General features: G+C 62.0%; 54 protein-coding genes (2 of these 54 only partly in view). 34 read left to right on the top strand and 20 right to left on the bottom strand.

Features of this window, described 5'->3' with window-relative positions; translation table 11 throughout:
* The 4 genes in view from M0D64_RS04030 to M0D64_RS04015 are tightly spaced (each overlapping or abutting the next) and all read right to left on the bottom strand, a layout consistent with a single transcriptional unit that may run on beyond the window.
* A protein-coding gene (locus M0D64_RS04030; protein WP_266256703.1) for a TolC family protein crosses the window boundary here: on the bottom strand, positions 1–844 show its 5' portion. 740 nt of this gene lie to the left of the window's left edge; the window shows 844 of its 1584 coding nt (coding positions 1–844); the start codon lies at positions 842–844; the stop codon falls past the left edge of the window.
* Positions 831–3035 (bottom strand): FUSC family protein, encoded by a 2205-nt coding sequence (locus tag M0D64_RS04025; protein WP_266256702.1) that lies wholly within the window; start codon positions 3033–3035, stop codon positions 831–833. The genes M0D64_RS04030 and M0D64_RS04025 overlap by 14 nt, the downstream gene beginning before the upstream one ends.
* Positions 3016–4065 (bottom strand): multidrug transporter subunit MdtN, encoded by a 1050-nt coding sequence (mdtN, locus tag M0D64_RS04020; RefSeq protein WP_266256701.1) that lies wholly within the window; start codon positions 4063–4065, stop codon positions 3016–3018. The genes M0D64_RS04025 and mdtN overlap by 20 nt, the downstream gene beginning before the upstream one ends.
* A complete protein-coding gene (locus tag M0D64_RS04015) occupies positions 4062–4382 on the bottom strand; it encodes a hypothetical protein (protein ID WP_233465115.1) in 321 nt (106 codons plus the stop codon). The genes mdtN and M0D64_RS04015 overlap by 4 nt, the downstream gene beginning before the upstream one ends.
* Before the next feature lie 14 nt (positions 4383–4396).
* Between M0D64_RS04015 and M0D64_RS04010 the strand changes: the two genes are divergently transcribed.
* Positions 4397–4531 carry a hypothetical protein gene (locus M0D64_RS04010; protein WP_266256700.1) on the top strand — a complete coding sequence of 45 codons (135 nt, stop codon included), beginning with the start codon at positions 4397–4399 and terminating at the stop codon, positions 4529–4531.
* A gap of 230 nt (positions 4532–4761) precedes the next feature.
* The gene (locus M0D64_RS04005; RefSeq protein ID WP_308101748.1) at positions 4762–5628 is read left to right on the top strand and encodes a hypothetical protein; all 867 of its coding nucleotides are present in this window, start codon (positions 4762–4764) and stop codon (positions 5626–5628) included.
* 168 nt (positions 5629–5796) lie between these two features.
* On the opposite strand, the gene M0D64_RS04000 is transcribed toward M0D64_RS04005, so the two are convergent.
* Positions 5797–6000 carry a hypothetical protein gene (locus M0D64_RS04000; RefSeq protein ID WP_266256698.1) on the bottom strand — a complete coding sequence of 68 codons (204 nt, stop codon included), beginning with the start codon at positions 5998–6000 and terminating at the stop codon, positions 5797–5799.
* Between the two features lie 148 nt (positions 6001–6148).
* On the opposite strand from M0D64_RS04000, the gene M0D64_RS03995 reads away from it, so the two are divergent.
* Positions 6149–7978, top strand: coding sequence for an ABC transporter transmembrane domain-containing protein (locus M0D64_RS03995; RefSeq protein ID WP_266256697.1), 1830 nt, complete (start codon positions 6149–6151; stop codon positions 7976–7978).
* A 49-nt stretch (positions 7979–8027) separates the two neighbouring features.
* Here M0D64_RS03995 and M0D64_RS03990 read toward each other — a convergent pair whose 3' ends face one another.
* The 5 genes from M0D64_RS03990 to M0D64_RS03970 all read right to left on the bottom strand — a co-directional run bounded on the left by M0D64_RS03990 (position 8028) and on the right by M0D64_RS03970 (position 12613).
* A complete protein-coding gene (locus M0D64_RS03990) occupies positions 8028–9104 on the bottom strand; it encodes a LacI family DNA-binding transcriptional regulator (protein ID WP_266256696.1) in 1077 nt (358 codons plus the stop codon).
* Between the two features lie 137 nt (positions 9105–9241).
* Positions 9242–10201: a dihydrodipicolinate synthase family protein gene (locus M0D64_RS03985; RefSeq protein ID WP_266256695.1), complete on the bottom strand. Its 960-nt coding sequence runs from the start codon at positions 10199–10201 to the stop codon at positions 9242–9244.
* A gap of 49 nt (positions 10202–10250) precedes the next feature.
* On the bottom strand, positions 10251–11570 hold the full coding sequence (locus tag M0D64_RS03980; RefSeq protein WP_266256694.1) for an MFS transporter: 1320 nt from the start codon (positions 11568–11570) through the stop codon (positions 10251–10253).
* Between the two features lie 349 nt (positions 11571–11919).
* Positions 11920–12318, bottom strand: a complete 399-nt coding sequence (locus M0D64_RS03975; RefSeq protein ID WP_154566398.1) for a DUF305 domain-containing protein — start codon at positions 12316–12318, stop codon at positions 11920–11922.
* A 97-nt stretch (positions 12319–12415) separates the two neighbouring features.
* Positions 12416–12613, bottom strand: coding sequence for a heavy-metal-associated domain-containing protein (locus M0D64_RS03970; RefSeq protein WP_154566399.1), 198 nt, complete (start codon positions 12611–12613; stop codon positions 12416–12418).
* Between the two features lie 73 nt (positions 12614–12686).
* On the opposite strand from M0D64_RS03970, the gene M0D64_RS03965 reads away from it, so the two are divergent.
* The 13 genes from M0D64_RS03965 to M0D64_RS03905 all read left to right on the top strand — a co-directional run bounded on the left by M0D64_RS03965 (position 12687) and on the right by M0D64_RS03905 (position 24382).
* Positions 12687–13244 carry a hypothetical protein gene (locus M0D64_RS03965; protein ID WP_308101747.1) on the top strand — a complete coding sequence of 186 codons (558 nt, stop codon included), beginning with the start codon at positions 12687–12689 and terminating at the stop codon, positions 13242–13244.
* Positions 13245–13337: 93 nt separating this feature from the next.
* Positions 13338–13688: a hypothetical protein gene (locus M0D64_RS03960; RefSeq protein ID WP_266256693.1), complete on the top strand. Its 351-nt coding sequence runs from the start codon at positions 13338–13340 to the stop codon at positions 13686–13688.
* Entirely contained in the window at positions 13685–15118 is a 1434-nt protein-coding gene (locus M0D64_RS03955) for a TolC family protein (RefSeq protein ID WP_266256692.1), read from the top strand. The genes M0D64_RS03960 and M0D64_RS03955 overlap by 4 nt, the downstream gene beginning before the upstream one ends.
* A gap of 1 nt (position 15119) precedes the next feature.
* The gene (locus M0D64_RS03950; RefSeq protein ID WP_266256691.1) at positions 15120–16415 is read left to right on the top strand and encodes a copper oxidase; all 1296 of its coding nucleotides are present in this window, start codon (positions 15120–15122) and stop codon (positions 16413–16415) included.
* Between the two features lie 180 nt (positions 16416–16595).
* Positions 16596–17600: a hypothetical protein gene (locus M0D64_RS03945; protein WP_266256689.1), complete on the top strand. Its 1005-nt coding sequence runs from the start codon at positions 16596–16598 to the stop codon at positions 17598–17600.
* A gap of 246 nt (positions 17601–17846) precedes the next feature.
* The gene (locus M0D64_RS03940) at positions 17847–17951 is read left to right on the top strand and encodes a potassium ABC transporter ATPase (protein WP_199203111.1); all 105 of its coding nucleotides are present in this window, start codon (positions 17847–17849) and stop codon (positions 17949–17951) included.
* Positions 17948–18043: a K(+)-transporting ATPase subunit F gene (kdpF, locus tag M0D64_RS03935; RefSeq protein WP_028193906.1), complete on the top strand. Its 96-nt coding sequence runs from the start codon at positions 17948–17950 to the stop codon at positions 18041–18043. Before M0D64_RS03940 ends, kdpF begins: the two co-directional genes overlap by 4 nt.
* The gene (gene kdpA, locus M0D64_RS03930) at positions 18040–19848 is read left to right on the top strand and encodes a potassium-transporting ATPase subunit KdpA (RefSeq protein WP_266256688.1); all 1809 of its coding nucleotides are present in this window, start codon (positions 18040–18042) and stop codon (positions 19846–19848) included. Before kdpF ends, kdpA begins: the two co-directional genes overlap by 4 nt.
* 85 nt (positions 19849–19933) lie before the next feature.
* Positions 19934–21997, top strand: coding sequence for a potassium-transporting ATPase subunit KdpB (kdpB, locus tag M0D64_RS03925; RefSeq protein WP_266256772.1), 2064 nt, complete (start codon positions 19934–19936; stop codon positions 21995–21997).
* Positions 21998–22015: 18 nt separating this feature from the next.
* Complete coding sequence (gene kdpC, locus M0D64_RS03920; RefSeq protein WP_266256687.1) at positions 22016–22597, top strand: potassium-transporting ATPase subunit KdpC; 582 nt, start codon at positions 22016–22018, stop codon at positions 22595–22597.
* A gap of 8 nt (positions 22598–22605) precedes the next feature.
* Entirely contained in the window at positions 22606–23304 is a 699-nt protein-coding gene (locus tag M0D64_RS03915) for a response regulator (RefSeq protein ID WP_154567464.1), read from the top strand.
* A 192-nt stretch (positions 23305–23496) separates the two neighbouring features.
* Positions 23497–23844: a hypothetical protein gene (locus tag M0D64_RS03910; RefSeq protein ID WP_266256686.1), complete on the top strand. Its 348-nt coding sequence runs from the start codon at positions 23497–23499 to the stop codon at positions 23842–23844.
* 121 nt (positions 23845–23965) lie between these two features.
* Positions 23966–24382: a universal stress protein gene (locus M0D64_RS03905; protein ID WP_175050308.1), complete on the top strand. Its 417-nt coding sequence runs from the start codon at positions 23966–23968 to the stop codon at positions 24380–24382.
* A gap of 141 nt (positions 24383–24523) precedes the next feature.
* On the opposite strand, the gene M0D64_RS03900 is transcribed toward M0D64_RS03905, so the two are convergent.
* On the bottom strand, positions 24524–27049 hold the full coding sequence (locus tag M0D64_RS03900; protein WP_308101742.1) for a hypothetical protein: 2526 nt from the start codon (positions 27047–27049) through the stop codon (positions 24524–24526).
* Positions 27050–27536: 487 nt separating this feature from the next.
* Here M0D64_RS03900 and M0D64_RS03895 point away from each other — a divergent pair, with 487 nt between their 5' ends.
* The 4 genes from M0D64_RS03895 to M0D64_RS03880 all read left to right on the top strand — a co-directional run bounded on the left by M0D64_RS03895 (position 27537) and on the right by M0D64_RS03880 (position 32627).
* Positions 27537–28085, top strand: a complete 549-nt coding sequence (locus M0D64_RS03895; RefSeq protein ID WP_154566850.1) for a fimbrial protein — start codon at positions 27537–27539, stop codon at positions 28083–28085.
* A gap of 107 nt (positions 28086–28192) precedes the next feature.
* Positions 28193–28951 (top strand): molecular chaperone, encoded by a 759-nt coding sequence (locus tag M0D64_RS03890; protein WP_266238774.1) that lies wholly within the window; start codon positions 28193–28195, stop codon positions 28949–28951.
* A gap of 2 nt (positions 28952–28953) precedes the next feature.
* Positions 28954–31590, top strand: a complete 2637-nt coding sequence (locus tag M0D64_RS03885; RefSeq protein WP_266256685.1) for a fimbria/pilus outer membrane usher protein — start codon at positions 28954–28956, stop codon at positions 31588–31590.
* Positions 31587–32627 (top strand): fimbrial protein, encoded by a 1041-nt coding sequence (locus M0D64_RS03880; RefSeq protein WP_266256684.1) that lies wholly within the window; start codon positions 31587–31589, stop codon positions 32625–32627. Before M0D64_RS03885 ends, M0D64_RS03880 begins: the two co-directional genes overlap by 4 nt.
* A gap of 48 nt (positions 32628–32675) precedes the next feature.
* On the opposite strand, the gene M0D64_RS03875 is transcribed toward M0D64_RS03880, so the two are convergent.
* Complete coding sequence (locus M0D64_RS03875; RefSeq protein WP_266256683.1) at positions 32676–33299, bottom strand: ABC transporter ATP-binding protein; 624 nt, start codon at positions 33297–33299, stop codon at positions 32676–32678.
* Between the two features lie 261 nt (positions 33300–33560).
* Between M0D64_RS03875 and M0D64_RS03870 the strand changes: the two genes are divergently transcribed.
* Complete coding sequence (locus tag M0D64_RS03870; protein ID WP_266256682.1) at positions 33561–34871, top strand: MFS transporter; 1311 nt, start codon at positions 33561–33563, stop codon at positions 34869–34871.
* Here the strand turns inward: M0D64_RS03870 and M0D64_RS03865 are convergent.
* Positions 34868–35923 (bottom strand): AraC family transcriptional regulator, encoded by a 1056-nt coding sequence (locus M0D64_RS03865; RefSeq protein ID WP_266256681.1) that lies wholly within the window; start codon positions 35921–35923, stop codon positions 34868–34870. The genes M0D64_RS03870 and M0D64_RS03865 overlap by 4 nt on opposite strands.
* Positions 35924–36214: 291 nt before the next feature.
* Between M0D64_RS03865 and M0D64_RS03860 the strand changes: the two genes are divergently transcribed.
* Positions 36215–36499, top strand: a complete 285-nt coding sequence (locus M0D64_RS03860) for a hypothetical protein (RefSeq protein WP_266256680.1) — start codon at positions 36215–36217, stop codon at positions 36497–36499.
* 576 nt (positions 36500–37075) lie between these two features.
* On the top strand, positions 37076–38980 hold the full coding sequence (locus M0D64_RS03855) for an AAA family ATPase (RefSeq protein WP_266256679.1): 1905 nt from the start codon (positions 37076–37078) through the stop codon (positions 38978–38980).
* A 40-nt stretch (positions 38981–39020) separates the two neighbouring features.
* Here M0D64_RS03855 and M0D64_RS03850 read toward each other — a convergent pair whose 3' ends face one another.
* The 3 genes from M0D64_RS03850 to M0D64_RS03840 form a co-directional block, all read right to left on the bottom strand.
* Positions 39021–39194 carry a hypothetical protein gene (locus tag M0D64_RS03850; RefSeq protein WP_154566859.1) on the bottom strand — a complete coding sequence of 58 codons (174 nt, stop codon included), beginning with the start codon at positions 39192–39194 and terminating at the stop codon, positions 39021–39023.
* A gap of 76 nt (positions 39195–39270) precedes the next feature.
* Positions 39271–40065: a sulfite exporter TauE/SafE family protein gene (locus M0D64_RS03845; protein WP_266256678.1), complete on the bottom strand. Its 795-nt coding sequence runs from the start codon at positions 40063–40065 to the stop codon at positions 39271–39273.
* A gap of 191 nt (positions 40066–40256) precedes the next feature.
* Positions 40257–41441, bottom strand: a complete 1185-nt coding sequence (locus M0D64_RS03840; RefSeq protein ID WP_266256677.1) for an acyltransferase — start codon at positions 41439–41441, stop codon at positions 40257–40259.
* A gap of 398 nt (positions 41442–41839) precedes the next feature.
* Here M0D64_RS03840 and M0D64_RS03835 point away from each other — a divergent pair, with 398 nt between their 5' ends.
* The 4 genes from M0D64_RS03835 (at position 41840) to M0D64_RS03820 (ending at position 46501) form a co-directional block, all read left to right on the top strand.
* Complete coding sequence (locus tag M0D64_RS03835) at positions 41840–42946, top strand: OpgC domain-containing protein (RefSeq protein ID WP_266256676.1); 1107 nt, start codon at positions 41840–41842, stop codon at positions 42944–42946.
* A gap of 134 nt (positions 42947–43080) precedes the next feature.
* Complete coding sequence (locus M0D64_RS03830; protein WP_266256770.1) at positions 43081–44625, top strand: tannase/feruloyl esterase family alpha/beta hydrolase; 1545 nt, start codon at positions 43081–43083, stop codon at positions 44623–44625.
* A 191-nt stretch (positions 44626–44816) separates the two neighbouring features.
* Positions 44817–45743, top strand: a complete 927-nt coding sequence (locus tag M0D64_RS03825; RefSeq protein WP_154563547.1) for an ABC transporter ATP-binding protein — start codon at positions 44817–44819, stop codon at positions 45741–45743.
* Positions 45740–46501 (top strand): ABC transporter permease, encoded by a 762-nt coding sequence (locus tag M0D64_RS03820; protein WP_093633049.1) that lies wholly within the window; start codon positions 45740–45742, stop codon positions 46499–46501. The genes M0D64_RS03825 and M0D64_RS03820 overlap by 4 nt, the downstream gene beginning before the upstream one ends.
* A gap of 72 nt (positions 46502–46573) precedes the next feature.
* On the opposite strand, the gene M0D64_RS03815 is transcribed toward M0D64_RS03820, so the two are convergent.
* Entirely contained in the window at positions 46574–47575 is a 1002-nt protein-coding gene (locus M0D64_RS03815; protein WP_154563549.1) for a LuxR family transcriptional regulator, read from the bottom strand.
* 184 nt (positions 47576–47759) lie between these two features.
* Here M0D64_RS03815 and M0D64_RS03810 point away from each other — a divergent pair, with 184 nt between their 5' ends.
* Together M0D64_RS03810 and M0D64_RS03805 are read left to right on the top strand one after the other, a co-directional pair.
* Positions 47760–48671, top strand: coding sequence for a helix-turn-helix domain-containing protein (locus M0D64_RS03810; protein WP_266256675.1), 912 nt, complete (start codon positions 47760–47762; stop codon positions 48669–48671).
* 606 nt (positions 48672–49277) lie between these two features.
* Positions 49278–49703 (top strand): DUF3830 family protein, encoded by a 426-nt coding sequence (locus tag M0D64_RS03805; protein WP_154563554.1) that lies wholly within the window; start codon positions 49278–49280, stop codon positions 49701–49703.
* A gap of 129 nt (positions 49704–49832) precedes the next feature.
* Here the strand turns inward: M0D64_RS03805 and M0D64_RS03800 are convergent, their stop codons facing one another.
* From M0D64_RS03800 to shiA, 3 genes are all read right to left on the bottom strand, one after another.
* Positions 49833–49961 (bottom strand): oxalate:formate antiporter, encoded by a 129-nt coding sequence (locus tag M0D64_RS03800; protein WP_093633004.1) that lies wholly within the window; start codon positions 49959–49961, stop codon positions 49833–49835.
* A 10-nt stretch (positions 49962–49971) separates the two neighbouring features.
* On the bottom strand, positions 49972–51375 hold the full coding sequence (locus M0D64_RS03795) for an OFA family MFS transporter (RefSeq protein ID WP_266256674.1): 1404 nt from the start codon (positions 51373–51375) through the stop codon (positions 49972–49974).
* Between the two features lie 351 nt (positions 51376–51726).
* The gene (gene shiA, locus M0D64_RS03790) at positions 51727–53055 is read right to left on the bottom strand and encodes a shikimate transporter (protein WP_266256673.1); all 1329 of its coding nucleotides are present in this window, start codon (positions 53053–53055) and stop codon (positions 51727–51729) included.
* A 367-nt stretch (positions 53056–53422) separates the two neighbouring features.
* On the opposite strand from shiA, the gene M0D64_RS03785 reads away from it, so the two are divergent.
* The 5 genes from M0D64_RS03785 to M0D64_RS03765 form a co-directional block, all read left to right on the top strand.
* Entirely contained in the window at positions 53423–53659 is a 237-nt protein-coding gene (locus M0D64_RS03785) for a hypothetical protein (protein WP_266256672.1), read from the top strand.
* The gene (locus M0D64_RS03780; protein ID WP_266238784.1) at positions 53637–54356 is read left to right on the top strand and encodes a GntR family transcriptional regulator; all 720 of its coding nucleotides are present in this window, start codon (positions 53637–53639) and stop codon (positions 54354–54356) included. The genes M0D64_RS03785 and M0D64_RS03780 overlap by 23 nt, the downstream gene beginning before the upstream one ends.
* 441 nt (positions 54357–54797) lie before the next feature.
* Complete coding sequence (gene frc, locus M0D64_RS03775; RefSeq protein WP_154563565.1) at positions 54798–56045, top strand: formyl-CoA transferase; 1248 nt, start codon at positions 54798–54800, stop codon at positions 56043–56045.
* An 18-nt stretch (positions 56046–56063) separates the two neighbouring features.
* Positions 56064–56849: a fumarylacetoacetate hydrolase family protein gene (locus tag M0D64_RS03770; RefSeq protein WP_266256671.1), complete on the top strand. Its 786-nt coding sequence runs from the start codon at positions 56064–56066 to the stop codon at positions 56847–56849.
* Positions 56846–56877: the beginning of an NAD(P)(+) transhydrogenase (Re/Si-specific) subunit beta gene (locus M0D64_RS03765; RefSeq protein ID WP_266256670.1), read on the top strand. It continues 616 nt past the right edge of the window; only the first 32 of its 648 coding nucleotides appear in the window; the start codon lies at positions 56846–56848; the stop codon falls past the right edge of the window. The genes M0D64_RS03770 and M0D64_RS03765 overlap by 4 nt, the downstream gene beginning before the upstream one ends.

Below are 56877 nucleotides of genomic sequence, written 5' to 3'. Positions count from 1 at the left end.
TGCTTTCGGCACCTTGCGCCTGGACGAGTGAGAGCCTGGCTTGCGCGCGATTCTGATTGGCCTGCGCGACTTCGATGACCGTGCCGACGCCATGTTTGTAGCGCGACTGCGCGGCAGCGAGGATCGCGTCGGCGTTGTCGAGGCCTTGTTGTGTCGTGACGATGCGGGCGCGCGCGGCCTGGTACGCGTAGAACGCGACGCTGACGTCGAAGATCACCTGTTGGTGAACGGCAGTGAAGGCGATGTTCGCCATCACCGAGGCCTGCGACGCGGCCTCGACGCGCGCGGCGCGTCCGCCGAAATCGAACAGCAGCCATTGCAGCGCGACTACCGAAGTCATGCCGTGCCCCGTTGCAGTCGACGATGAATCGCCGAGCACGGACGTCTCCGAATTATGAAGGCCGGCGTATTGCCCCATTGCCGCGACCGACAGTTGCGGAAGATATGCGGTCTTCGCGATGCCGGCCGCGAGTGCCACATTGCGGGCGTCGTTCCAGGCGATGCGGGTCAGCGGGTTCGCTGACTCCGCCAGATCGATCAGTTCGGGTAGGTCGTATGCATGCGCCTGCTCGAGTGCCGGTGGAGGTGGCACGGCGGCGAGTGCGGGATTGGCGGGGAGTTGGTAGCTGCGTGTGGAGGTGGTCGAGGTCGCCGAATTAGCCGAAGCAGCGGAAGCAGTCGAAGCCGACGCCGGCCCAGGCACGATGGCGCCCGTCGCGTCCGTCTGCGGTTGCCACGGACGGTCGGGACTGTCCGGCGCCATGTCCAGCGATGACGTGGCGCATCCGGTCAAACCCGCTGCGGCCAGGATCGCCAGTGCGAATGAAGGGTTAAGCCGGCGCATGGGTCGCGAGTCCCTTCGCTGCGTCGTCCGACGCAGCGTGTTCGAGTTGAGTGAGGCGTGCATCGCCGAGGCGTAGCAAAGCGGTGCGTGTGTCGTCGTTGGCTGCTGCTTCCGGTAAAGCTGCATTTGGGGCGACCGGCGAAGCTGGTTTCCGCGCGGAAGGCAAAGCCAGGGCTCTCGCGACCGCAGCAGACGTAGCAGCCGCAGCGCCGGTTTCATCCGACGGCACCGGAAGCCCGTCCATGGCCCGCTTAAGCCAGCCTTCAATCGCGGCATCGCCCGGTCGGTGTTCGGCGAGCAGGAACATCGGCCCTTCCAGCGCATCGAGCTTCGCCAGCGCGCTGCGGCGCTCGGCGATCCACTGCGCTTCGGGACGAACCCACGATGGCTCGTAGTGCATCAGCGCGATGTCCTGTTCCAGCGCGCCGCACTGAGCCATGGCGCTCGCGGCCTGCGCCCGGCGCGTGACGGCATCCGGCAGCGCCGCCAATCGCTCCCATTGCTGCCTCAGCGCGACGAGGCCGGCGTCGATGCGCGCGGCCACAGTGACCGGCCACACGCGGGTGAAAACCAGATAGACGACCACGTTGCCGATCAGAATCCCGATCGTGCGATCCCGCGCGACCGTCAGATCGTAGCCAGGCGCCGCGCCCTGCAACACGCACATGAAAAACACCAGGGCGATCTGGAAGCCGGCATACGCCATCCGTGGCGAACCGAAAGCGATCCACGCCGACAGCCATGCACCGACCAGCACGAGCGTCATCAACCCGGCGACGGACGTCAGCACAGGCGTGACGAACACGATCGCCGCGATACCCAGGAGCGCGCCCACCAGACATCCGGCGATCCGCAGCGTCATCTTCTCGACAGTCTCAGCGGTGGTGCCGAGCGACACCATGTAGACCGTGATGAAGCAGGTGTGGATACCGGGCCAGTTGATCTGCGAATAGAGCAGATAGCAGAACATCGCCGCCACCGTGGTTTTCAGCGCGTAGCGGACGTGTTCGGGGTTGGTGAATGCATCCGGAAGAAAGAATCCGCCGCGCTTGCCGGCGGGTGGCGCGGGTTCGGCTTTGATTTGCGCTTGGGGTTGGGCTTCGGTTTCGATTTTGCCCGCGCTTTCGACACTAGTTTGCGCTTCGGCCCGCGCATCGGTCCGCCCATCGGTCCGCCCATCGGTTTCAGTTTTGCCTGCGCTTGCGACATCAGCTTGCGCCTCGACCACAGCGAAGCGGGTGATCGCCTCGTGCAGATCCTCGACGACAAGCCGCGCGAGCGGCGTCAGTTCGGCCCCGCTGGGCAGCTTGAGTTCGATGTCGACTGGATAGCCGCCTGCCTCAAGCATCCGCGCCATGTTCTCCAGCGTCTCGGCGATAGGCGCAGCGAACGATGCCGGCAGCCGTCCCGACGGTTCGCGCACCGCGAGATCGGCCGCGACCAGAATCGTCAGAGTCGACGACACGGCCTGCCGCAGCGGCCCGACATCGTCACGCACCGACGAGCCGTCGACGACCGAGAGCTTGAGCCACGTGCCGATTTCCGCGTCGCCCTCGCGCAGGCATGCGCTGAGTTCGTCGGCCGTCGCCTCGGGTTCGACCAGGCTCTGCGCCGCGAGTCGCAGACGCTTCGCCAGCGCGCGGCCGGCCAGCTTCCGCGGCGACGGCGCGATCAACAGGTTGACGCCGATCGAGATGCCGACCGGAATCGCAACCATCAGCCAGACGTAGAGCAGGGCGCGCGTGGCCACTTCGCCGAACGGCACGCTGCCGAGTTCGTCGAGCGCAAAGCCGACGATCATCGCGAGGATCGCGCCCACCGGCCGCAGCTTGCTCGCCGAGGTCACGAACAGCAGACCGAACGATAGCCCCGTGATGCACGCAACCCGCCACATGGGATCGTCGAGCGCGAACATGGCCACCACCGTGACCAATCCGATCATCAACGTGACCAGCACCAGCAGCGCCGAGCTCAGCATCACGCTCAGCACCCGGTCGGGCCGGCTCAGGAAGAACACGACATAGGCGGAGATCGCGGCTTCCGGCGTGCCGTACGCGCTCGTCACGAACGCCGTCAGCGCGCAGATCAGCGCGATGCGCGCCGCCATCGCCGCGCGCCCGGGATAGGGCGCCAGCAGCTTCAGGATGTCGGCGGGGCCCGGTCGGGCAAGATCACCGGCAGGCTGCGCCATGCCGGACCTCGACTATCGCGCTCGCACCGATTCGCACCAGCCGGGCGGCCGGCTCGTCCAGCCGCACACGCACGGGGAAACGCTGGGCGACCCGCACCCAGTTGACGGACTGCTGCACGATCGGCAAGGTGCGCGGCAGGTTGATACGGTCGGAATCGGCCACGCCCGCGCCGATCCCGACCACTTTGCCGTGGATCGCCTGGCTGCGGTCGATCATCGAATAGACGGTCGCACAATCGCCTGGCTCGATCCGCGCGAGCGCGCCTTCCCGGAAGTTGGCGACGGCGAACCATTCGTCCGCGTGGACGAGCGTGAAGATCGATTGATGCGGCGCGATCGTCTCGCCCGCCAGTACCGATAGCCCCGTGACGAAGCCATTCTGCGGCGCACGCACGACGGTGTCGTCGAGGCCGCGCTGCGCAAGCGCGAGGGCGGCCTCGCGCGCATGCACCGAGGCGACGGCGCCCGCTTCGTCACCGATCGTCTGCGCGGTGGCCTGCTTCTGCTCCTGCGCCTGCTTCAGCGATAACGCCGCGTCATGCTGGGCGACCTGCGCCTGATCCAGTTGCTGAACCGGGACATAGCCCTTCGCCACGAGCGGCGTGAGCCGCTCCACCGTACGCGATGCCAGTTCGTAGTTGTGTGCCGCTTTGCCCGTCTGATCGCCGGCGATAACCGCCGTGGCGCGCTCGCCGACAATCGTCCTGCGCCGCGTGTCGAGCGTTGCGCGGGCCAGTTCGAGATCGGCCTGGGCTTGGGCGACCGCGAGCCGGTAAGGCACAGGATCGATCTCGAAGAGCACGTCGCCCTTCGCGACCCGCTGGTTTTCTTCCACCGGCAGCCTGATGATCCGGCCGCCGACCGGCGACGCGACGTGGACGACGTCGGCATCGATCGTCGCGTCGTCCGTTGACGGAAACCGGGTGGTCCGGTCATAGCCGTACCAGGCCGCCGCGAGGCCGAGTACGACGATCACGCCCGCGATCACGCGGCCCTTGATGGAGGCTTGGCGCTTGCCGGCGATTTTCATAAGAGCTGTCCTGTTCCCGAAAGCCAGCAGAGCACGCCGACCGTCAAACCGATAGCCACGCAGACGGAGAGCTGAAACGGAACGATCTGCGCCCACCCCGTGGACACGAAGATCCGATGGGCGACGAGCGCGCCGATGAGTCCGACCACCGCGCTCAACAGCCAGAGCGGGAAGTAGGCGCCGAAGATTTCATACGACGGCGCACCGCGCAGCGTGCACCCCTGCAAGGACAGGCTCAGGGCAGCGGCGACCGGAAGGTGCCGCGTGCGGAGCACGATCGGGTCGCAGGCGCTTCTTTGATTTGGCTTGAACGGCATTGCGGCGTCGCGAAGTGAGTGAATCCATGGTGGAAGCAACGAAATCACCGGCACTTTACCAGCGCCGCAGTTTCGTTTCGATGTTTTCTGCTATCGCACGCGTTCATCTATTCCAGATCGTCGATATCGATACGGACATCTGGATTTGAAGAAGATTATGCCATGCGATGCGCATATTCGGCATCGTATCTGTTTCTCTTAATCGTCAAAAATGCCGTCTGTCAAGCCCCAGCAAAGGAAGGGCGATTCTCCAGTAAACGTTAAAGACTTTTCTCTTACTGCCGTTTACAGGGTTGCGCGATTTTGCGCAGGGTATATCGAGATCTAATCAATCACTGTGCGGCATTGAGAGTCCGCACCCAGAACTAATAAAATGAAAATGAAAACAAAATCAACTCTACTCGTTTCAATGTTGGGTTCACTTGTACTCGCTGCGTGCGGCGGGGGCGGAGGTGGGGGTAGCAGCACGCCGACTGCCCAATCGGCCAGCACACCGGCAACCGCAAGCGCACCCGCGGCCGCGTCGGCGCCGGCCTTGACGGGTGAGGCACTGCCGAGCCTGACGGCCCCGCAGGCCGGCTCGACGGCTGCCACAGGCAACGGTTCCGAAGGCATCTGGACTCAAACGGGCACGACCAACATGACGGCCTTCGTGGACCCGGCCAGCAACCTCTCTTACATCAACGGCCTGTTCACTGTCGTCACGTCGACGTTCTTCGGGACGATCGCCCCCGCTGCGCCGAACTGGACCTTGACCACCGGCTTCGAGACTTCTTTGGGCGGCATTCGCTACACGGCAACATCGGGAAGCGGGACCTTCACCGCGAACCAGGTCTTGAATGGCAGCTACGTGGCCAACGGCAACACCGTGAATCTGACGCTGAAGTATGACCCGGCGAATGCGCTCGCGGTCACCCAGTCGAGCGTCGCAGGTACGTGGGCGCAAAGTTCGACGACGCTGACGGTCGACGATGCGGGCGGCTTCACCGGTTCGATTCTCGGCTGCGGTGTATCGGGCACGCTGGCGTTGACCACGCCGGGCTCGAGCAAGAACCTTTACACGATGACCGTGAGCGGCACGACGAGCACCTGCACGCTGCGTTCGGGCGTGACCTACTCCGGTAACGCAGCAATCACGTTCCTGCCTGTTTCCGGCAGCACGACGTTGTACAAGCGGACGGTCGTCTATCTGATCAAGGCAGCCGATAACTCGGTGATCGGCTACGGTCAAGTGACGAAGCAGTAAGCCGGTTGAGGGCCGCGGCGCGCACTGGCGCGCTGTGGTCCTCGCGCACTACTTTTGCAATGCAGGTTTCCGGGCCTGGCTGCTTTCTGAGGTGAAGCAGAGCGCGGAGCCGGTTTCCATCGTCTAGGGTATAGCCGCGCATTGGGTTTGCGCGGTTATCTTCGCCGCCTAGCGACGCCCGCTGCGGCCCCACACGTAACGTACCCAACGTTGCCACCTGCTGCGTTGCGGAGCGATAGCGTTGCGCGATGCCAGCTCTTCGCGGTCGCGCTCGACGCTCTTCTGCACCTGTTCGTGGATCTGGCGCAGCGTCAAACCACCGGGGCCTTTCAGTTTGTCGGGATCGGAGTCGGAGTCAGAGTCGTCTTTCATGGGAATAGCCTGGTCCGGATGAGTCGGCTTGATCTTGATACAGATGGATAGTCGCGGCAAGCACGTGAAAGAGGCTTTTACGTGACCCGCCTTCGAATCCGCAGGACTGGCACAATCGGGGTGACCTTCGATTCATCAGGGAATCTCCATGCCAGACGCTGTCCCGTCTTCGCCGCCTGCATCACCTTCACGACGTATCGGCCCTTTGTTTGCCCTGTTTCCCTTCCTGCGCCCCTATGCGGGCCGCTGGGCGCTCGCGTTCCTCGCGCTGGTGACGTCGGCAGGCGCCACGCTGGTGTTGCCGGTGGCGTTCAAATACCTGATCGATCGTGGCTTCGCGGGGGGCGATCGGGCGCACATCGATCGCTATTTCTTCGCGCTATTCGTCGTTTCGCTAGTACTGGCCGCCGCCACGGCGCTGCGCTTCTACCTCGTGTCGTGGCTGGGCGAGCGGGTCACGGCCGACTTGCGGCGGGCCGTCTACGACCACGTGCTGGGGATGAGTCCGCAGTTCTTCGAGACCACGCAGACCGGCGAGGTGCTGTCACGACTCACCGCCGACACCACCTTGATCCAGACGGTGGTGGGCACCAGCCTGTCGCTGGGATTGCGCAACTTCTTCCTGTTGACCGGTGGCGTGGCGATGCTGGCGGTGACAAGCCCGGTGCTCTCTGGTTACATCATCGCGACGCTGGTCGTGGTGGTTGCGCCTATCGTGATCTTCGGCCGGCGCGTGCGGCGCCTTTCGCGCGCGAGCCAGGACAAGATCGCGAACACCAGCGCGTTGGCAGGCGAGGTGCTCAATGCCATGCCGACCGTGCAGTCGTATACGCAGGAACCCTTCGAGGTGCGGCGCTTTGCTGGCGCGGTGGAGGCAGCCTTTGATACAGCGCTCACGCGCATTCGTGCACGCGCCTGGCTGACCGCCGTGGTGATCGTGCTGGTGTTCAGCGCCATTGTGTTCGTGCTGTGGCTCGGCGCGCAGGCGGTGCTGGCCGGGCGGATGACAGCGGGCCAGTTGTCCCAGTTCATTCTCTACGCGGTATTCACGGCTGGTGCCGTGGGAGCAGTGGCCGAGGTGTGGGGCGATCTGCAGCGCGCTGCCGGCGCCACCGAACGTCTGCTGCAACTACTGGCGGCGCGTTCGCCGGTGGTGCAGGCCGAGACCACGGTCACGCTGCCTGCGCGAGGCGAGGGCATCCGTTTCGACAACGTCGGCTTCTCGTATCCGTCGCGCCCCGGCATTGCGGCGCTTTCCGCACTTTCGCTCGATGTCCGTCCGGGCGAACATGTCGCCTTGGTCGGACCGTCCGGCGCGGGCAAGACCACGCTATTCCAGTTGCTGCTGCGTTTTTACGATCCGCAGTCCGGCAGCATTCTGATCAACGGCGTGCCGACGCGCGATGTGCCGCTCGTCGAGTTGCGCAAGGAAATCGGCGTGGTGCTGCAGGAATCGGTGATCTTTTCTGGCAGCGTGCTCGACAACATTCGCTACGGCGCACCGGATGCCACGCTCGCTCAAGTGCAACGGGCGGCAGAGATGGCGGCAGCAGCCGGCTTTATCGACGAACTGCCGCAAGGCTACGACACCTTTCTCGGCGAGCGTGGCGTACGTCTGTCTGGCGGACAGCGCCAGCGCATTGCGATCGCTCGCGCGATCCTGAAGAATCCACCCATTCTGCTGCTGGACGAAGCAACCAGCGCGCTCGATGCCGCCAGCGAACGGCTGGTGCAAAAGGCGTTGGACAATGCCGCGCAGAACCGCACCACACTGGTTATCGCGCACCGTCTTGCGACTGTGCAACAGGCCGATCGCATCGTCGTACTGGAACAAGGCCGCATCGTCGCGCAGGGCCGTCACGCCGAGCTTCTTCTGAGCTCGCCGCTCTATGCCCAGCTTGCCGCCTTGCAGTTCGGCGAGCAGTTGGGGCATGTGGTGCAGCGAGGCGCGGTGAGCGATCCGATTGACTCGGTGTGACAAGCCAACCGTACGCAACCCTGTTCATTCAGAGAGAAGCGCCGCGCAGCTATCGTGCGCTCGGCCCGGTCGATTGCCTGAGCTGAAATAGCGCACGCACTTCGTGTCCGTGCTGCGGGCGCTTGCCGTCGAGCACATCGAGCAGATACTGCGCGGTAAGGCGCCCGATCTCGTACGTGTCGACTCGCATCGTCGTCAGCGCGGGGCGTAGCTCTTTCGCGATCTCGAGATCGTCGAAGCCCGTCACCGATAATTCGCCGGGAATCGCGATACCCAGTTCCTCCGCCTCACGCAGGACGCCAAGCGCGATGTGATCGTTGCCGCAGATGATCGCGGTCGGGCGCTCGCACGGCGCTTGCCAGATCGAGCGCAGGCAGCGTCGGCCGAATTCGATCGTTGATTTGCCTTCGAGCATGTGCTCAGGCCGCACCGCGAGGCCGTGGCGTTCGAGTGTCGAGCGGATGCCCGCCACGCGCGCCTGCACGCGATCGTTGTCGCGCGTCGGCTGGATGCAAACCGCGAACGAGCGATGCCCGAGGCCGATCAGATGTTCCGTGATCTCCGTGTAGGCCGCGTGATTGTCGAAGCCGATGCAGATATGTGGGCTGTCCTTGCGATACGCATACGTGACCGCATAAGGCACGCGATAACTCCGCAACGCCTCGAATAGTTCGGGGGGATGAGCCTCGCCCACCACGGCCATTGCCTCGACACCCCGTGCGAGCATGGCGCGCACCTGCACGAGCGCCTGCGCCGGATCGTAGTTCGAGCAACCGAGCACGAGTGTGATGCCGCGTGCCGCGAACGCGGCCTGCATGGCGCTCACCTGCGAAGCGAACACCTGGTCGTCCAGCGTTGGAATGATGATGCCGGCAATGTGACTGCGCGTGGACGCAAGCGCGCGGCCCGCTGCGTTGGGAAACCAGTTGAGCGTGAGCGCGGCGTGTTCGACACGCTCGCGCACATTCGCCGAGACCTTGTCTGGCTCGTTGTAGACCCGCGATACGGTCGCCGTCGATACGCCCGCAAGCTTGGCGACATCGGACAGCACGGTGCGGCCCGTGTTGCGGCGGGCACGGTTCGTCGGAGTTCGGACGGTGGCCGAAGAGTCGGGGGAGTCAGGCATCGGATCAGAAAACGAAGAGTGAATCGGAGAACGCCCGACATCTTACCGCCGCGTGCGCGCGCGAAGCGCGGGCGGACATGACAGTGGGTGCTCGCGTTCCGGTCACTGGGCGTCCCTGACGGCTGATGCCTGCGAACCTAGCCGCGTTGACCAAGCGCGGCGATGCGCGAACGGAAATGCTCGGTGCCGGCGACGATCTTGTCGAGCACCGCGTCGAGCGCCCAGAAGCGTTCGCGCACGTCGTAGTCGATCGCGCGGCAGCGAATCGAGCCGAACGTGCCGATGCGCTGGTGATAGATCTTCGCAAGCGCGGGGTAACCGAGCGCTTCGGATACGGCGGCGAGCACGAGAAACGTCGCAAGCTCCTCCGCGAGCGCCGGGTCCTGTGCCGCGTCATTGCGCAGCCAGTTGTACAGATCCGGGTGGAAGTTCGTGAATACGCCGTTGAAGCCCGCGGAGCCGGCCTTCATGGCGTCCCACGCGATGGCCGCGTTGGCGTTCAGGATCTTCAGCGGCGAGCCCTGGGCGAGCGCGACGCGTCGCTTGACGGTCGCGAGATCGCAACTCACGTCCTTCAGCATGATGAAGCGGCCGGTATCGATGCAGAGCTTCAATTCATCGTCGGACAGCAGCCGGCGGTAGGGCGCCGGGCATTCGTACAAACCGAGCGGCATGTCCGACGGGATACGTGTGAGGAGCCGCTTGAGATTCGCCGCGAAGGCCTCCGTTCCCTGACGATTCGGATCGAGCCGGTTCGTCACGAGCACGACGCCTTGCGCGCCGGTGGCCGCGGCGACGTTCAGTTCTTCGGCCTGGGCATCGGCGTCGTCGCTGATGTGGCCCGAGACCACGACGGGAATGCGGCCCGCGACCTTCTCGACGACAAAGCGTCCCAGCGCGCCACGCTCGGCGAGCGTCAGAAACTGCATTTCACTCGACTGGGCGACGGCGAACAGCGCGTCGGACCCGTGCGCGATGTACCACTCGATCAGGCGTTCGAGTCCGGCGTAGTCGATGGCGCCGGAATCGTCGAACGGCGTGAGCATCACGGGGACGATGCCTTCGACTGAAGTCGTGGCGTGCTGGGCGGTGGTCATGTTGTTGATCTCCGGGGAAGGATTCGATGAGAGGGCGCGGCGGCCGCCTTCAGGCGGGCGCTCGCAAGGTTTCAGTGGCGACGGGTTGGTCGTCGATCGGTTTGCGCACCAGCAGGAGGTAGCTCATGGCGCCGGCAAACGCGATGCCGGCGGCCGTCAGCAAAGCAGGGACGAACGACCAGGTCTGCGCGATGTAGCCGGTCAGGATCGGTGCGAGGGCACCGCCCAGAAAGCCGCCGAAATTCTGGATCGCGCCGAGCGAGCCGACACGGTTCGGCGGCGCGGCGGCGGTGGCAAGCGCCCATGAACTGGCGGAGGCGGCATTAGCCAGAAAGATCACCACCGAGATGCACACGATCGCGATCGTGTTGCTCTCGACGAGCGCCGCCGGAATGGTGAACGCGACCATGCCGAGCATCGCGATCACCACCGCGTTGCGGCGGCTGGTGACCGGGTTCGTGCTGCCGCTCGTGATGAGATCGGAGAACCAGCCGGCTGTGAGCGAACCCAGAAAGCCGCAGAAGAACGGTATCGACGCAGCAATGCCCGTATGCATCAGGCTCATGTGCCGCTCCATCGTCAGGTAGCCAGGCAACCAAGTGAGGTACACCCAGTTCAGGTAGACCGAGCCGAAGAAGCCGATCAGCATGCCCCACGTGGTTCCGTGAGAAAACAGCGAACGCCAGTCGGCGAACGTGACCGCGGGGGCCGGCTTGCGGTCCGCTTCGTCGCCTTCGAGATAGCGCCGCTCTGCTTCGCTCATCGTGGCTTTGACGGGATCGCGATACACCGCGAGCCATACGACAGCGACCACCAGACCCAGCACGCCCGTCACGATGAAGGCCCAGCGCCAGTGAAACTGAACCACGATGATCGACAGGCAAAGCGGCGCGAGCGCCGTGCCGAGCGGGGATGCCGAATTGAAAATGCCGGTCGGCTTGCCACGCGCACGCAGCGGAAACCAGTTGCTGACAACACGTGCTGCCGACGGAAACTGCGGCGCTTCGCCGATACCCAGCAGGATTCGCGCAAGGATGAACCAGCCGAAAGTCGAGACGAATCCGCCGGCGGCCTGCGCGATCGACCAGACGATCAGGCCGATGCCGAGCAGCTTGCGCGGTCCGATTCGGTCGACGAGGCCGCCCACCGGCAACTGGAACAACGCATAGCTCCAGGAGAACGCGGACAGCAGCAGGCCCATCTGACCGAGTGAGAGGCCCAGGTCATGACGGATCAGCGGATTGGCGACCGCAAGCGTCCCGCGGTCCAGATAGTTGACGATGCCGCTCACCATCAGCAGCGTGAGCGCCACGATCTGGGCGCGGCGGATTTTCGGTGGGGCCTGCTCGAGATTCGGGGTGGCGCTCATGCTGGTTGTCTCCGGTTCATGTGTTTGTTTGGGGCGGGGCGCGCTGATGCGATGTCAGGTCGCCGGGAGATCGGGGTTCTCCAATTGCAATTCTTCGCGCTATGTTAGCGCTTACATGTTGGCGTGTTGACCGTGTGTCAGGCGGTCATTTCAGCCGGTTAAAGCTGTTCGTTTAAAATGATAGCGCTTACATTTTGAGCCACATTCCGACGAAGTGGCAAGTGTCAGAGTGGGTTTGGCGGGTAAACACCAGTCATTCGCGGCTGGATTCCGGCGTTGATGGCGACGCAGGCGCCACCGCGAAGTCAAGCGCGGTGTTAAAGCGTTAAAGCGGTGATGTTGCCCGTTGTCACTTCACGCCGTGCTTTGCCTGCCAGCGCTGCATGAACGCGATCTCATCGTGTTGCGCCTTGATGATGTTTCGGGCGAGGCGCTTCAACTCGGGATCTTTGCCGTATTTCAGTTCCACCTGTGCCATTTCGACCGCGCCTTGATGATGCGGAATCATGTGGGCGACGAAGTCCTTGTCGGCATCGCCCGTGTAGGCAGGCGCATCCATGGCCTGCATCATTTTCTCGTCAGCGTCCTTGAACGCTTGCGTCGATGCGCTCGACCCGGCGTCCGCTGAACCGGACATGTTCATGCCGGGCATCGACGCACCCTGCTGGGCGTAGACGGGCGCCGCGGCGACAGCAAACGCAACGCTGCTGAAAAGGCAAAGGGCACGGAGTGCGCGAAGGTTTTTCATATTGGATGTTCCGTTGGGAAAAAGTGATATCAGGCGACCATGATGCCGCGACCAGGGTGCTCAGCTTAATCGATAGACACAGCTTGATGCGATCTCTTTAACGCTTGAGCGAAGGATGAAACCCTGCCGCTTCGATTGCCTCGATGACGCGTTCCGGCGGCAATGTCGATGCGACCTTCACGATTTTAATGGCGACATCGACGTCGAGCTTCGCCTCCGGGTCGAGGCCAGTCACTGCACGAGTAATGGCATTGGCGCATCCGCCGCATGACATGTCCGGGATTTGGAATTCCATTTCTTGCCTCCGATGAGAAATCACAACTTAAGGTTGGACCTTCCCATGGGGGGAAGGTCAAGCATATACGTCCATGTTGTTGATACTGCCGCCAACCGTCGCCCTATCGACGCAAAAAGCCGCCGCGGACTGTTGCGGTCCGAGCCTTACCGCCTTCCTATCCTCTTATCTTCTTGGCTTCTTAAACAGCGTGCTAGACTCCGTTCCCATGTCTTACTGGCGCAAACTCTTCCTCGTCGTGCTGCTCGCGCTGAGCCTTCCGGTTCAGTCGTTCGCGGCCGTCTCCATGAAATGCGACTCGTCGCATGTTGGTGGAGAAGGGGTGTCCATGCTCCATGAGAATGCTGGCGAGGCGACTCGCCAACATGACCATGCTGCGATGATGGCCGATAGCGCCAATGACATCGCCGGTGCCCATTCGCAGAACGACAGTCACCCTGGCGGCGCGCATCATGCGCACGCCTGCTCGACCTGCGCGTCGTGCTGTTTCGGCGGCGGCTTGCCGGTCGCTCCGGTTGCGGCGATATCCGCCGACGCCGTCCATTTCGCTGTGCCCCTGCCTCCCTCTGTCCGTGTCGCGTCATTTCTGACTGACGGCATCGAACGACCTCCCCGAATCTCTCTCGTCTAGTTCCTTCGCAGCGTGATGCTGCGATGTTCAATTTCGCCTTGATGGCCGCACGTTGCACGTCGGCTGTCCGGGTGGCATACGACGAGAAAATCAATGCGAACGTTTATTGCGGCGCTGCTCGGCGCGACGGCAGTATTGCCGGCGCTCGTGCACGCCATATCACCACTTCCTGATCCGGCGGATGCCGCGGCATCAGTTCCGGCGGTCAATGTGCCGTCCGCCTTCGCGGACTATCGGCCATACCTGGAACAGAAAGCGCCCACCTGGCAAGCGCTCAATCGCGCGGTGGCGAGTCCATCGGGCAAGCCCGAGATGGACCACGGTCAAATGCATTCAGGCGATGCCGATGCCAACCACAGCTCCGGCCACGGCTCCAACGCCGGCTCCAACCAAGGCTCTAGTCACAGCAGCCACGGTGCCCATCAAGAGGGGCCGGCAGAATGAAGCAGCATCTCTTTCTCACTGGCCGAGTCATTGCCGTCACTACCGCATTGGCGTTCCTCGCCGGCTGCACGACCTTTTCGAAGGACGGCGGCTTCGACACCGTTTCAACAACAGCATCGCAGCGGCTCGGCAAAGACGCCGTGCTAGTCAGGACGGACGAAGATCGAAACGCTGTCGCCAAACGCACGCAGGAACTGCTATCCCGGCCACTCGGCATGGACGACACGATCCAGATCGCACTGTTGAATAACCGCGGATTGCAGGCCTCGTATAGCGAACTCGGCATTGCCGAGGCGGACCTGGTGCAGGCGGGACGGCTGCCGAATCCCGGCTTCACATTCAGCCGCACGCACGGCGGCGACGATCTGAGCATCAGCCGTACGTTCACGCTCGGAGTGTTGAACGTGCTGACGCTGCCGTTGTCGACACGCATCGAGAGTCGCCGTTTCGAGCAGACCCGGCTGCTCGCGGCGGACGCCATGCTCAAGGTCGCCGCCGATGCTCGACGCGCCTATATCGGCGCGGTCGCGGCGCAGCAGTCCGCCGCCTACGCTGAGCAGGTGAAGGATTCGGCGGAAGCCGGCGCCGAACTCGCATTGCGCATGCAGCAAGCCGGCAACTTCAGCAAGCTCGACTATGCGCGTGAGCAGGCCTTCTACGCGGAAGCCGTGGCGCAAGTGGCGAAAGCGCGGCAGCAGTCGATATCCGCGCGGGAAAAGCTCACTCGCACGATGGGCCTATGGGGTTCGCAAGCGCAGTACGACCTTCCCGAGCGTCTGCCTGACCTGCCTGCAACGAGGCCCGAATTGCAGGAACTCGAACACTTCGCGATGCAGAACCGGCTGGACATCCAGGCAGCGAAACTGCAAACGCAGAGCGTTGCAAGCTCATTGGGCCTAAGCCAGGCAACGCGATTCATCAATGCGTTGGACGTCGGCTATCAGAACAATTTCACGACCTCCGACGGCCGCGAGCAGGGCTACGAGATCAGCGTCGAGATTCCGATTTTCGACTGGGGCGCTTCGAAAGTGGCGCGCGCCAAAGCGATCTATCTGCAGTCGGCGAACCGCGTCACCGAGACCGCGATCAATGCGCGCTCGGAAGTTCGAGAATCGTATTCGGCCTATGTGACCGACTACGACGTTGCGAAGCACTATCGCGACGAAGTCGTGCCGATCCGCAAAACGATCTCGGACGAACTGCTGCTTCGCTATAACGGCATGCTCGCGAGCGTGTTCGAACTGCTCGCCGATTCGCGCGACCAGATCGGCGCGGTGAACAGCTATATCGACGCGCTCAAAGACTACTGGCTCGCGGAAACCGACCTGCAACAGGCGCTCGGCGGCCGTCTGCCACCTCTCGCGATGGCCGCTGTGCCATCTACATCCATGATGCCGCAAGCGTCATCCACAGATTCTGAAGGTCAATGACATGGTGTCTCGTCGAAATTTTCTGGGCGGCTCTGGAGCCGCGTTGTTGGGCGCGGCACTCGTTAGCAAGGCCGGCGCTGCGTCATTGCCTGAAGCGCCTACGATGGGGAAGGCCGCGATGCAGGCACCGCTCGCACCTCCAAATGGCCGGCCGTATGCACCCGTCGCCACGTTGAACGGCTGGTCGCTACCGTGGCGTATGAAAAACGGCTGGAAGGAGTTTCATCTGATTGCCGAGCCGGTGGTGCGCGAACTGGCGCCGGGCATGAGCGCGAACCTGTGGGGCTATAACGGCCAGGCGCCGGGGCCGACCATCGAGGCCGTTGAAGGCGAGAAGGTGCGCATCTTCGTGACCAACAAGCTGCCGGAGCACACCACGGTTCACTGGCACGGCATGCTCCTGCCGTGCGGCATGGATGGCGTCGGCGGTCTCACGCAGCCGCACATTCCGCCGGGTAAGACCTTTGTCTACGAGTTTCAACTGGAGAAACACGGCGCCTTCATGTATCACCCGCACGCCGACGAGATGGTGCAGATGGCAATGGGCATGATGGGCACATTCATTGTTCATCCGAAAGACCCGGGCGTCATGCAGGTGGATCGCGACTTCGTGTTCATCATGTCCGCATACGATATCGACCCGGGCAGCTTCACGCCGCGCGTGAACGAGATGACCAACTTCAACATGTGGACGTGGAATGCGCGCGTCTTTCCTGGCATCGATTCCTTGCCGGTACGCGCCGGCGACCGCGTGCGCATCCGCGTCGGCAATCTGACGATGACCAATCATCCGATCCATCTGCACGGCTATCATTTCGAAGTGGTGGGGACGGACGGCGGATGGATTCCGCCTTCCGCCCGCTGGCCCGAGGTGACCGCGGACGTCGCCGTCGGCCAGATGCGCGCCATCGAGTTCACGGCGAACCGTCCGGGCGACTGGGCGTTTCATTGCCACAAGTCACACCACACCATGAACGCGATGGGCCATCAGGTACCGAACCTGATCGGTGTGCCGCAGAAAGACCTCGCGCAACGCATCAACAAGCTGGTGCCCGATTACATGGCGATGGGCAGCACGGGCGGCTCGATGGGCGGGATGGAAATGCCGCTACCCGACAACACGCTGCCGATGATGACCGGCACGGGGCCGTTCGGCGCGCTGGAGATGGGCGGCATGTTCACCGTCGTGAAAGTGCGGGAGGGATTGGGGCGCAACGACTATCGCGATCCGGGGTGGTTCAGGCATCCCAGGGGGACGGTGGCCTATGAGTACACCGGCGAGATGCCGGAGGGTTGAGCCGGCAGCACGGCGCGTCATCCAGGGAAAACCTTACCGATCCTTTGTACGCTAGCTCACCAAGATGAGCCAAACTTTACGTGATCAAATTTTTTGAGGTGTTATGCTGAGCCGTCCCTGCCTTCGCAGAAAACAGGTCCGTGCCATTTTTAAAAATACCTAATTAATTAGGAGTCAGGCATGTTGAGAAAGGTGGTCGATCGGGCGAAACAGATCCGACGCAGCGAGGGATTCAAGCATTCCGTGGCCATGCCGCGCCGGATTTCACTTCATGCTACGCAGCGTTTGAACAGGGGCATCTTTTCCATCGAGATTCGGGAGAACTCCGGTTTTTTCTCCGTGATGCAGATGGTCCTGTTTATTCTGATGTATTGCGACGAGAAATGCCTCACCCCGTGCATCAGCGCACGCGGTGGGCTGTATGGCGATGCCGAAGGGAAGCTGGACTGGTTCTCGGCCTTCTTCGAGTCCGTCCACACCACCTCCGGCGCCGCGATCACCCATAAGGTCAGAACGTCGACAGTGCGCGACCTGGTTCAACTGGGCTTTCGTCAGCGCTATGAATCCCGGCTTCGACTCAGCAGTGCAAGCGAGCTCTTCTTCGCGCACTATCGTCCGGCCGCGTCTATCTGCGAAGAAGTCGACGCGATTTGCCAGAAGCTCGGGCTCGGCGCGTCGACCCTTGGCGCGCATTTCAGAGGGACCGACAAGGCGCAGGAAGCCGTCCCGGTTTCATGGGGAAGCTTTTGCCGCCACGTGGAAGCCACGCTCGCGGAAAACCCGCACTTGACCAATATTTTGGTTTCGAGCGACGAACGAGCGTTTATCGATTTTTTTGTCGCCTGGCCATTCAGCAAGCCGGTCAGGGTCGCGCCGGCAAAGCATCTCGCCTGTGGCAGCACGCCCGTTCACTTCAGCGGCTATCCGGGACTCGAAATCGGCCGCGAGGCGCTGGTGTCCTGCCTGCTTCTGGCCAATTGCGGGTTCCTCGTGAAGACGCCGTCTTATCTGTCCGCATGGTCGAAGATATTCAATCCCTCCCTTCCGGTGAAGCTCGTCTCGCCTCCGCGCCCGGACGCATTCTGGTTTCCCGATAGCCAGCTCTGGATCGAACAGGCTGCGCGCGATGAAGCCGCTCAAGCGGCGCAAGCGGTTCAAACGAGTAAGGCGGCCAAGGCGGCTTAAGCCTTTTAAGCCGCTTACGCGGCGGCCGCTTTCAAACAGCAGTGCGAAAGCCTGAAAGTCTCCCTCAAACTGCAGGTTGAACTGCCTGCCTGAAAGTCTCCCAGCAAGACCATGCCGCTGCGCTAGCCCGGCGGTCTCTCGCACCACGTCCATCGTTTTTACGAAACTCCGCGAAGTATTGACGCTGCGTTTACGCGGATTTTCCTAAATTTCACGGTGCAGGCGTTCCCTGTGGGAGACCCGATCATGGATCTGCTTTACCTCATCGCCATCATTGCATTCAGTGGCCTCGTCGCGGCCTTTGTAATTGGCTGCGACAAGCTTCGCCGCGCGCCCGGAGGCCGTCCATGACCACCTGGATGACCTGGCTCGCGGCGGCCTCGACGCTGATTTTGTTCGCTTACCTCGTGTATGCCTTGCTACGCGCGGAGGCTCTCGAATGAACTTCAACAACCTGTTTCAGCCCGGCCTGTTCATCGTCGTGCTGATCGCACTCGCCATCCCGCTCGGCCGTTACATGACCGGTGTGGTGGACGGCTCTTCGGTCGTCGTGCGCCGGATAGGGCGGCCGATCGAAGCCGCACTCTACAAGCTCGCCGGGGTCGACCCCAGCGCCGAAATGTCATGGAAGCACTACGCGCTGGCCGTGCTGGCGTTCAATACGCTCGGCGTGTTCGCGGTGTATGGATTCCTGCGTTTGCAGCAATGGCTGCCTGCAAACCCGCAGGGCTTCGGACCGATGACGCCAGACGCCGCCTTCAACACGGCAATCAGCTTCGTGACCAACACGAACTGGCAGGACTACACGCCGGAATCGACCGTCAGCTATCTGACGCAGATGGCCGCGCTGACGGTGCAAAACTTCTTCTCGGCCGCCACCGGCATTGCCGTCGTGGTCGCGCTGATTCGGGGTTTCGCACGCCATACGGCCGCGACGATCGGCAATTTCTGGGTCGATCTCACGCGTATCACGCTGTATATCCTCGCGCCGCTCGCAACGGTCATCGCGCTTGTCTTCATCAGTCAGGGCGTGATTCAGAACTTCAAGTCATACGAAGACGTGCCGACGCTGCAGGTGACGACGTATCAGACGCCGAAGAACGATGCCCAGGGCAACCCCGTCAAGGACGCCAAGGGCAACCCGGTGATGGTGGACAACAAGGCCGACAAGCAGACTATCGCCATGGGGCCGGTCGCGTCGCAGGAAGCGATCAAGATGCTCGGCACCAACGGCGGCGGCTTTTTCAACGCCAATTCCGCGCATCCGTACGAGAACCCGACACCGTTCGCCAACTTCGTTCAGATGATAGCGATGCTCGTTATCCCGGCTGCGTTGTGCCTGGTGTTCGGCCGGATGGTGGGCGACAAGCGCCAGGGCTATGCGGTGCTTGCCGCGATGACGATCGCGTTCGCGGTCGCCTGTTGGGGCGAGATTTCGTCTGAGCAGAACGGCAATCCGCTGTATGCGTCGCTGCATGTCGATCAAACGGCGTCGGCCGCGCAAACCGGCGGCAACATGGAAGGCAAGGAAACCCGCTTCGGCATCGCGCAGTCCGGCATCTTCACCGTGGCGACCACCGCCGCCTCGTGTGGCGCCGTTCTCAACACGCACGATTCGTTGACGCCGATGGGCGGCTTCGTTCCGCTTCTGCTGATCGAACTCGGCGAGGTGATCTTCGGCGGCGTTGGCTCGGGCCTGTACGGCATGCTCGTGTTCGCCTTGCTCGCGGTGTTCGTGGCCGGCCTGATGATCGGGCGAACGCCGGAATACATCGGCAAGAAGATCGAGTCGTACGAGATGAAGATGGTGTCGATCGCCGTGCTGCTCACGCCGCTGCTTGTGCTGGTCGGTGCGTCGATCGGCGTGCTGACGGCGGCCGGCGTGGCGGGTGTCTCCAATCCTGGGCCGCACGGATTCTCCGAGATTCTCTATGCCTACAGCTCGGCCGCCAATAACAACGGCAGCGCTTTCGCGGGCCTCTCGGTCAATACGCCGTTCTACAACAGCACGCTGGCCATCGCCATGTGGTTCGGCCGCTTCGGGTCGATTGTGCCGGTGCTGGCGATCGCTGGATCGCTAGCCGCAAAGAAACGCATCTCCGCGACCGCCGGCACGCTGCCGACGCACGGTCCGCTGTTCGTCGTGCTGCTGCTCGGCACCGTGGTGCTGGTCGGCGCGCTGACGTACGTGCCTGCCCTGGCGCTCGGCCCGGTCGTCGAACATCTGATCATGGTCGCGGGACATTGACTGAGAGGACAGCATGACTAACGGACTCCAACCGCCGGTTCATCAGCCGGGCAACATCGGTCAGGCGCGCAACGCCGCGCGCTCGATGTTCGACCCGTCGATTGCCCGGCCGGCGCTCGTCGATTCGTTCAGGAAGCTCGCGCCACGCCATCAGTTGCGTAACCCGGTGATGTTCTGCGTATACATCGGCAGCATTCTGACGACCATTCTGTGGATTGCGGCGCTTGCGGGCCAGGCCGAAGCACCCGCCGGATTCATCCTCGCGATCGCGCTCTGGCTGTGGTTTACCGTGCTGTTCGCCAACTTCGCGGAGGCGCTCGCTGAGGGCCGCTCGAAGGCGCAAGCGGCTTCGCTGCGCGGCGCGAAGCGTGACGTGATGGCGAAGCTGCTGCAGGAAGCGCATCCCAAGGCGCCGATCCGCATCACGACGGCCACCGATCTGCGCAAGGGCGACGTCGTGCTGGTCGAAACCGGCGACGTGATTCCGGCGGACGGCGAGGTGATCGAAGGTGTCGCGTCGGTCGACGAGTCGGCGATCACGGGCGAATCCGCGCCGGTGATCCGCGAATCGGGCGGCGATTTTTCGTCGGTGACGGGCGGCACGCGTGTGCTGTCGGACTGGATCGTCGTGCGGGTCAGCGTGAATCCGGGCGAGGCCTTCCTCGACCGGATGATCGCGATGGTGGAAGGCGCGAAGCGTCAAAAGACACCGAATGAGATCGCCCTGACGATCCTGCTGGTCGCGCTGACGCTCGTGCTGCTGTTCGCAACCGCGACGCTGCTGCCGTTCTCGATGTTCTCGGTCGAAGCCGCGAAAGCAGGGCATGTCGTCACGATTACCGCGCTGGTCGCGCTGCTGGTGTGCCTGATTCCGACCACCATCGGCGGTCTGCTTTCGGCGATCGGCGTAGCGGGCATGAGCCGGATGATGCAGGCGAACGTGATTGCCACCTCGGGCCGCGCTGTTGAAGCCGCAGGCGACGTCGACGTGTTGCTGCTCGACAAGACCGGCACGATCACGCTCGGCAATCGCCAGGCGTCGGCTTTCACGCCGGCGCCGGGCGTCACGGAGGAACAGCTCGCCGACGCCGCGCAGTTGTCTTCACTTGCGGACGAAACACCGGAAGGGCGCAGCATCGTCGTGCTGGCGAAGCAGCGCTTCAATATCCGCGAACGCGATATGCACGCATTGCAGGCGACCTTCCTCGCCTTTAGCGCACAGTCGCGCATGAGCGGTGTCGATCTGCCCGACCGTGAGATTCGCAAGGGCGCTTCCGATGCGATCAAACACTATGTCGAGGCGCACGGCGGTCGTTTCCCCGCGGAGTTGACGGCTGCGGTGACGGAAATCGCACGGCGCGGCAGCACGCCGCTGGTCGTCGCGCAGCAAGTGCGCGGCGAGAGCGCTGCACGTTGCATGGGCGTGATCGAGTTGAAGGACATCGTCAAGGGCGGTATCAAGGAACGCTTCGCCGAACTGCGCAAGATGGGCATCAAGACCATCATGGTGACGGGCGATAACCGCCTGACCGCGGCAGCGATCGCTGCCGAAGCAGGCGTGGACGACTTCCTCGCCGAGGTGACGCCGGAGGCCAAGCTCGCCACGATCCGCTCGCATCAGGCTGAAGGCCGGCTCGTGGCAATGACCGGCGACGGCACCAACGACGCCCCGGCGCTCGCGCAAGCGGACGTGGCGGTGGCGATGAATACCGGCACGCAGGCTGCGAAGGAAGCCGGCAACATGGTCGACCTCGATTCGAATCCGACCAAGCTGATCGAGATCGTCGAGATCGGCAAGCAGATGCTGATGACGCGCGGCTCGCTCACCACGTTCTCGATTGCGAACGACGTCGCCAAATACTTCGCGATCATCCCGGCGGCGTTTGCGACAACCTATCCGCAATTACGTGTGCTCGACGTGATGCATCTGAGCTCGCCTTCATCGGCCATTCTCTCGGCGGTGATTTTCAATGCGCTGATCATCGTTGCGCTGATTCCGCTGGCACTCAAGGGCGTGAAGTACCGGCCGCTCGGCGCGGCGTCGCTGCTGCGCCGCAATCTGCTGATCTACGGGCTGGGCGGCATTCTGCTGCCGTTCCCGTTCATCAAGCTGATCGATATGGTGCTGAACGTGTTCGGCTGGGTCTGACCTAATAGAGTGAAGATCATGAAAACGCTGATTCGCCCGGTACTTGTTCTGTTCATCCTGATGACTGTGATTACCGGGGTGATCTATCCGATCGTTGTGACCGCAATCGGTCATGCAGTCTTCGCGGCTCAGGCGAACGGCAGCATGCTCGAGAAAGATGGCAAAGTGGCCGGCTCCGCGCTGATCGGCCAGCAGTTCGACGCGCCGTACTATTTCTGGGGACGCCTGTCGGCCACCACGCCCCAGCCGTACAACGCGCAGAACTCGGGTGGTTCGAACCTTGGCCCGACCAATCCCGCGCTCGCTGACGAAATCAAAGGCCGTCTCGATGCGTTGAAGGCGGCAGGTAACGATATGTCGCAACCGGTGCCGGTGGATCTCGTGACGTCGTCGGGTAGCGGCCTCGACCCGGAAATCAGTCCGGCCGCTGCCGCCTATCAGGTGGCGCGCGTGGCGCAGGCCCGCGGCTTGCCGGTCGATCAGGTGACCAATCTTGTTGCGCGCAATACGTCGGGGCGGCAGTTCGGCATTTTCGGCGAGGCCCGCGTGAATGTGCTGAAGCTCAACCTGGCTTTGGATGACCTCAAGCCGATGCATTGAGCCTGCGGATGAGCGATCCCACCGTAACAGTCGTTGTGATCGACGCTGACAAAGCCATCCGCCGCTTCATTCGTACTAGCCTCGAAGCGGCCGGCATGAGCGTCTTCGACGCACAGACCGGCGCACAAGGCCTGGCGCAGGCTGCGACGCGGCTGGCGGATCTCGTCATCATCGATCTGAGTTTGCCGGACATGGACGGCATCGAGGTGATCCGCGAGTTGCGCGGCTGGTCCGCGATGCCGGTGATCGTCCTGTCGGCGCGAAGCCGCGAAGAAGACAAGGTTGCGGCGCTCGACGCCGGCGCCGACGATTACCTCACCAAACCATTCGGCTTGCCCGAACTTGGCGCGCGGATCAGAGCGCATTTGCGCAGGCAGACCAACGGCGACAGGGTCGGCGTGCCTCAGGTTCAGTTCGGCCTCGTCACAATCGATCTCGGCGAGCGCAGGGTCGTGCGCGGCAGCCGGGTCGTCCATCTCAGCCCCACCGAATATCGCCTGCTCTCCGCGCTGGTGCGCCATCCTGGGCGTGTATTGACGCATGAGCAGTTGCTCGGCGAGGTATGGGGTCCCCTGCAGACCGACAACCACCACTACCTGCGCATCTACATGGGGCATCTGCGCCACAAGCTCGAGCGCGATCCGGCACACCCCGAACACATCGTCACCGAGGCCGGCGTGGGCTACCGGCTGGTCGGCGTGCGGTGATTTTCACAGGATTTTTATATCGCCGGCGGCAATCGATTCTCGGCCTTTACGGTGTCGTTCGTATAGTTCAAGTCTGGCGTTTCGCCGCAGGGAAAATCTGGTTTTTGCTGGAGTGTGTATGGCATTCGAACAAACAAAGGGCAACGTGACCGTGGAGGCTCGCGTGTTTTCCGCACCGGGTTTTGACCTGCCATGACGCCTTCAAGACCCGCGATGATATTCAGGGGGATGTGCAAGGTCGTCGCCATTGCCTTTGTCACCAATCAGGTTCTCACGACTATTTTTACCTACGTCGCTCAGCAACTCGATGCTACGCTGCCTCATGAAACGATCTGGCTGTTCAGCTGCGTGACATGCGGACTGTTGACGCTGTGGCTGCAATCCGATGCGCGGCGCGCCTTCGGCTTCGCGCGTGAGAAAGGTTTCGTGAAGACGGGCGGTGACAGGAAACAGGAACTGCAAATTGCCGAGGATTGTCCGAAGCGGTGGCTGGTGATCTTGCATATCGAGCTGAATCCGGCTGCGATACAGGCATCATGAGGATGCCTTCCGTCGCCGTGTAATTTGCGTGCGCGCATGCTGCAAAAACAGCAGTTTTTTACACGACGTTAATGCCGCTTTCGCTAAGCTCAAAGTACAAAGTGCCCGCCAGGAGTTCTCGATGATACGAATGCTGATCCCTGTTCTCGACCACGGCGGCGCGATAGAAGCCGCGCGCTATGCGGCGTTCATGTTTCTGGAGCGCGGTGTAACCGAAGTCGAATTGCTGGAAGTACTCGAGCCTGTCGATCAGGGGCGCGCTGCAGCCTTCCATACCCGAAGCTCACTGGTGCGGATGGAAAAACATGCCATGCTCAAGGCGCTGATCGATGCCCGCACGATTCTCGAAGAAGCCGGCGTGCCGTACCACTGGAAGCGGGTATTCGGCCACCGCACGAAAGCGATCGCCGACTATGCGGCAACGACCCAGCCCGACGTCATGGTGATCGACGCGAGCCACATGGGCTTTTTTAGAAGACTGGCCATGTTCGCGTCGCTGTCAAGGCGCACGGTTACCCCGGTAACGATGGTTCACTGACTCATCCCACGTTCATTGGCAGCAGCACCATCTGTTTGCCATGCTGGTGCAGACGTGTCTGGATTTCCAGCGGTGTGTGATTGTGAAGCCACCGCGTCAGGATATCGAAAGGAAGGTGGGCGTGATTTCTCCAAAGCATGATTATTGTCCGGTATAGCCCACGGGTGTCGTGTACTTGCCCTGGATCGCATTCGCGTTCGCCAGCACAACGTAAATCGGCGACTCGGTCAGCGTGAGATTCGCGATGCCGTTCGTGTAGCTCACCGAGCTTACATTGCCCATCATGTCGATGACGCTTACGCTGCCGCTCGTGCCGGTCGAGTTCACGGTCAATGCATAGGTGGTGCTATAGGTCGAACTGTAGGTACCCGACGACGTCGGCCAGTTCGAATTGTTGTGCGTCCACAGCGCCGCGATCACCGCACCCGAGTTGAGCTGCTGGAATGCGTAGCCATACACCATCGAAGGAAGACTGTTGAGACGTCCGAGCGTTTGCGTGCCGTCCAGGACGCGCGTCAGTGCGGCGAACGCGAGCGCTTCTGGTTTGGGACTCAGATTCGTCGCGCCATATTGCCCCTGCGGATCGGCGAGATCGAAGAACGTGCCGATGCCCACGTCAGCAGGATAGTCCGCGCCGTAGAAGAAGTAGGTGACCTGTGCACCTTCGCCGAGAATGATCAGATGCGCGCGCAATGCGACTGCGGCCTGCCCGTACAACTGGTTGGCCGGCGGATAGCTCGCCCCGTAAGCGGCGCCGGAGTCGTAGGTGATGCCGAGCTCGGTCATCCAAAGTCGCATGTTCGGCTTGACCATCTGCATCTGCGAACGCAACGACCTCATCTGCTGATCGAGGGCGTTCGCGACATTCGCGGGATTCGGATCGGTATCGTATTGTTCCGGCGGATGCGCGGCGAATGTGCCGGCGTTGTAATAGCCGTGCGTCGTCACACCGTCGATGTAATTGCCGAGCCCTAGCGATGCGTAGGTGGCGAGATATCCCTGCGTACATTCCGTCGAGCAGTTGGCGGGAAAGACGTTGGTCGTGCCCATCACAACCGCGTTCGGATCAGTCGAATGCAAGCCTTTATAGGCGGCCGCATACATCGCGACGAAATTGGCGGTCGAATCGACCCACTGGGGCTCCCACGTCACCTGGTAATAGTTGTATTGCTGATTGGGAAAATACTGCTGACGGATCGCAGCGCTGTCGGTGCCCACACGCGCCATGTAGCTCTGGTAGTAGCTTTCGTTTGACGGCGCGTTGGTGTCGTCCTGAAAGGCGCCGGTTGGACTCGCCCATGCGGGAATACCGTCCAGTCTGATGAGCCGCATGATCTTGCCGTTCGTGTAGAACGGATCGAGATCCGATAAGGAAGGCGTCCACGTATTCGCCGCATTGGGTTCCATGGCGGACAGCTCCCGGTCGTCGATCGTTTGGGAGATGCCGAGCGCTGCGAGCATCGGGCCATTGTCGTTGAAGCCCTGCATGCCGAAGCGGTGCTGCTCCTGATGCGCATAGCTGACTGCCGGTATCGTGCTGGACAGGTTCGGCAAGATGCCGAACGTGGCGATGCCGGTTGGACGCGTGCCGAATTGTGGCAGCGTGCCACCTGAGTGCGACAGCGTCGCCGTGATCGCGAAGTAACCCGCCGCGCTGCTCTGGCACGACAGCGTGCTGGTCCGCGTCCCGCTCGCAACGGCAAACGAACCGCTGCCCTTGATATTGCCCAACTGATCCTGCATCGACCAGACGACGGTGTCCGCCGATGTCGCCGCGGTGACGAACGACACCTGGAAGGCGCTGCCTTGATTGAAGAGGCGTGTGCCGTCGCTGCTTCGCGTGTCGGTGACGATCAGGCCGTTGGCGGTGCCTCCGGTTGTTGTCGTTGGTGCTGCGCAAGCGATGGCGGATGTTGGTGTCGGCGTAGGCGTAGGCGTAGGCGTAGGCGTAGGTGTTGGTGTTGGCGTTGGCGTAGGTGTTGGCGTCGGAGTTGGTGTTGGAGTCGGTGTTGGCGTCGGCGTCGGAGTTGGTGTTGGTGTTGGTGTTGGAGTCGGTGTCGGTGTCGGAGTTGGTGTTGGCGTTGGCGTAGGTGTCGGCGCAGGTGCAGGTGTCTTCGGAATCCAGCAGAACTTCGAAACTCCATACGCCGGGTCGGTACCAAAAGCCGTATTGCTGCAAGTCACACCGTTGGTGAAAACTTTGCTTACGTTATTGGCAGTCGTGCTCGCGCCATAGAGCACGGTCATCTTGCCGCTGAACGAACAGCGCGCGTTCTCGACAGCGCATTGCGTCCACGCACCAGAGGGACTCGGAGTCGGAGCAGGGGTGGGGGTGGGCGTTGGAGTCGGAGTCGGAGTAGGCGTCGGCGTGGGCGCCGAAGTGCTTTTGTACCAGCAACTCTTCCCATACCCAAACGCGGGATCCGTACTCGACACCGCGCCCGTCGAGCACTGCACGCCGCCCGTGAACGGGCCATTGATATCGTATTGAAGCGTAGGCGACGTGGTGCCGTAGACGACGTTCGCCGTGCCGGTGAACGAACAGAATTGTCCCTCGGCCGCACAGTACGTGTACGTTGTTCCGCTGATCGTCAATGAGCTTTGCGCGTGGGCCGCGCCAACCAGCATCCCGCCGACCGGCGCAAGCATCAGAAGCGCGCGTTTCATTTCGGACTCCGCGAATAGATGTCGTCGGCGATGCCCGCGCGTCAATTGAATGCGTCGAGGCAGTCCGAGGCGTGATCACTGCTGGGGAGCGAAGACAACGAGCTTTAGTTAAGTCGATTTGACTATCCGGTAACGGACAACAGGAAGCTCTTTCCAGCAAAATCGACTTGCACCCACGTTTTAAACGTAGATTTTGCTCGATTAAGCATCATTCGTATGAATAAAGCCGGTAGGGTAGGCGTGCTTTTCAGGAGCAAAAGCGGCCGCGCAAGTAGCTCTTACTGCAAGTAGCTCTTACTTCCAGAAAGCGTTCGTTTTGACACTGCTTCAAACTTCTCCCGTCCAGCTTGACACTGCTTGACTGTCCCTTTTTGGCATCGTCCCGATAATTGCCCCCGGCGCGGTCGGTTTGAGCGCAACGCCATTGCTGAACCCGCCACACACACGGTCTTTCAATACGACGCATTACTCATCAATGGGGATAACCATGAAATTCACGCGCTCAGGCGTTCTCGCTACGGCGGCAATTGCTGCAGCAGCCGCCATGCCGGCCGTTTCGCAGGCAGCCGACGGCACCATCACATTCACCGGCCAGATCACCAGCCAGACCTGCACGATCAGCGGTAACGGCGGCGGCAAGAACTTCACCGTCACGCTGCCGACCGTCTCGACCTCGGCGCTTGCCACTGCCGGCACGACCGCAGGCCGCACGCCGTTCAACATCGCATTGTCGAACTGCACGCCGAACTCGGGCAACGTGTCGACCTATTTCGAACCGGGCGCCACGGTCGATACGACCACGGGGCAACTGATCAACGCCTCGGGCACGGCGACCAATGTCGAAATCGGCCTGCTCAACGGAGACAGCAGCGTGATCACGCTGGGTGCGGCTCAGGCGTCGCAGAACTCGAAGGCCGTTGCGCTGGCAAGCGGTGCCGCCACGCTCAAGTACTTCGCGCAATACGTGGCAACCAATGGCGCGTCGACGGCGGGTACCGTCAATACGACCGTCATGTACTCGATCGTCTACCAGTAAAAGCAGGACGCTACGGGGCGGTGGCCGGCGCCCGCAAGAGGCGCCGGCTGTCGAGGAGATCAGAGCGAACCACGAGTTCGCCACGCAATCAGGATAACGAAATGGCAATGCGAAAGAAATTATCAAGGGCGATGACGGTTTTCGCATTGTCATGGTTGGTGAGCAGCGCGCATGCGGGTGTCGTGATCAGCGGCACGCGCGTGATCTATCAGGCAAAAGAGCGTGAAGTAACCGTCAAGCTCAGTAACGAAGGTGACGCGCCGGCGCTGGTTCAGGTGTGGCTCGACACGGGCAATCCGAACGCGATGCCGGACGAATCGAAGGTGCCGTTCACCTTGTCGCCGCCGCTTTTTCGCCTCGATCCGAAGAAAGGGCAGAGCCTGCGCCTGATCTATACGCAGGAGCCCTTGCCGCAAGACAAGGAGTCCCTGTTCTGGCTCAACGTGCTTGAAGTGCCGCCGCGCGCAGCCGCCAGCACCACAGCGGACGATCCGAATTCGCTGCAACTCGCGTTCCGTTCGCGCATCAAGTTGTTTTTCCGTCCTGCGGGGCTGCCGGGAAATGCGGACGAAGCGGCCGCGAAAGTCAGTTGGAAATTTGTGCGCAAGGACAACGGCGCCTACGCGCTCGAGGCGACCAACCCGACGCCCTATCACGTGACGTTCAGCAAGATCGTCGCCAATGAGGGCACGACGAACTGGACCAGTGACAAGGGCGGCATGGTCGACCCGGGCGCGAGCGCGGACTTCGACATTGGCAACGTTGCACCGCTCGCCGACGTGCCGGCGCAAGTCGACTACACATTCATCAACGACTACGGCGCCGGCGTCACCGGCAAAACGCTGCGCGACGGGACCCGCAAGTAATCATGCGGACCCGGGAATATTCTTCGCGGCCGCGAGCCGGACACTGGTTCGCGCTCAGGCGCAGCCATGCCGTGATGCTCGGCGCGCTGGCCGCCTGGGGTGCGACGCCCGCGTTCGCCGACTCCACGATGCTTGCCGACGTGCAGTTCAACAGCGAATTTCTGATGAAACCGAAAGGCCAAAGCGTCGACGTGTCGCGTTTCGAGCGTGGCAATCCGGTGCAGCCCGGCGAGTACACGGTCGATCTCTACGTGAACGGAAACTGGGTCGGCCACGACACGTTGCGTTTCGTGGCTCGGGAAGGCGCGGGGAACGCCGTGCCGTGTTTCAGCAAGGCGCTGATCGAGCGCCTCGGCCTGGATTTTTCGGCACTGTCGGATAAGGGCCGCGGCGAACTCGCAAAAGCCCAGGCGGGCGAGTGCGCGAACGTCGCCGATCTCGTCGACGGTGCGTCGCAATCCTTCGACCTGTCCGATCTGCGGCTCGACCTGAGCATCCCGCAGGCAGCGCTGCTGCGCAATCCGCAAGGCTATGTGAGCCCCGAGTTCTGGGACGAAGGCGTGACCTCGGCCACCTTGGGCTACAACCTGAATTCGTTTCGCGTGACGGGTTCGGGCTCCGCGGGGTTGTCAAATACGCAGACCTATCTCGGCCTGAATAGCGGCGTCAACGTCGGCAGTTGGCACTTCCGGCAGAATTCCGCGCTGACGTGGCAATCGAACGGACCGCGCACGTATCAGAACATCGCGACCTACGTGCAGCACGATCTGCCGTCGATCCGTAGCCAGTTGACGCTCGGTGACGCCTTTACCGATGGCGCCGTGTTCGACAGCATCGGCATTCGCGGCGTCGAACTCGCGAGCGACGACCGCATGTTGCCCGACTCGCTGCGCGGCTATGCACCGCTGATTCGCGGCGTGGCGATGACCAATGCGCGCGTGAGCGTCACGCAGAACGGCAACAAGCTGTACGAGACAACCGTCGCACCGGGCGCATTCGAAATCAACGATCTGTACGCCACCGGTTACGGCGGCAACCTGCTCGTCACGGTCACGGAAGCCGACGGCAGTCAGCATAGTTTCTCCGTGCCCTATGCGTCGGTCGCGCAATTGCTGCGTCCGGGCATCACCCGTTTCAATGTCGCCGCGGGCCAGCTTCGCGATGCGCAGGTCAATCAGCACGACAACCTCCTTCAGGGGACGGTGCAGCACGGTTTCAACAACGTCATCACCGGCTACGCGGGGGCGATCGTTGCGGAAGGCTATCTCGCCGGGCTGCTCGGCGCGGCGGTCAACACGCCGTTGGGTGCGGTTGCGTTAGACGTAACCGAGGCGCGCGCCTACATTCGCGGCGTGACCAATACCACCGGCCAGAGCGTGCGAATCAGCTACAGCAAGCTGGTGCCGGCCACCAACACGAACTTCACCGTCGCCGCTTATCGCTATTCGTCGAGCGGTTTCTGGGCGTTGCGCGACGCCATGCTGGCGCGCAGCGCGGTTGCCGCGGGGCAGGACCCGAGTTCGGTGGATCGCCAACGCAATCAGGTCCAACTGACGATGAACCAGAGCTTCGGCAACGGCTGGGGCAATGCCTACGTGGTCGGCTCGACGCTCGACTACTGGAATCGCAGCGGCACCACCACGCAATTCCAGATCGGTTACAACAACGTGCTGCGCGCGCTCGGCACCAACTTCAGCTACAACGTGTCGCTGTCGAGACAACGCGACGGCCTGACCGGCCAGATGAACAACCAGATCTTCGCAAGCGTCTCGATTCCGCTCGGCACGGGCCAGCATGCGCCGACCCTGTCGACCAGCTTCACGCACAGCAGTCAGAGCGGGTCGTCCGAGCAGGCGATGCTGAACGGCTCCGCCGGCGTGGACAACGAATTTACCTATGGCGTGACGGCGAACCATGCACCGGGCTCGAGTGCAGGCGGCGTGAACGGCCAGTACCGCAGCCCGTACGCGACGCTGGCAGCGAGCGCAAGTGGCGGCTCCGGCTTCTCGCAAGTGTCGGCCGGCGTGACCGGCGCGATCGTTGCGCATCCGGGCGGCGTGACCTTCGCGAACGATCTGGGCGACACGATCGGTGTGGTCGAGGCGAAAGACGCGAAGGGTGCCCGCATCACCAATTCGTCCGGCGTGCGCATCGACAACTTCGGTTATGCAGTGATTCCGTATCTGACGCCGTACAGCCTGAACACGGTTGAAATCGATCCGAAGGGAATCCCGCTCGACGTCGAATTCAAGTCGACCAGCCAGCAGGTGGCGCCGCGTGCCAATTCTGTGGTGATGATTCACTTCGGCACGGTGACCGGCAGAGCGGCGGTGATCTCGGCTCGCTTACCGAACGGCGCACCGTTGCCATTCGGCGCGACGGTGTACGACGCGAAGGGGCAGGGTGTTGGCGCGATCGGCCAGAACAGCCGCATCTTCGTACGCGGCGTGGCCGATGAGGGTGCGCTCACCGTGAAGTGGGGCGATGCGGCCGATGAGCAGTGTGCCTTCGGTTATCACTTGCCGCCGAAGGGCGAAGATCGCGGCGCGTATGCGCATATCGATGCCGTGTGTGGTGCGGCGGGCGGCATGACGAACCAGGCAGCGGCGGGCTCGTCTGCTGGAGGAAATACGCAATGAAGAAGTCTCTCCCATTCAGAGCCGCACGGAAATGCTTCAACATCCTGATGCTAGTCGCTGCGGGTTGTGCCGGCCTGATCGTCAGCGTACCCGCTCACGCAGCGCTGCAATGCACGATTACCGGCTCGGCGGCGATCAGCTTCGGCACGCTCACCGTGCCGCGCGACACGCCGGTCGGCACGGCAATTGGGCCGGTGCAGTCGTCGACCGTTTCTGTTAACTGCCCATCGAATCCCGGTACGGTGCCGCCGTACAACAACGGCTGGTATATCCAGTACTATCCGCAACTGACGAGCAGCGCGGTAACGGGCGTGTGGAACACCGGTATCGCGGGCATCGGCATCAAGGTCGTGGACGTGACCTACGGCAACACGACTTTGTCCTCACTGGCAGTCGGCAAGTGGGGCGATTTCGGCGCACCGATCACGACGACGGCGGCGTTCCAGGGCAGCTTTACGTTCACCTACCAACTGGTCAAAACGGCCGCACAAGTGACGACGGGTGGCGCGGTGAACATCCCGCAGGTGCTCACGCTGGTCAGCCACAATATTCCCGTGAATATAACGTCGCCGGCTCTCGTGACGATCTCGGTCAACAACACCTCGATCGTCGCGACGACGTGCACGGTGACCACGCCTTCGGTGAGTGTCACGCTGCCTACCGTCAATGCCAGCGCATTGAGCCCCGTCGGAACGACAGTCGGCAACACGAACCTCAGCATCGGACTATCGTGTCAGGCCGGCGCGAATGTCTATGTGACGCTGACCGACGCGACCACGCCTGGCAATACGACCAGCAATCTGACGCTGGCGAGCGGGTCGACCGCGACGGGTGTCGCGTTACGCGTGCTTAATAGCGGTGGAACGGCAGTCAGCTACGGGCCGGATTCGGCGGTGGCGGGCAATCGGAACCAATGGCTGGTCGGTGCATCGTCGAGCACGACTCGCATTCCGTTGACCGCGCAGTACATCTCCACCGGCACGGTAGGGCCGGGTACGGTGAAGGGGCTTGCCACCTTCACGATGAGCTATCAGTGAGGCTTGAAGGTGCGGCGCGTTAACTCGCCAACAACGTGCGGAAACTTTCTAGCCGCGCATACCCAGGTCCGCAAAACCGACGGTTCTCGCCTCGCATGCTTGCGTAAAAGCCGTGTCGTAGCTCGAGAAAAAGACCGTGCGGGTTTCGGCCAGCGTTTTAAACAGATCGACCAGAACCCCGCGCGCCGAGGCGTCGAGTCCGCCGACCGGTTCATCCGCGATCACGACTTTGGTCTCGCCGATTACTGCCCCGGTCAGGAAGAATTTCTTGCGCGTGCCAAACGACATCTGCTCGAAGCGCTTGTCGAGATGCGGTTCGAGTCCGAAGCGATGGGCAAGGTCGAGCGTGTGACTGTCGACCGTTGTCGTTCTCTCCGACGCCACACGCGCCAGATACTGACGACCGGTCTGCTCCGGATACGTCATGCAGTCTTCGGGCACGTACGTGAGTACGGATTTGGCCTCGCGCGGCGCGGTGCGCAGCGAATGGCCGCCGAGCCACACTTCGCCGGCGTCGGGCTCGATCGTGCCGGCGAGGATGCCCAGCAGCGTCGACTTGCCGCTGCCGGATTCATCGTTGAGCGCCACGCATCCTGCAGCCGTGTCGCAATGCAGCCCCTGAAAGATGATGCGTTCGCTATAGCGTTTGCTGAGGTTTTCGAATCGAAGCATGACGTGCGGAGTGTGTCAGCCGAAGAATGTGCCTGACGACGGCAGCGAGGGTTCTTCGGGAAGTTAGCGGTTCGCAAGTGTAGCAGTGCGGTCAGATGCTTTCGCTGCATCCGACAATGACACCACCCGCTGACGAGGTAAGCGAAGGGACATCTGCGCGCGCAGTGTAAAGTTGCGTCTTTTTGCGCCGTTAAAAAAGGCTTCACCGCCATTCGGTCCACCTCCTGAACACCTCGACGCTTCCCCCGTCGACCGCAATCCATGCAAACTGCTGCCCGCAAAGCGGCCCAACCGTCCCGCGCCGAACTCAGGCGTATCGTCACGGCAATTGTTATCGGCAACGGCTTCGTGGCGTACGACTTCACCGTCTACAGCTTTTCCGCAGTCATCATCGGTAACCTGTTCTTTCCATCGAGCAATCCCGCGTCGTCGCTGCTGCTCTCGCTCGCCACCTTCGGCGCGGGCTTCGTGATGCGCCCGCTCGGCGCGATCATGATCGGCCACATTGCCGATAGCCGTGGCCGCAAAGCCGGCCTCACGGTATCGCTCACGCTGATGACCCTTGGCACGTGGCTGATCGCGTGCCTGCCGGGCTATGCGTCGATCGGTCCGGCCGCGGCGGTATTGATGGTGCTCGCGCGCCTGATGCAGGGGCTCGCCGCTGGAGGTGAGATCGGGCCGGCGTCGGCTTCGCTGATGGAATCGGTCGCCTACCGGCACCGGTGTTTCATGGTGAGCTGGCGTGGCGCGAGCCAGGGCGCGGCCGCCTTCGCCGCCGCGCTGGTCGGGGCGTGCACGACGGCGCTGCTGTCGCCGGCCGCCATGCATGACTGGGGATGGCGCATTCCGTTCGTGCTGGGCGGGCTGATCGGACCGGTCGGCTGGTACCTGCGTCGCCGCATGCCGGTAGCCGCGCCGCTGCCGCGTATGCGACTCAGTCCGAGGCGCATGGTCACGGAATATCCGCGTCCCTTCGTCTGCGGCCTCCTGATGATGGCGGCGCCGTCGGTGGGCATCTACCTCACCGTTTTCTATATGCCGGCCTACCTGGTTCGTACGCTGCATCGGCCGGCGGCAATCAGTCTCCTGACGGCCTGCCTGTCGGGCCTCGTGATCCTGGTGGTGACGCCGCTCGTGGCGCGCGCGGCCGACCGTTTCGTGAGCCGCAAGACGTTGCAGTACGCGGCACTCGTAGCGTCGCTGGCGGCCGCGTGGCCGGCATTCTGGGCGCTGACCCACGGCGTGGGCGACGTCGCCGCGCTCGTCATCATCACGGGGTACGTCGCGCTTGCGGTCAACAATGCCGGCCCGAGTTCCGTGCTGATGATGGAGGCGTTTCCGGCGCATCGGCGCGCGGCGGGACTTGCGATGATTTACAGTTTCGGCGTCGTCCTGTTCGGCGGATTTTCGCCGTTCCTCGTGACGTGGCTGATCAGCCGGACTGGCGATCCGATGGTTCCAGCGTGGTATCTGATGGCCGCGACCCTGCTTACGCTTGCTGCGTTAAGGGCATTTCCCGAGGCAGAGGCGCCGGATGCGCGCCTTGCCGGTGCTTCGCAGCCGCCGGCTTAAACGCTCCCCCAGCGCTCCTTTGCGCCGCGATGCTGCAGGTCCAAGGCGCGCGCCCGCATATCCTGCGGGCTCATGTCGAAGGCGCGGCGAAACGCGCGTGTGAAATCGGACGCGCTCTGAAAGCCGAGTCCATAGGCGATTTCCGTCACCTGAAGATGCGGGAAACGAACCAGTTCGTCCGCCGCTTCCCGCAAGCGGCGATTGCGGATGTAGGCGCCGAGCCCGCCGTCGTGCTCGAACCACCGATAGATGGTGGCGCGTTTCAGCTGTAACGCCTGAACCACGCTGGTCGGTGTGAGATCGCCCTGGTGAAGATTGGCTTCGACGTAGCGCCGCACCTGTCCCATCACGGCGGCCTGCATCGCCGCCCGGCTCGCGCCTGTCAGTCGCGCCTCCTTGCGGAAGGCGGCGATCAGCAGTTGGGCGCCGGCATGTAATGCCTCCGCCGCGCTGGCCGGGTCGAGCGTAGGGATTTCCCGGGCGACTGCCGTCAGATGGTCCAGCGCGAGACCGGTCAGCGGCGCACCCTGCTGGACGACGCGGCCGTGAATCGCTGTGGCGTCGCGCAGTTCCTCATCCACGATCGCGGCGGGTACGAACAGGCTCAGAAGCCGGCATTCGGGCCGCTCGGCCCGAAACGGCTGATTCAGGTCGAACGCGACGATACCCTGCACCGAGCCCTGCTCGCTGCGTTTCTTGCGCATGCCCGTCACGTGGCCGACCTCGCCTTCCACGAACAGTTGAAAGGCGTAATCGCGCCGCGAGTCCGTGGAGACCCGCGCGACCGATCGTTCCAGCAACATCGCGTCCGTGCTGCAGTCCGTAAACACCATACCGCCGACCGCATAAAGATCGATCTCACCGCGAAATCCTTTGGCGACCTGCTCCTTCGACGGTGGCACGTCCACCACATGTCCCACGCGCTGGCGCCAGGCCAGAAATTGTTCGTCGGCTGTGAGCGCGTGCGTGCTGAAGCTGCTCGTAGAAATGGCGGAGCGCGATTCGGCTGCGGCGGCAGCAGCCAGGTGCGGCGGTAAGGTGCGCTGGTTCATGGATCGGTTGCTGCGAACGAGGCGTGTGGTTCTGGCGAGTAGCCGCGGTAACCAGATATTTAACACGCCGTCGTCGAATATTGAGACGGATGGTAAAGCCTAACAAAAAACCTGCGGTATCGTCGGATGATTAGATGCAGATCGGTTTCATCGACGGCGCCGCCAATCCGTTTATAACAGGCCCCGCGCTGGAAAACGCAAAGCACGCAGAAAGCGCGCCGATTGGCATTCGCGGCGCAATGGGTGCGAGGCCCAGGCTTTGCAGGCGGCCAATTTACGGGGTATCGAAAGATGAGCGGCACGAACAGGCAACCGACCGCCCAGCGCGGCGGGCGGCGTCCGTCCAGTCTGGTGGATAGCCAACTGGAGCATCTTGAGAACATGGTTCAGTACGTCACACGCGGCGACGCGGTTGGCGTGCTGGTCCCGCTAGACCATGAGTACTGGGAAAAGCGCATTCGCGCGCTGGAAGAGACTCACGAGTTGATTGCCAGCCAGCGCAAACGTGTCGTCAAGCTTCTCGACCGTCTCGGGAGCGAAGCGCAGACGAAGCTAAGGCGGCGCACCGCTGCCTGAGTCCGGATTTGCAGAAGGGAAAGGTTGCGAGGATCGGGGGTAGTTGCAGGAGAGAAGATCGGTGCCACAAGGTACCGGCAATAAAAAAGAAGGACCTGAGAGTGCGGTAATGAGGCGGACGGGCCCACAGAGGTTCGCCGCTCAGTTGTGAAACCGTTGGGTGTCTTGCCCATCGGAAGTTTGGGGGTGTTTTAACAGAGACCTCCGGACTTGGCCGAGCAACCGGCTGGGGATCGCCACGAAAGTGTCGTCCTCGCCGGGCGCTCGCTCGGCTCACCCCTGCGTCAAACCCAACACCTGCCAATATAGCCGCCAGCCTGTCTGGATGGGCACCTTTAATATTCCGCGATTTACTGCGACATTGATCGCTTTTTAATAGGGCGCGGTTACTTTCAGGTATGCAGAATACGCAGTGAATATAGCGCTGATAAACTGTGCGCCGGAACAACAGGTCGTCGCTTTCAAGGCGCGATCGCTCCCCCAAATTCGACGATACGAATCGCCGGACTACCCACCGATACCACCTGTATTTGACCCGTATTGGGGCCCCCTTTGGCCCGTTTTTGGAAGTGACTCATGAAGCCGGGAAAGAACTCGTTTGGGAAAAGACGCGCACGCAAGATCGCCATTGGGGTCAGTGCTGTATTCATCGCGGCATTGCTCGCACTGAGCGGCTGGCTTTACCAGCAGCGCGACGCGCAGACAACCCCGGCGCTTACCGGCATCGCGAATCAGATGCGTCACGATCCCTCGGCATGGACGCATGAAGAGAAAGACGCATCACAAATGCTGCGTGATATTCACGACGTCAACGTGGCCGCGATCGGCGTGAGCCCCAACGCGATTCTCGTGTCGAAGCTCGACGGCGCGAAATACTTCGTCACCGACCATAACGCGACGTTCTCGCACGCACTGCTGCTCGGCGAACCCAAAGCTGGCCAGGCCGCGTCCTACCAGCTCGTCTGGCTGCCCGACGCCGACATTCGCACCGGCGCGTCGCGCTGGGTGCCGGTGTTCAATCAGGTGCGCGACGCGATCAGTTTGCTGTTGCCGCTGTTGCTGATCGGCGGCATGGTGTGGTTCATGCGCCGCGAGATGAGAGGCGGCGCGTCGCTTCTCAGCAAGGCACCTACGCTGCGTTTCGACGACGTGATCGGCGCGTGTGAAGCGAAGGCGGCGCTCGCAGACATCCGCGGCTATCTGTCCGATCCGAAGCAGTTCACGTCGATGGGCGTGCGTGCACCGTGCGGCATTCTGATGGTCGGCGGCCCTGGCGTCGGCAAGACGCGACTCGCCCAGGCGCTCGCCGGCGAATGCGGCGCGAACTTCATTTCGATCACTGGCAGCTACTTCAGTGCGAAGTACTACGGCGTCGGTATCCAGAAGGTCAAACACCTGTTCGAACTCGCGCGCAAGAATGCCCCCACGGTCATCTTCATCGACGAAGCCGACGGCCTCGCGAAGCGCACGGATACCGGCGGCGGTCCCGTCGAAGCCGAGAGCAATCGCATCATCAACCAGTTGCTGGCGGAACTGGATGGCTTCGCTTCGAATGAAGGCGTCATCATCGTCGCGGCCACGAACCATCCCGACAATCTGGACGAGGCGTTGCGTCGGCCAGGCCGTTTCGATCGCACGGTGCAGGTCCGTTTGCCCGACCGCGAAGACCGCGCGAAAATTTTCCGCTTCTATGCGGAGAAGCTGAAGTCGAAGGCCGCCGACATCGACTACGACCAACTCGCTCGCCTGACCACCGGCCTGTCTCCGGCAACGGTTGCGATGGTCGTGAATCAGGCGGGACTGGTCGCGCGCAAAGCCGGCGAGACGGAAATCGCCGCGAAGCATTTCATGGAGGCGATCAAGATTGCACGCATCGGCGACGTGAGCGGCGCCGAGCGGGCACTGAGCGAGGACGAACGCACGCGTATCGCGGTGCACGAAGCGGGGCACGGTCTCGTTGCCGCGCTGCTCGGTACCGGTGTGCTGGAAGAGGTCACGATCTTGCCGCGTGGCGGCGCATTGGGTGTTGCGCTCATCACCAAGGCACAGGACAAGCACCTGTACCGCGAAACCGAGATCCGCAACGAGATTCAGGTCCTGCTCGGCGGTCGCAACGCCGAAATTCTCACGTTCTCCGAAGCGTCGAGCGGCGCCGCGTCGGATCTGCAGGAAGCGTCGCGCATCAGTCTCGACATGGTGTCGAAGTTCGGCTTCAACCGCGATGGCGATCTGTTCAGCCTCGCGGCGCTGCCGTCGCAGTACGCGGGCCTGCAAATGAAGAGCGCCATCGAGCACGCCAACGTGCTGCTCAAGGAGTTGAACGAGTTGTGCTATGGGCTGCTGCACGCTTATGAGCCCGTTCTGCGAGCCATTGCCGACGAACTGCTCGAGCGGGAGACGGTTCCGGGCGAAGCGGTTTACCGGCTGATCAAGGAGCACAAGAGCGCGCTGAAGATCGTCCACGAGCCGGCTGCCGCTTGATCCGCGCTTGTTCCGTTTTGCCGCCACGAGAGCGGGAACGTCATTTCTTAGGTGGTGGCGTGTCGCCCTTTTGCGGCAGAGGCTGATCGAGACCCGGTTCGACCGGGGTAGGGATGGCGTCGCCAATAGGCTTGGAGACCTCGGTAGGCGGGCTGCCGGGGTCTTCATCCGGCTTGTTTTCGTGCTCGTTCGGGGGATTGGGCATGTTGGCCACGATGGCTCTCCGGTGGATTGCTATGAGCAATGAGTAGCAATGCGCGTTCCACGGCTGGCCCGCACAGCCCACACCCCTACAAAACCCCGGATTTCCAGACCATTTGCGCAGCGGCTGCCAGAACGAACACCAGAACCAGAACGCGAAACGCCCCCGGCGGCAATCTGTCTCTAAGCGGCCGTACCAATAGTATTCCCGCGATCACCGGCACACTCGCGCACACCGAAATGACCAGATCGCTCCAGCTGGCATGCGCACCGCCGCTAAACGTGGCAACCAGCGTGATGATCGACACCACCAGAATAATTGCGATCTGCTTCGTAAAGACTTTTCCCGTGGCGCCCGTGGCGATCAGATACATCGCCAGCAAAGGCCCGGGCACCGAAGCGATGCTCTCCATCACCGCCGCCCCGAATCCCAGTACGAAGCCCGCCGGCTTCGCCCATTTCGGTGACAGCGTGAGCCGCGGCGAAAGCAACAGGAGCAGCGTCGCAACGATCAGCAATACACCGGCAGCAGCCTGCGCGCGATGGGGCGCAAGCGAAATCAGTACGCTCACGCCGACGATGTTGCCGATCACCGTACCGATCAAGGGCGCGGCAATGCGCCGGATCGTCGGCAGCATGTCGCCGCCTTCCAGTGCCTGTGGAATATTGCCGAGAATGATCGGCATCGACAGTAGTAGAACGGCCTCCTTGATCGGCATGAACTGGCTGAGAATCGGCATCGCTACCAGCGGCACGCCGATACTCACCACGCCCTTGACCATTCCGCCCAGCAATAGCGCCGCAACAATGCCGACCAGCGCGTAAAGGCTGAGCGTCTGCAGGCTCGCGCCAAGCACGCCGTTGGCGAAACTGAAATGAAACATCGTTGAAGTCCGCGAGCCCACCGCGCGGACCAGATGGACCGGAGTTCGCGCGGGCAGTGGCTTGTTTTTATCGTTCGGCCTGTTCAGTGCCTGCGTGTCGCGCAAGGGTCGAAGCAGCCGGCTAAGTGAGGCCGCATGATACCGCGCCCTTACTCATGTCGCATGAAAGCAGAACGTAATGGATGAGTCCTTCAGGCGGCATCTGAAGCGGTGCTTTTTTCTCTCAACGCATGCCCGTTGCGAGCGGTAAAAGTGGCTGGCGTTTGCGCATCCATTGGCGTCGTGGTGTCCAACGGCGCACGCCGCGTTTTCAAGCGAAGAATCGGTGCTTCGATCAAGTGCCAGGACAACACGGCCATCGTCAGCGAAATCAGGAACGACGCGACAATCCCGCTGACATGCGCCCATAGTGGCACGGTACCGCCGAAGAACACTGTGGCGTGATGGTTGCGGGTCAGGTCCGGAATCAGATTGTGATAGAGATAAAAGCCGTAGCTGATGCGCCCGAAGTTCACTAGCCAGCCGGTTTCGAGCAGGCCGATCACCGCCGCGTTGCGGCAGCACGCTATCGAACACACCAGTGCCGCGATGCAGAGGCCATACAAGCCACTGACCGTCGTGAAGGCAAGCGAACTGCCCGACTGACTCCACGTGGGCTCAGTCGTACAAAAGCCCACAAGGCCAACGCTCAACACGAACAGCGTCATGCCATGTCCGAGCACGACTCGCAAGCGGCTCTCTTTTCCGGCGATCATCAAGCCGCCAATCCCGCCCAATGCCAGCAGCCAGAAGTTGGTCAGCGGATGCGTATAAATCGTGATGTCCTGCCACTGTGCCGCACGCATCGCCAGTAGCGAAACCAGTCCAACCGCGACGATCGCAAGGCACACCGCGCGATGCCGCCGCGCCGCAACCAGCAGCAATAACGGCGCAAACACAAGATAGAACTGCTCCTCGATCGCGAGACTCCAGAGATGCGAGTAACGTCCCGGCCAGTAATGCAGCACCGAGCCGATCCAGAAGTTCGACAGATAGGCGAAATGAAACGGCATGCCACTCGCGAGCTCCGGGCTCGCCATCCCGAGCGCCATTAGCACGCACATCACCACCAGCATCAGGTAGTAAATCGGAAAAATGCGCAACGTGCGGCGAAACAGAAAGCGCTTCAATTCCACTCCGAACCGGCTCCCGTTTGTTTCGATGCGCGCGCGTTGTGCGGACAGAATACCGATGATCAGAAAGCCGCTTAGCGCGAAGAAGATCCACACGCCAAGATGGCCAATCTCGCCGATGTCGCCGAATAAACGGTGCTGAAAAAAGACCATCAGGACTGCAATCGCGCGCAATCCGTCGAAACCTGCAATCCTGTTGTTCATGTGGTTATCTTCCAGTGCGAAGGCGGTGCGCAAGGCGCTGCCGTTCAGGGCGAGACTACGATGAAAAAAAGCGAAAAAAATCGCGCATCGCAATCGATGATTTTTTTCAGTGACCTTTACCGATCGTGCTCGTGCTGGATGGTTTGAAAGCCGCAAAACTTGCTGCAAGAGTTTCCACCAACCGGAGCGTGACGAATCAGTATTACTGCATGCCGACATCTGATTTTCAGATTGCCGGCACTCCGAACGTATTTAGAGGGAGGTTGTCAGCGTGTGTCGACGTGGCGCACGGTATCGGTGGGAACGTTTTATTCTCATGGAGTTCCTACATGGAACTCCCTGTGTATGACCGCTTTTCACGGCGCATTGCACGCACGCGCCATCTTGCGAGAACCAGAATGGACACCCGCCGCGGACGCTCGATCGAAGTGGATTTCTTCCGCGGCGTCGTGTTGATCGTCATCGTGCTGGACCACATTCCCGGTAGCGCGCTGTCGCATCTGATGTTGCACACCTATGCCCTGTGTGACTCGGCGGAAGTGTTTGTGTTCCTTGGCGGCTATGCGTCGGCGGCAGCGTTTACAGCGGTACTCGCGGGCCGTGGCGAAGGTGCGGCGAAGATGCGTTTCGTCAGGCGCTGCTGGGAGATCTATCGCGCCTATCTGTTGACGGCCGTATTGACGCTGCTGTCCGGCGCCGTCCTCGCGGTATTGCATCTGAACCAGCCGATGGTCGACCTGACCGGCTGGCAGCCGTTCGCGGTTCAACCGCTGCGCGAAGCGTTCGATATTGCCGTGCTGCGGCGTCAGCCGTATTTGTCGAGCGTGCTGCCCATGTACGTGATCTTTGCGCTATTCGTGCCATTCGTGGTGCCGTTGGCGCGCCGGTCGTCGCTCGCGGCGCTGGGCCTGAGCATGACGATCTGGGCGCTTGCCCGGCCACTGGCCGCGCTTTTCAGCATTGACGACGTGGCCGACTGGGCTTTTAATCCGTTTGCATGGCAACTGATGTTCGTGCTCGGCATTCTGTGCCGGGTGCAACCCGTCAGCGAGCGCTTTCACGCCACCCGCACGGCGCACTGGTTCACGCGTGCCGCAGTGGTCGCGGTGCTGGGGTTCGCCATTGTTAAACTCTTTGTATTGACGCAGCCGCTGCCCGGCTTGAATAAACAGAACCTTTCCGTGGAACGCGTGATCAACTTTCTCGTCATCGCCTGGCTCGCCGCGCAGTTCGTGCGCACGGGCAGCATCGCGTGGCTCGCACAGCGGTTGCCGGCCGTGGTGACGGTCGGCCGTACCGGGCTCGTGTGTTTTGTCGGCGGGACGCTGGTGTCGTTGATCGTCGATACGGCAACGCCGCATACGTTCCACGGTTTTCGCGGCACGTTGATCGGACTCGGCGGCGATCTGGTCGCCATCGGTGCGGTGCTGATGATCGCGCGCGGCTGGAACGACTGGAAAGGGCCGCGCTCGCGCGCCGCTGTCAACGGCGCGGGTTACGGATGAGGGCGCGGGTGCGCCATGTCCGCCATGGGCTTTCTACGGGGCGTTCACGCACGGCCGTCACGGTGGCCGGCGCAGTGCTTTGGCTGACGAACGCCTCGCAGGCATTCGCCGAGCCCAAGGACGCGCCGCTCGCCATGCGTTGCGCGGAATTCGCGGGCGCGGTGTTGCCCCCCGAACTGATCGCCTTGCCCACGGCTGGCGCGCAGATCGAAAGTGCGGCGATGGTCGCGGCCACGGCGCCCGGCAATCAGCAAGGCGGCGAATATTGCCGTATCACCGGGCGCATCAAGGCGCTCAAGGCCAGCACGCCTGATATCCGCTTCGACCTGAATCTGCCGCGACGTTGGAACGGCCGCGCGTTGCAGATCGGCGGCGGGGGCTACAACGGCGTGGTGGTGAGCGGTACGGGCGTGATGCCGTTCTCTCCGGATCGCGCACCGCTCGCGCAAGGCTATGCAACCTTCGGCGACGACTCGGGGCATGTGGGCGATTCGTCGCTCGCGGTGTTCGGCCTCGTGGATGAGGCGGTGACGAATTTCGGCTACGCGCATCTGAAGAAAACGCACGACGCCGCGCTCGCGCTGATTGCGCGCGCTTATGGCCGGCCGCCACAACGGATGTATTTCGCCGGCGGCTCGACGGGCGGCCGCGAAGGCTACACGGTGATGCAGCGTTATCCCGACGACTACGACGGCGTGATCGCCAATTCGCCCGCGCTCAACTTTTCCGGCGTGCGTTTGATGGGCGTGAAGCTCGGTCAGGCGGAATACGCGACGCCCGGCGGTTTCATTCCACCGCTATTGCTCGAGCATGTGTATCAACGCACGCTCGCGGTGTGTGACCGGCTCGATGGCGCGGCGGACGGCGTGATTAGCGACGTCGAAGAGTGCAAGGAACACGAAGCGGAAATCATCGCCTCGTTGCGCTGCGCCGGACGAACCCCCTCGCATGACGAGTGCCTCACCGACGCGCAACTCTCCACCTTGCTGGTGATGCGCGATGGCCTGTCGTTGCCCTACAAGCTGGCGTGGAACGTTAGCGGCTATCGCGGCTACAACGTCTTTCAGGGCACGCATCTGACCGGCATGCTCGGCCTGGGGCATCAAGCCGGGCGTCTGCCGGTGCCGACGTTCTTCGCCAACGGCTACCTGTTCGCGCAGGGCGACGGCTACATCCGCTACTTCGTGGCCCGCGATGCGGAGTTCGACTCGCTCAGGTTCGACCCGCTTCATCCCGGCAAATATCGCGGCCAGCTCATCGCGCTCTCACAGACGATAGGTGCGATGAACCCCGGCCTGGCCCGCTACATCGCGAAAGGCGGCAAGCTCATCACACTGCAAGGCCTCGCCGACGAAGTCATCAGCCCGAACCAGACGATCGCCTACTACGAAGCGCTGATCGATCGCTTCGGCATCGACCAGGTCGATGCGTTCATGCGGCTCTACATGGTGCCGGGTTTCCAGCATGGCAGCGGGGTGTTCATCCCCTCGGTGGATCTGCTGGGTGCGCTCGACAATTGGGTAACGCGTGGCGTATCGCCCGAAACGTTGACCGCTACGGATATCGCGGCCGCGACCAACGGACGCTCGCGGCCGTTGTGCCGTTACCCGCTGTTTCCCCGCTATATCGGCAAGGGCAATGTGAATCTCGCCAGCAGTTTCGCGTGCGCCGAACCGTGACGGGGTGCGGCCTGTCGGACAAGAACCCCGGCCGGCCCTGAAAGGCTGACACGCTCGCCGGCGGTATCCGTTCCTCCGAAATCTCGCGGTTGCGCTGCACGCTTTCCCACTTTCAATTACATTGCGGGTGCGGCGGCGTATTCGTCCCGCCCCCTTTTAATCCAATACCGGTGTCTGCCATCGTCGAATCCATGCAGCCTATCGTCTCGGTCACGAATCTGTCGAAAACCTATGCCACGGGTTTTCATGCACTAAAAAACATCAATCTGGCGATCAATCGCGGAGAAATCTTCGCCTTGCTTGGCCCCAACGGGGCGGGCAAGACCACCCTCATCAGCATCATTTGCGGCATTGTCAACGCGAGCGTTGGCAGCGTGATGGTGGACGGCCGCGACATCGCGACGGACTATCGCGGCGCACGCTCGCTGATCGGCCTCGTGCCGCAGGAACTCACCACCGACTCGTTCGAAACCGTCTGGGCGACCGTCTCGTTCAGCCGCGGGCTGTTCGGCAAGCCGAAAAATCCCGCTTACATCGAAAAGATCCTGCGCGATCTGTCGCTGTGGGAAAAACGCGATAACAAGATCATTACGCTGTCGGGCGGCATGAAGCGTCGCGTGCTGATTGCGAAGGCGCTCTCGCACGAACCGCGCGTGCTGTTTCTCGACGAACCCACGGCCGGTGTCGATGTCGAGTTGCGCCGCGATATGTGGAAGCTGGTGCGCTCGCTCACCGCAAGCGGTGTGACGATCATTCTCACCACGCACTATATCGACGAAGCCGAGGAAATGGCTGACCGCATCGGCGTGATCAATGCGGGCGAAATCATGCTGGTGGAAGAGAAGACGGAATTGATGCGCAAACTCGGCAAGAAGCAGTTGACGCTGCAACTGGAGAGTTCGCTCGACGAGGTGCCGTCGGCGCTGGCCGGATATGGGCTGGATGTCGCCAAGGGTGGCAATGAGTTGATCTACACGTATGAGGGCGACGGCGGGCGTACCGACATCATCGCGCTGCTCAAGGCGCTCGACGATGCCGGCATCCGCTTCAAGGATCTGCATACGACGCAAAGTTCGCTCGAAGACATCTTCGTCAGTCTGCTCCGAGGTAACTCATGAATATCTACGCAATCCGCGCGATCTATAAGTTCGAGATGGCGCGCACCTGGCGCACGCTGATGCAGAGCATCATCGCACCGGTGATCTCGACTTCGCTTTACTTCGTCGTGTTCGGCGCGGCCATCGGCTCGCGTATCAAGGAAGTGGATGGCATCAGTTACGGCGCGTTCATCGTGCCGGGTCTGATCATGCTTTCGCTGCTGTCGCAAAGCATTTCGAATGCGTCGTTCGGGATTTACTTTCCGCGCTTTACCGGCACGATCTACGAGTTGCTGTCGGCGCCGGTGTCTTATCTCGAGATCGTGGTGAGCTATGTGGGCGCGGCGGCCACCAAATCGATTCTGCTCGGCTTGATCATTCTGGCTACGGCCGGCCTGTTCGTGCCACTGCAGGTGCAGCATCCGTTCTGGATGATTCTGTTTCTGGTGTTGACTGCGGTGACGTTCAGTCTGCTCGGTTTCATTATCGGCATCTGGGCGGATAGCTTCGAGAAGCTGCAACTCGTGCCGCTCCTGATCATCACGCCGCTTACGTTCCTCGGCGGCAGTTTCTATGCGGTCAATATGTTGCCGCCGTTCTGGAAGGTCGTGACGCTGTTCAATCCGATCGTTTATCTGGTCAGCGGTTTTCGCTGGAGCTTCTATGGTCTCGCCGATGTTGATGTCGGTGTCAGCCTCGGGATGACCGCGTTGTTTCTGGCGGTGTTTCTGGTGATCGTTGCCTGGATCTTCAAGACCGGGTACCGGCTCAAGAGCTGACAGCGCTCACGACTCAAGCGCATGCGGCCGGCTCGACATGCGCGCCGGCCGCGGTGCTCTTTCATCCCTCTCTTAAGTCACATACCCCTGCGCCACATTGATCAGCTGCACGCGATTGCGCACGTTGAACAACTGCCGCAAGCGCCGCAAGTGGTAGTCGACGTTATGCGGCGATAGCCCGAGGAAGTAGGCGATTTCCTTGTCGCGCTGTCCCTGTACAACCGCCTTCAGTACTGCATGCTGCAATTCGCTCAACGCGACGCGCTGCTGCTGCTCGGGTGCGATCCCGATCACGCTTTTCGCGTGCGTCCAGATGAATTCATGGATCGTGTGCGCGAACATCAGCGTTTCGGCCACGATCGATTCCGTCATCCAGCGCGGGTTGCCGATCTCCGAGTTGAAGCACAAGCTCGCACTCAGCTCCGGCTCGGGCAGCGGCATCTGCGTGAGAATCCCGCTTTTGCGGCCGTTGGCCTCCAGCATGTCGATCAGCCCGCCGAGCCGCTCGCTGCGCATCTGCGCGCGCGGCAGATCGGCGCGCATGTCGGCGGTGTTCCAGAGGAACGGCATGCCGGTCGGCGACGCCAGCGCGACGCGCGGATCGAGCTCGAAATAACGCTCGCGGAAATAGCGCGTGAGCCATGTCTGCGACTCGTAGCTGGTCAGCACGAACATCGACTTGTGATGCGCGGTGGTGCGCGTGGCCGAATAGCTGAACGAGTCGAAGCCGAGTTGTTTGATGCGCCGCCGCACGAATTCGATGCGGTCCTGCGCACTGCCAAAACGCACCAGCGGACTGATGACGGGCGCTGCACGTCGTGCGGCGGGCGAGGGTGTGCCGATCTCCTCTTCGGTGAAGAGCGTCAGGAAGCCGGTGGGCGATATGCCTGACGCCATGCGGGTTGATGTCCTGGATGCTTCAGCCGCGTGGGCTGTTTTCTCGAGTTGCCGCGTGCCGGCCGGGTAAGCCGGTTGTGCGGTAACCGCTGAGTTGTATGCCGCCGACACGTGGCTGGCCTCGCCTTGCGGCGAGCCGGTCAGCCAATGCGGCAACGTATCGCATTCGTGTTCCATGAAACGGTAGCTCCGGCGTTCGAAACGCGTGAAAGACGACAACCTGGATGATTAACTATTTCCAAATATTACGGTAGCCGGTTCCTTGCTATCATTTTTGAGATCTTGCGCTGACCTCTAACCGGCGACTCGGGTGCGGCAGGGTTTGCTCATGTGCATATAGGACCTCCCTGAAAGAGACGTGATGGCAAAAATTCCAAAGCTGACAACGACGCTTGCCTACGACCGCTATATGGCGGGCCAGAAACTGGTGTCGAGCGTGGATCGCCCATGGCGGCACCTGGTGCTGCGCTCGTATCTCGAACCTGACGAGCAGGAACTGCTGGAGGCGCCCGGCCTGCAGGACGTCACGCTGATGACGCTCGGCAGCGGCGCCGAACACCTCGAGCGCAACCTCGACGGACGCTGGGAGAGCGCCGACCTGCGTGTGGGCGCCGTCTGGTTCGTGCCGCCCGCGCCGATCTCGTGGCGCTGGCGTTCGATCAGCGATGAGCCGCTGTCGACCGTTCATTTGCACCTGGAGCGCAGCCTGATCGACAGCGTCGCCGACCAGATGGAGCTGGACGGTTCACGCGAGCTGTCGCTGGGCGACGCAATGCAGTTTCACGATCCACTGATCGCCGAGATGCTTGGCGCATTGCATCGCGCCGCGGGCGATCCCGCCGACTCGCGGCTGTATGTCGACGCGCTGGCCCACGCGCTCGCCGCTCATCTGTTGCAACATTACTCGCGCGGCCGTGACGCCGAGGCCGGCCTGCCGCCGCATCCCGAGCGGCTGGTGCCACGCCGCATCCGCCGTGTAACCGATTACATTCGTGCCAATCTTGCCGCCGATCTGGCCATCAGCGAACTGGCCGCGCAGGCCGGGTTAAGCAGCTTTCACTTTGCGCGTGTGTTCCGTCGCGAGACCGGTGAAACACCCCATCAGTTCGTCACGCGCTTGCGTCTCGAGGAAGCCGCGAGGCTGCTGCGCGCCACCGATCAGCCGGTGTTGCAAATCGCGCTTGCGGTTGGTTTCGAGAATGCCAGTCATTTCTCCGTGCAGTTCAAGCGTGGCTACGGCGTAACGCCGCTTGCCTACCGGCTGCGCGGCTGAGCGTCAGGTTGCGCGGCTGGATCGTGCGGGCGGCTCGCCACGATGCGATGCCCGAGCGGCATGCCGACGGTTGACGGCACGCGGGATTCGTCGGTCGCGACACGCTATGCTGCTGCGTAGCGCGGGAACGCCTAGTCGCCGCGTGGCACCGTGTATCGAGGCCGGTCGCGGTGGGTTGTCGAGGGCAAGGTTTGATGAAGCGCCGAAAACGGCAATCACGCACTTTTCGCAGTTTGCTGCGCATTGCGCGGCTTGCAAACTACGAAGTTTCGTGGCGCGATTGAGGATGGACCTGGCATGGATGCACCTCGGTGCTGTTCCGGCCAATTTCGAAGCCGTCGGGTTCCATGCGCGGTGAAGGAAAGAACCGCTTGCAACCATTGTGCCTGCTGGTTTGTGGTGGCCGACGGCGGGGCGCAATGAGCGCGCGGCAGCCTGCGCGATGTGTGGCCGTCGCTGCCACCGGACTAACTGGCCTGACCAGTTGTACGGCAACTGTATCTGTCGAAGCCTTGCACCGGCCGACAGAATGTTGTGCCGACGGCTTGGCCCGAGCCGGCGTCTGACCGACCTCTCCACTCAACCCTTCACACCGGATATCTAGCGATGACCCGACTCCGAATCACCTCCTGCGGCCATGTCTTTACCGCCGAAACGCATCCCGACGCGCCGCAAACGGTGGCCGCCTTTCTGAAGCTTCTGCCGTACCGTCAGAAGATCATTCACGTGCGCTGGAGCGGCGAGGGCTGCTGGGTGCCGCTCGGCGACTTCAAGCTCGAAAACGACGGCGTGGCAGTCGGCTTCGAAAATCACACAAGCCATCCGTCGGTGGGCGACATCCTGTTCTATCCGGGCGGCTACAGCGAAACGGAGATCATTCTTGCGTATGGCTCGTGCTGCTTCGCAAGCAAGCTGGGTCAGCTCGCGGGCAATCACTTTCTGACCATCGTCGAAGGCAAGGAAAAGCTGCGCGAACTCGGCACCAAGGTGTTGTGGGAAGGTGCGCAAGACGTGCTGTTCGAGAAGATCTGAAGCGGCGGCGGTGCGGGGTACCCGCAGTAGCCGGAGGCGGAGGGTAGGAGAACGCGCGCAACTTGCGCGCGCGTCGAAAAGCTTTGCTGGCACCTCGCACATTGCATCGTGCGGGGTGCCGTTCAACACTTACTTGAACAGCTTCATCGCTTGCGAGAGCGTATTGAACACGCCCCATGCCAGCGGCAGTGTCACATACAGCCAGAAGACGGCGAGCTTGACCTTGTTGGTCGGATGAACGGCTTGAACGGTCGACATGCGAGTCTCCTTAGGCGCCTTTGGCGAGTTGTGCGTCAGTCATGTGATGCTTGTCGTCGACACGCTTGACCAGCAGGTTGCAGACGAAACCGATCACCAGCAGCACCACCATGATGTGGATCGTCATCGTGTAGGCATCCGCCTTGGCCACGCCGTGCGCCACTTGATAGGCACGGATGTAATTCACCAGCACCGGACCGGCGACACCCGCCGCGGCCCAGGCGGTCAGCAGCCGGCCATGAATGCCGCCGACGAACGCCGTGCCGAACATGTCCGCGAGATACGCGGGCACTGTTGCGAAGCCGCCGCCGTACATCGACAGGATCACGCAGTAGGCGAGCACGAACAGGGCGATCTGGCCGGAAGCCGCGAAGCCGGGCACGAGGTAGTACAGCACGGCGCCGAGCGCGAAGAAGATGAAGTAGGTGTTCTTGCGGCCGATCCAGTCCGAAGCCGAGGCCCACACGAAACGTCCGCCCATGTTGAACAGCGAGAGCAGGCCGACGAAACCAGCCGCCGCGGCAGCCGTCACGGTGTCCTTGAAGCTCTCCTGAATCATCACCGACGCCTGGCCGAGAATGCCGATGCCGGCCGTCACGTTCAGGAACAGCACCAGCCAGATCAGATAGAACTGCGGCGTCTTCAACGCCTGATCGATGTGCACGTGGTTACGCGAAATCATCTTCTTCTGGCTGGTCGCGGGCGGCGTCCAGCCGGCCGGCTTCCAGTCCGCCGGCGGCACGCGAATCGCGAGTGCGCCGATCGACATCGAGATGAAGTACGCAATGCCGAGCACGACGAAGGTCTCCGCCACGCCGATGCTGGTCGCGCTGCGGAAGTGATTCATCAACGCCACCGACAAGGGCGCGGCAATCATCGCGCCGCCGCCGAAGCCCATGATCGCCATGCCGGTCGCCATGCCGCGACGGTCCGGGAACCAGCGGATTAACGTCGACACCGGCGACACGTAACCGAGTCCGAGTCCGATCCCGCCGATCACGCCGTAGCCGAGATAGAGCAGCGCGATCTGATGCAGGTGCACGCCGAGCGCGGAGACGAGGAAGCCGCCGCCGAAGCAGCACGCGGCGGTGAACATCGTGCGGCGCGGGCCGACATGTTCGAGCCACTTGCCGGCAAACGCCGCCGACAAACCCAGGAACACGATTGCCAGCGAAAAGATCCAGCCGAGCGAGGTCAGCGACCAGTCGTCAGCGGCGGATTGCGTGATGCCGATGACTTTCGTCAGCGGACCGTTGAACACGGAGAAGGCGTACGCCTGACCGATACACAGGTGAACGGCGAGCGCTGCGGGCGGAACCATCCAGCGCGAAAATCCCGGTTTCGCAACGGTGGCCTGTTTGGAAAAGAATGGGGCAGAGCCTGAATTCCCGCTCGGCTCGGTGATACTGCTCATGGTCGGTCTCCGGTGTGACGAATGCTTTGTTATCGGCGTTTCATACGCATTGCTTTAGCGTCGCGGCGTAAAAATTGCTGATTCATGTGGCCTCGATATATGTATTTTTATTTCATATGACGGGCGCTAAATTCAGACAAAACTTGTTCCGTCGAACGATAGGGTGCGAACCTGGCGTTTGCAATATGAGATGCAAATGCATAAGGCATTAGCCTGATGAAATGCGACCGTAATCTGTCGAATTGCGGCAGTGCGGCACGAACACCAGAAATCCAGCATTCATTCAAAAGCCAACGGGCCGGCCGTGGCACCTTTGCCACGCCGGCCCGTCGCAATCCTCATCGGCAGGAATCAGGCGACCGTGCGCCCCGTCTTCATCTTCGCCGCCACCAGTACCGAGATCAGACAGCCGATCGCCAGATACGCCGCCACCGGATGCCAGGAGCCGCCGGCAAAGCTGACCAGCGCCACTGCGATAAACGGCGTGAAGCCGCCGCCGACCACGCTCGCCACCTGATAACCGACGCCCGCGCCGCTATAGCGGTACTCGGTGCCGAACAGTTCGGTGAACATCGGCTGCTGCACGCTCACAACCATGTCGTGGGCGACGTTGGCGAGCATGACGGCGAAGATCACGATCCACACCGTCGAGCGGGCTTCGAGCGCGAGGAAGAACGGCACCGCGCTGAACATGCCGACCAGCGCGCCGATGATGTACACGCGCCGACGGCCGAAACGGTCCGCCAGCCACGCGAAGCACGGAATCGTCACGCAGCTCACCGCGCCGACCAGCAGACCGATCGAGAGGAAGAACTCACGCGGCATGTGCAGATTCGCCGTCGAGTAGTTCAGTGCGAACGCGGTCACGATATACATCGTGAACAACTCGGCAAGGCGCAGCGCGATGATCAGCAGGAAAGCCTTGGGGTGCTTCAGCAAGGCCTCGACGATCGGCAGCCGCACGCTGCGTTCACCCCGTTCGCCGACCTTCTCGACGAACTCCTTCGATTCTTCCATGCTCGAGCGGATCCACAGCGCGATCAGCACCAGCACCACACTGAACAGGAAGGGCAGGCGCCAGCCCCAGCTCAGGAACGACGCGTTGTCCATCGAGCGGCTGATGATCGCGACAAGGCCAGTCGCGAGCACGAGGCCCACGCCATAGCCGACTTGCACGCCGCTGCTGTAGAACGCCTTCTTCTTCTCCGGCGCGCTTTCGACCGCCATCAAGGCCGCGCCACCCCATTCGCCGCCGACCGCGAAGCCCTGGATCGCGCGCAACGTGACGAGCAGCACCGGCGCCCACCAGCCGATGCTGGAGAAAGCCGGCAGCAGACCGATTGCCGCGGTGGAGAGGCCCATCATCATCACCGTGAGGACCAGCATGCGCTTGCGTCCAAGCCGGTCGCCGTAGTGGCCGAACACGAAACCGCCGAGCGGCCGGAACAGAAAGCCGACGCCGAAGGTCGCGAATGCGGCGAGCGTGCCCATCGCCGGGCTGACCTTCGGGAAGAACTCGGCGTTGAAAACGAGCGCGGCGACGATGCCATACAGCAGAAAGTCGTACCAGTCGACTACGGCGCCGACAAAGCTGCCGAGCGCCGCTTTACGTGCCTGGCTGCGCGCCACGCGGTTGTCGGTGATGGCCGTTTTCGGCGCTCGTGGGATAGTGGTACTCATATGAGGGTGTCTCCTTCGAATTCTCGGGTGCTGTCTGGAAGCGCGCGGCAGATGCAGGGCAGGAACGCTGCGGCTCATCACAGGATTCCCCGAAGGTTAATGATGCGAAGCGGTTCCCACAATCTGCATTCGGGTGAAATTGCGCGATCATCGAACGCGACTGCGCGAATAGCGCGCGTTTTGCGCGTTTACACCGAGCGTTGTGTGTTGAGACAAGCAGAGGAACCGCCCGCGGGTTGCCCGTGCTACCTTGAGCATGCAATCCTAAAAACAACAGTCACTGATATACCACATACGGAATATTGATTTTTGCGGCGCTGCAGCATATGATTGAGTCATCTATTCACTCAATCATTCGGAGTTACAAATGGAATTCGTTCCTCTCTCGCTGCTCGCCGTTGGTTTTGTAGGTTTGGGCTCTACCGCCACCGTTCTGCTGACCCGCTGGATCCCGCAGCCGGTTGCGCAACTTGCAGCGCAACATGGCCGGTTCGTCGGCCTGGGCGAGCAGGATGGCAGAATGGCCGCAGTGGCGCCCGCAGTGGTGCCGTATCGTACGCATGTTCAACAAGAGGCGATGAATGTCGTCAGAACTTCAAACTGAAGCAGTGGCCACACCCCTGACGTTGTCGTTGCAGCCGATCGGCGCGAGCGTGAGCTTGCGCGATCAGGCGTATGCCATGCTCCGCCAGGCCATTGCCGACGCGGATATCTACCGGACTCACGAAGAAATCCGCCTCGACGAGCGCGTGTTGAGCGAATCGCTGGGCGTGAGCCGCACGCCGGTGCGCGAGGCGATGACGCTGCTCGAACAGGAAGGTTTTTTGCGCATGGTGCCGCGGCGCGGCATCTACATCGTGCGCAAGAGTAAGCGTGAGATCGTCGAAATGATCCAGATGTGGGCCGCGCTCGAAAGCATGGCGGCGCGTCTTGCCACGCTGCACGCCACAGACGAGGAAATCGCCCGCCTGCGCCACATGTTCGACAATTTCCGCGACGCCACGCCGGCCGAGCACATCGCCGAGTATTCCGACGCCAACATCGCGTTCCATCAGGCGATCGTCGAGCTGTCGAAGTCGCAGATCATTCTCGACACGATCAAGAACATCTTCATCCACGTGCGGGCGATTCGCCGCATGACCATTTCGCAAAGCGACCGCGCGTCGCGTTCGATCGTTGACCACCTGCGCATTATTGAGGCACTGGAGCAGCGCGATACCGAACTGGCCGAGCGTCTTACACGCCAGCATTCGCTCGATCTGGCGACGTTCGTCGAAGCGAATTGCGATTTTCTGGATTGATGGCGGCTTAGGCGCCTGATTGGCGCAACGAATGGCAAAAGGCCCGCAGTGATCACGTCACAGCGGGCCTTTTGCTTTTCCGCTCCATTTCTTTCCTTCCTGGTCACCGCCTTGCAGTGGGGTTAAGCCCGGCTTGACGGTCTCTGAAATATGGTATGTGATATATCAAAGGAGATCGAGACAAGCAGCACACCTCGGTGTTTTCCCTCGAATCGAGCGGGCCGGAGCGGCGTTATCTCGCTGCAACGCAAGCCAGGCGGGCGTTCAGGGCAGAAATCCCGAAGCAGTCGCATTTTGAGATCGCGCTTGATTGAATCTGATATATCACATACCGTATGTACCGAGTCTAACCAGACATCCGCGCGAGCGGACGTTATCGAAGCGGGCGCGTCGGTCGATAACCGTTGCACACAACTGACTGATCAGGACAGGAGACTTGACATGAGCAAAGCACTCGACGGCGTGCGCATTCTCGATTTCACGCATGTGCAATCGGGCCCGACCTGCACGCAGTTGCTCGCGTGGTTCGGCGCGGACGTGATCAAGGTGGAGCGGGCTGGCGCCGGCGACATCACGCGCGAGCAACTACGGGACATTCCCGACGTGGACAGCTTGTACTTCACGATGCTCAATCACAACAAGCGCTCGGTCACGATCGATACCAAGAACCCGGAAGGCAAGCTGGTGCTCGAGGCGCTGATCCAGAAGTGCGACGTGCTGGTGGAGAATTTCGCACCGGGCGCACTGGACCGGATGGGCTTCACGTGGGAGCGGATTCAGGAGTTGAACCCGCGCATGATCGTGGCTTCGGTGAAGGGTTTCGGCCCGGGTCCTTACGAGGACTGCAAGGTCTACGAGAACGTTGCGCAATGCGCGGGCGGCGCGGCCTCGACCACCGGTTTCGACGATGGTCCGCCGGTGGTGAGCGGCGCGCAGATCGGCGACAGCGGCACGGGTTTGCATCTGGCGCTCGGCATTGTCACGGCGCTGTATCAGCGCACGCTAACCGGGCGCGGTCAGAAGGTGCTCGCCGCGATGCAGGACGGCGTGCTCAATCTGTGCCGCGTGAAGCTGCGCGACCAGCAGCGGCTCGAACGCACCGGCACGATGAAGGAGTATCCGCAATATCCGAACGGAACGTTCGGTGAAGCGGTGCCGCGCGCGGGGAATGCTTCGGGCGGCGGTCAACCGGGCTGGATCCTGAAGTGCAAGGGCTGGGAGACGGATCCGAATGCGTATATCTACTTCATCACGCAGGCGCCGGTGTGGGCGAAGATCTGCAACGTGATCGGCAAGGAAGAGTGGGCCACCGATCCAAACTACGCGACGCCTGCCGCGCGCTTGCCGCATCTGAAGGATATCTTTGCCGAGATCGAGCGGTGGACCATGACCAAGACCAAGTTCGAGGCCATGCAGATCCTCAACAAATACGACATTCCCTGCGGGCCGATTCTCTCGATGAAGGAAATCGCCGAAGAGCCGTCGCTGCGCAAGACCGGGACGATTGTCGAAGTGGATCATCCGACCCGCGGCAAGTATCTGACGGTTGGTAATCCTATCAAACTGTCGGACAGCCCGACCGAAGTCAAGCGCTCGCCGCTGCTGGGCGAGCATACCGACGAGGTGATGACCGAACTCGGCTACTCGCCCGAACAGATCAGCGCATTGCGGACCGCCGGCGCGATTTGAGAACTCAAGGAGCGATGTATGGATACGTGGATGCGTTTCGTGTCGAGCGACGGTGGTGTCGTGTTCGGCAGGGTGGAAGGCGGTTATCTGCACGAGTACGAAAGTCTCGATCAACCGGTGCCGACCGGCGCAGTGTTGTCGACACGTGCGCTCACGCCGCTCGCGCCTTGTGCGCCCGGCAAGATCGTCGCGTTGTGGAATAACTTTCACGCGCTTGCGGCGAAGCTCGACAAGCCTGTGCCGGCGCATCCGCTATTTCTGTTGAAGCCGGCGGGGTCGGTGATCGGTTCGGGTGAACCGATCCGTCGGCCGCTCAGTTACGCGGGCAAGATCGTCTACGAAGGTGAACTCGGTATCGTGATTGGCCGGCGCTGCCGCGACGCGAGTATCGAAGAGGCTGCGGAATCGATCTTCGGCTACACGCTGGTCAACGACGTGACCGCCGCCGATCTGCTGAATGAGAGCCCGCACTTCCCGCAATGGTGCCGCGCGAAGGGCTTCGATACATTCTGCTGTATCGGACCCTCGATCGTCTCCGGTTTCGACTGGCATGCGGCACGTCTCGTCACGATGCTCGACGGAGTGGAGCGGCAGAACTATCCGCTTGCGGATATGGTGTTTTCGCCTGCCGAGCAGGTGAGTCTGATTTCACAGGACTTGACGCTCGAACCGGGTGATGTGATTGCGTGCGGCACGTCGGTCGGCGTTGGCTCGATCAAGGACGGCGCGACCGTGACGATCTCAATCGAAGGGATCGGCACATTGAGCAATACCTTGACCGCTGTGTGTGAGATAGCGCTATGACGCGACGGCCGCGGCTCGTTGCGTTGCT

The sequence above is a fragment of the Paraburkholderia sp. WS6 genome, from assembly GCF_030464835.1.
In the GTDB taxonomy this organism is placed as follows: domain Bacteria; phylum Pseudomonadota; class Gammaproteobacteria; order Burkholderiales; family Burkholderiaceae; genus Paraburkholderia; species Paraburkholderia madseniana.
Note: the sequence above shows the minus strand (reverse complement) of the source record. Positions and strands in the feature narration are given on the sequence as shown.

Coding starts and splice junctions, on each gene's coding strand:
- M0D64_RS04025 (WP_266256702.1), bottom strand. CDS start 3,035: ATGGCGCAGCCTGCCGGTGATCTTGCCCGACCGGGCCCCGCCGACATC.
- mdtN (WP_266256701.1), bottom strand. CDS start 4,065: ATGAAAATCGCCGGCAAGCGCCAAGCCTCCATCAAGGGCCGCGTGATC.
- M0D64_RS04015 (WP_233465115.1), bottom strand. CDS start 4,382: ATGCCGTTCAAGCCAAATCAAAGAAGCGCCTGCGACCCGATCGTGCTC.
- M0D64_RS04005 (WP_308101748.1), top strand. CDS start 4,762: ATGAAAACAAAATCAACTCTACTCGTTTCAATGTTGGGTTCACTTGTA.
- M0D64_RS04000 (WP_266256698.1), bottom strand. CDS start 6,000: ATGAAAGACGACTCTGACTCCGACTCCGATCCCGACAAACTGAAAGGC.
- M0D64_RS03995 (WP_266256697.1), top strand. CDS start 6,149: ATGCCAGACGCTGTCCCGTCTTCGCCGCCTGCATCACCTTCACGACGT.
- M0D64_RS03990 (WP_266256696.1), bottom strand. CDS start 9,104: ATGCCTGACTCCCCCGACTCTTCGGCCACCGTCCGAACTCCGACGAAC.
- M0D64_RS03985 (WP_266256695.1), bottom strand. CDS start 10,201: ATGACCACCGCCCAGCACGCCACGACTTCAGTCGAAGGCATCGTCCCC.
- M0D64_RS03980 (WP_266256694.1), bottom strand. CDS start 11,570: ATGAGCGCCACCCCGAATCTCGAGCAGGCCCCACCGAAAATCCGCCGC.
- M0D64_RS03975 (WP_154566398.1), bottom strand. CDS start 12,318: ATGAAAAACCTTCGCGCACTCCGTGCCCTTTGCCTTTTCAGCAGCGTT.
- M0D64_RS03970 (WP_154566399.1), bottom strand. CDS start 12,613: ATGGAATTCCAAATCCCGGACATGTCATGCGGCGGATGCGCCAATGCC.
- M0D64_RS03965 (WP_308101747.1), top strand. CDS start 12,687: ATGTTGTTGATACTGCCGCCAACCGTCGCCCTATCGACGCAAAAAGCC.
- M0D64_RS03960 (WP_266256693.1), top strand. CDS start 13,338: ATGCGAACGTTTATTGCGGCGCTGCTCGGCGCGACGGCAGTATTGCCG.
- M0D64_RS03955 (WP_266256692.1), top strand. CDS start 13,685: ATGAAGCAGCATCTCTTTCTCACTGGCCGAGTCATTGCCGTCACTACC.
- M0D64_RS03950 (WP_266256691.1), top strand. CDS start 15,120: ATGGTGTCTCGTCGAAATTTTCTGGGCGGCTCTGGAGCCGCGTTGTTG.
- M0D64_RS03945 (WP_266256689.1), top strand. CDS start 16,596: ATGTTGAGAAAGGTGGTCGATCGGGCGAAACAGATCCGACGCAGCGAG.
- M0D64_RS03940 (WP_199203111.1), top strand. CDS start 17,847: ATGGATCTGCTTTACCTCATCGCCATCATTGCATTCAGTGGCCTCGTC.
- kdpF (WP_028193906.1), top strand. CDS start 17,948: ATGACCACCTGGATGACCTGGCTCGCGGCGGCCTCGACGCTGATTTTG.
- kdpA (WP_266256688.1), top strand. CDS start 18,040: ATGAACTTCAACAACCTGTTTCAGCCCGGCCTGTTCATCGTCGTGCTG.
- kdpB (WP_266256772.1), top strand. CDS start 19,934: ATGTTCGACCCGTCGATTGCCCGGCCGGCGCTCGTCGATTCGTTCAGG.
- kdpC (WP_266256687.1), top strand. CDS start 22,016: ATGAAAACGCTGATTCGCCCGGTACTTGTTCTGTTCATCCTGATGACT.
- M0D64_RS03915 (WP_154567464.1), top strand. CDS start 22,606: ATGAGCGATCCCACCGTAACAGTCGTTGTGATCGACGCTGACAAAGCC.
- M0D64_RS03910 (WP_266256686.1), top strand. CDS start 23,497: ATGACGCCTTCAAGACCCGCGATGATATTCAGGGGGATGTGCAAGGTC.
- M0D64_RS03905 (WP_175050308.1), top strand. CDS start 23,966: ATGATACGAATGCTGATCCCTGTTCTCGACCACGGCGGCGCGATAGAA.
- M0D64_RS03900 (WP_308101742.1), bottom strand. CDS start 27,049: ATGAAACGCGCGCTTCTGATGCTTGCGCCGGTCGGCGGGATGCTGGTT.
- M0D64_RS03895 (WP_154566850.1), top strand. CDS start 27,537: ATGAAATTCACGCGCTCAGGCGTTCTCGCTACGGCGGCAATTGCTGCA.
- M0D64_RS03890 (WP_266238774.1), top strand. CDS start 28,193: ATGCGAAAGAAATTATCAAGGGCGATGACGGTTTTCGCATTGTCATGG.
- M0D64_RS03885 (WP_266256685.1), top strand. CDS start 28,954: ATGCGGACCCGGGAATATTCTTCGCGGCCGCGAGCCGGACACTGGTTC.
- M0D64_RS03880 (WP_266256684.1), top strand. CDS start 31,587: ATGAAGAAGTCTCTCCCATTCAGAGCCGCACGGAAATGCTTCAACATC.
- M0D64_RS03875 (WP_266256683.1), bottom strand. CDS start 33,299: ATGCTTCGATTCGAAAACCTCAGCAAACGCTATAGCGAACGCATCATC.
- M0D64_RS03870 (WP_266256682.1), top strand. CDS start 33,561: ATGCAAACTGCTGCCCGCAAAGCGGCCCAACCGTCCCGCGCCGAACTC.
- M0D64_RS03865 (WP_266256681.1), bottom strand. CDS start 35,923: ATGAACCAGCGCACCTTACCGCCGCACCTGGCTGCTGCCGCCGCAGCC.
- M0D64_RS03860 (WP_266256680.1), top strand. CDS start 36,215: ATGAGCGGCACGAACAGGCAACCGACCGCCCAGCGCGGCGGGCGGCGT.
- M0D64_RS03855 (WP_266256679.1), top strand. CDS start 37,076: ATGAAGCCGGGAAAGAACTCGTTTGGGAAAAGACGCGCACGCAAGATC.
- M0D64_RS03845 (WP_266256678.1), bottom strand. CDS start 40,065: ATGTTTCATTTCAGTTTCGCCAACGGCGTGCTTGGCGCGAGCCTGCAG.
- M0D64_RS03840 (WP_266256677.1), bottom strand. CDS start 41,441: ATGAACAACAGGATTGCAGGTTTCGACGGATTGCGCGCGATTGCAGTC.
- M0D64_RS03835 (WP_266256676.1), top strand. CDS start 41,840: ATGGACACCCGCCGCGGACGCTCGATCGAAGTGGATTTCTTCCGCGGC.
- M0D64_RS03830 (WP_266256770.1), top strand. CDS start 43,081: ATGCGTTGCGCGGAATTCGCGGGCGCGGTGTTGCCCCCCGAACTGATC.
- M0D64_RS03825 (WP_154563547.1), top strand. CDS start 44,817: ATGCAGCCTATCGTCTCGGTCACGAATCTGTCGAAAACCTATGCCACG.
- M0D64_RS03820 (WP_093633049.1), top strand. CDS start 45,740: ATGAATATCTACGCAATCCGCGCGATCTATAAGTTCGAGATGGCGCGC.
- M0D64_RS03815 (WP_154563549.1), bottom strand. CDS start 47,575: ATGGAACACGAATGCGATACGTTGCCGCATTGGCTGACCGGCTCGCCG.
- M0D64_RS03810 (WP_266256675.1), top strand. CDS start 47,760: ATGGCAAAAATTCCAAAGCTGACAACGACGCTTGCCTACGACCGCTAT.
- M0D64_RS03805 (WP_154563554.1), top strand. CDS start 49,278: ATGACCCGACTCCGAATCACCTCCTGCGGCCATGTCTTTACCGCCGAA.
- M0D64_RS03800 (WP_093633004.1), bottom strand. CDS start 49,961: ATGTCGACCGTTCAAGCCGTTCATCCGACCAACAAGGTCAAGCTCGCC.
- M0D64_RS03795 (WP_266256674.1), bottom strand. CDS start 51,375: ATGAGCAGTATCACCGAGCCGAGCGGGAATTCAGGCTCTGCCCCATTC.
- shiA (WP_266256673.1), bottom strand. CDS start 53,055: ATGAGTACCACTATCCCACGAGCGCCGAAAACGGCCATCACCGACAAC.
- M0D64_RS03785 (WP_266256672.1), top strand. CDS start 53,423: ATGGAATTCGTTCCTCTCTCGCTGCTCGCCGTTGGTTTTGTAGGTTTG.
- M0D64_RS03780 (WP_266238784.1), top strand. CDS start 53,637: ATGTCGTCAGAACTTCAAACTGAAGCAGTGGCCACACCCCTGACGTTG.
- frc (WP_154563565.1), top strand. CDS start 54,798: ATGAGCAAAGCACTCGACGGCGTGCGCATTCTCGATTTCACGCATGTG.
- M0D64_RS03770 (WP_266256671.1), top strand. CDS start 56,064: ATGGATACGTGGATGCGTTTCGTGTCGAGCGACGGTGGTGTCGTGTTC.